The 57,671-nt window shown below is 40.2% G+C and carries 46 protein-coding genes, 1 tRNA gene, 1 other RNA gene and 3 pseudogenes; 33 read left to right on the top strand and 18 right to left on the bottom strand.

Translation table 11 applies throughout. The features are described from left to right. Nucleotides 1-401: 401 nt before the first annotated feature. Nucleotides 402-476: transfer RNA gene (locus ACFIMI_RS05585), tRNA-Thr, on the bottom strand. A gap of 176 nt (nucleotides 477-652) precedes the next feature. Here ACFIMI_RS05585 and ACFIMI_RS05580 point away from each other — a divergent pair. The 7 genes and pseudogenes from ACFIMI_RS05580 (at nucleotide 653) to ACFIMI_RS05550 (ending at nucleotide 7,853) form a co-directional block, all read left to right on the top strand. Next, nucleotides 653-805: a hypothetical protein gene (locus tag ACFIMI_RS05580; protein WP_375607050.1), complete on the top strand. Its 153-nt coding sequence runs from the start codon at nucleotides 653-655 to the stop codon at nucleotides 803-805. Between the two features lie 176 nt (nucleotides 806-981). Next, nucleotides 982-2,277: a UDP-N-acetylglucosamine 1-carboxyvinyltransferase gene (murA, locus tag ACFIMI_RS05575; protein ID WP_375611654.1), complete on the top strand. Its 1,296-nt coding sequence runs from the start codon at nucleotides 982-984 to the stop codon at nucleotides 2,275-2,277. A gap of 91 nt (nucleotides 2,278-2,368) precedes the next feature. After that, nucleotides 2,369-2,696 (top strand): annotated as a pseudogene (locus ACFIMI_RS05570) (UDP-N-acetylglucosamine 1-carboxyvinyltransferase); the annotation flags it as partial. A gap of 353 nt (nucleotides 2,697-3,049) precedes the next feature. Continuing rightward, on the top strand, nucleotides 3,050-3,514 hold the full coding sequence (locus tag ACFIMI_RS05565) for a helix-turn-helix domain-containing protein (RefSeq protein WP_375692318.1): 465 nt from the start codon (nucleotides 3,050-3,052) through the stop codon (nucleotides 3,512-3,514). Nucleotides 3,515-3,685: 171 nt separating this feature from the next. After that, nucleotides 3,686-4,162 carry a helix-turn-helix domain-containing protein gene (locus tag ACFIMI_RS05560; protein WP_375692317.1) on the top strand — a complete coding sequence of 159 codons (477 nt, stop codon included), beginning with the start codon at nucleotides 3,686-3,688 and terminating at the stop codon, nucleotides 4,160-4,162. Nucleotides 4,163-4,689: 527 nt separating this feature from the next. Further along, nucleotides 4,690-6,597, top strand: coding sequence for a Ti-type conjugative transfer system protein TraG (gene traG / locus ACFIMI_RS05555; RefSeq protein WP_375692316.1), 1,908 nt, complete (start codon nucleotides 4,690-4,692; stop codon nucleotides 6,595-6,597). Nucleotides 6,598-7,389: 792 nt separating this feature from the next. Continuing rightward, nucleotides 7,390-7,853: pseudogene (locus ACFIMI_RS05550) on the top strand (helix-turn-helix domain-containing protein). A gap of 343 nt (nucleotides 7,854-8,196) precedes the next feature. On the opposite strand, the gene ACFIMI_RS05545 reads toward ACFIMI_RS05550, so the two are convergent. The 4 genes from ACFIMI_RS05545 to ssrS all read right to left on the bottom strand — a co-directional run bounded on the left by ACFIMI_RS05545 (nucleotide 8,197) and on the right by ssrS (nucleotide 10,354). Beyond that, nucleotides 8,197-9,018 carry a TIGR00282 family metallophosphoesterase gene (locus ACFIMI_RS05545; RefSeq protein ID WP_375613599.1) on the bottom strand — a complete coding sequence of 274 codons (822 nt, stop codon included), beginning with the start codon at nucleotides 9,016-9,018 and terminating at the stop codon, nucleotides 8,197-8,199. 18 nt (nucleotides 9,019-9,036) lie between these two features. Then, on the bottom strand, nucleotides 9,037-9,642 hold the full coding sequence (locus tag ACFIMI_RS05540; protein ID WP_375613632.1) for a 5-formyltetrahydrofolate cyclo-ligase: 606 nt from the start codon (nucleotides 9,640-9,642) through the stop codon (nucleotides 9,037-9,039). Between the two features lie 120 nt (nucleotides 9,643-9,762). Further along, on the bottom strand, nucleotides 9,763-9,936 hold the full coding sequence (locus tag ACFIMI_RS05535; RefSeq protein WP_375675213.1) for a hypothetical protein: 174 nt from the start codon (nucleotides 9,934-9,936) through the stop codon (nucleotides 9,763-9,765). 257 nt (nucleotides 9,937-10,193) lie between these two features. Then, nucleotides 10,194-10,354: non-coding RNA, 6S RNA (gene ssrS, locus ACFIMI_RS05530), on the bottom strand. Nucleotides 10,355-10,534: 180 nt separating this feature from the next. Here ssrS and ACFIMI_RS05525 point away from each other — a divergent pair. Then, nucleotides 10,535-10,702 carry a hypothetical protein gene (locus ACFIMI_RS05525; protein WP_375692315.1) on the top strand — a complete coding sequence of 56 codons (168 nt, stop codon included), beginning with the start codon at nucleotides 10,535-10,537 and terminating at the stop codon, nucleotides 10,700-10,702. A gap of 470 nt (nucleotides 10,703-11,172) precedes the next feature. Here the strand turns inward: ACFIMI_RS05525 and ACFIMI_RS05520 are convergent, their stop codons facing one another. The 3 genes from ACFIMI_RS05520 to ACFIMI_RS05510 all read right to left on the bottom strand — a co-directional run bounded on the left by ACFIMI_RS05520 (nucleotide 11,173) and on the right by ACFIMI_RS05510 (nucleotide 14,003). Continuing rightward, entirely contained in the window at nucleotides 11,173-11,958 is a 786-nt protein-coding gene (locus tag ACFIMI_RS05520) for a tetratricopeptide repeat protein (protein ID WP_375611659.1), read from the bottom strand. Nucleotides 11,959-12,115: 157 nt separating this feature from the next. After that, nucleotides 12,116-12,241 (bottom strand): type B 50S ribosomal protein L36, encoded by a 126-nt coding sequence (gene ykgO / locus ACFIMI_RS05515; protein WP_004863016.1) that lies wholly within the window; start codon nucleotides 12,239-12,241, stop codon nucleotides 12,116-12,118. Between the two features lie 1,381 nt (nucleotides 12,242-13,622). Continuing rightward, nucleotides 13,623-14,003, bottom strand: coding sequence for a hypothetical protein (locus ACFIMI_RS05510; RefSeq protein WP_375613596.1), 381 nt, complete (start codon nucleotides 14,001-14,003; stop codon nucleotides 13,623-13,625). Between the two features lie 1,008 nt (nucleotides 14,004-15,011). Between ACFIMI_RS05510 and ACFIMI_RS05505 the strand changes: the two genes are divergently transcribed. Beyond that, the gene (locus tag ACFIMI_RS05505) at nucleotides 15,012-15,158 is read left to right on the top strand and encodes a hypothetical protein (RefSeq protein WP_375692314.1); all 147 of its coding nucleotides are present in this window, start codon (nucleotides 15,012-15,014) and stop codon (nucleotides 15,156-15,158) included. A 220-nt stretch (nucleotides 15,159-15,378) separates the two neighbouring features. On the opposite strand, the gene ACFIMI_RS05500 is transcribed toward ACFIMI_RS05505, so the two are convergent. Both ACFIMI_RS05500 and purE read right to left on the bottom strand, forming a co-directional pair. After that, on the bottom strand, nucleotides 15,379-16,527 hold the full coding sequence (locus ACFIMI_RS05500; protein ID WP_375692313.1) for a 5-(carboxyamino)imidazole ribonucleotide synthase: 1,149 nt from the start codon (nucleotides 16,525-16,527) through the stop codon (nucleotides 15,379-15,381). A 1-nt stretch (nucleotide 16,528) separates the two neighbouring features. Continuing rightward, on the bottom strand, nucleotides 16,529-17,026 hold the full coding sequence (purE, locus tag ACFIMI_RS05495; protein WP_375610656.1) for a 5-(carboxyamino)imidazole ribonucleotide mutase: 498 nt from the start codon (nucleotides 17,024-17,026) through the stop codon (nucleotides 16,529-16,531). Between the two features lie 822 nt (nucleotides 17,027-17,848). Here purE and ACFIMI_RS05490 point away from each other — a divergent pair. Further along, the gene (locus ACFIMI_RS05490) at nucleotides 17,849-18,001 is read left to right on the top strand and encodes a DUF5993 family protein (RefSeq protein ID WP_273790835.1); all 153 of its coding nucleotides are present in this window, start codon (nucleotides 17,849-17,851) and stop codon (nucleotides 17,999-18,001) included. Between the two features lie 10 nt (nucleotides 18,002-18,011). Then, entirely contained in the window at nucleotides 18,012-18,593 is a 582-nt protein-coding gene (locus tag ACFIMI_RS05485) for a disulfide bond formation protein B (RefSeq protein ID WP_375613594.1), read from the top strand. A 688-nt stretch (nucleotides 18,594-19,281) separates the two neighbouring features. Here the strand turns inward: ACFIMI_RS05485 and ACFIMI_RS05480 are convergent. From ACFIMI_RS05480 to ACFIMI_RS05470, 3 genes are all read right to left on the bottom strand, one after another. Beyond that, nucleotides 19,282-19,686 carry a hypothetical protein gene (locus tag ACFIMI_RS05480; RefSeq protein WP_375692312.1) on the bottom strand — a complete coding sequence of 135 codons (405 nt, stop codon included), beginning with the start codon at nucleotides 19,684-19,686 and terminating at the stop codon, nucleotides 19,282-19,284. A gap of 1,381 nt (nucleotides 19,687-21,067) precedes the next feature. Next, nucleotides 21,068-21,439 carry a helix-turn-helix domain-containing protein gene (locus tag ACFIMI_RS05475; protein ID WP_375631465.1) on the bottom strand — a complete coding sequence of 124 codons (372 nt, stop codon included), beginning with the start codon at nucleotides 21,437-21,439 and terminating at the stop codon, nucleotides 21,068-21,070. Between the two features lie 356 nt (nucleotides 21,440-21,795). Then, nucleotides 21,796-22,167, bottom strand: a complete 372-nt coding sequence (locus ACFIMI_RS05470; RefSeq protein ID WP_375631465.1) for a helix-turn-helix domain-containing protein — start codon at nucleotides 22,165-22,167, stop codon at nucleotides 21,796-21,798. Nucleotides 22,168-23,399: 1,232 nt separating this feature from the next. Between ACFIMI_RS05470 and ACFIMI_RS05465 the strand changes: the two genes are divergently transcribed. The 5 genes from ACFIMI_RS05465 (at nucleotide 23,400) to ACFIMI_RS05445 (ending at nucleotide 27,532) form a co-directional block, all read left to right on the top strand. After that, a complete protein-coding gene (locus ACFIMI_RS05465; protein WP_375611668.1) occupies nucleotides 23,400-23,597 on the top strand; it encodes a hypothetical protein in 198 nt (65 codons plus the stop codon). A 770-nt stretch (nucleotides 23,598-24,367) separates the two neighbouring features. Then, nucleotides 24,368-24,586, top strand: coding sequence for a translation initiation factor IF-1 (infA, locus tag ACFIMI_RS05460; protein WP_004857577.1), 219 nt, complete (start codon nucleotides 24,368-24,370; stop codon nucleotides 24,584-24,586). Between the two features lie 242 nt (nucleotides 24,587-24,828). Beyond that, nucleotides 24,829-25,542: a Maf family nucleotide pyrophosphatase gene (locus ACFIMI_RS05455; RefSeq protein WP_375611669.1), complete on the top strand. Its 714-nt coding sequence runs from the start codon at nucleotides 24,829-24,831 to the stop codon at nucleotides 25,540-25,542. Between the two features lie 21 nt (nucleotides 25,543-25,563). Continuing rightward, the gene (gene yacG / locus ACFIMI_RS05450) at nucleotides 25,564-25,848 is read left to right on the top strand and encodes a DNA gyrase inhibitor YacG (RefSeq protein ID WP_375611670.1); all 285 of its coding nucleotides are present in this window, start codon (nucleotides 25,564-25,566) and stop codon (nucleotides 25,846-25,848) included. 475 nt (nucleotides 25,849-26,323) lie between these two features. Beyond that, the gene (locus ACFIMI_RS05445; protein ID WP_375692311.1) at nucleotides 26,324-27,532 is read left to right on the top strand and encodes an MFS transporter; all 1,209 of its coding nucleotides are present in this window, start codon (nucleotides 26,324-26,326) and stop codon (nucleotides 27,530-27,532) included. Nucleotides 27,533-27,959: 427 nt separating this feature from the next. Here the strand turns inward: ACFIMI_RS05445 and ACFIMI_RS05440 are convergent, their stop codons facing one another. Beyond that, a complete protein-coding gene (locus ACFIMI_RS05440) occupies nucleotides 27,960-28,331 on the bottom strand; it encodes a helix-turn-helix domain-containing protein (RefSeq protein ID WP_375692310.1) in 372 nt (123 codons plus the stop codon). Nucleotides 28,332-30,090: 1,759 nt separating this feature from the next. Further along, nucleotides 30,091-31,122 carry a DUF3472 domain-containing protein gene (locus ACFIMI_RS05435; protein ID WP_375613817.1) on the bottom strand — a complete coding sequence of 344 codons (1,032 nt, stop codon included), beginning with the start codon at nucleotides 31,120-31,122 and terminating at the stop codon, nucleotides 30,091-30,093. 457 nt (nucleotides 31,123-31,579) lie between these two features. Between ACFIMI_RS05435 and clpB the strand changes: the two genes are divergently transcribed. Further along, complete coding sequence (gene clpB, locus ACFIMI_RS05430) at nucleotides 31,580-34,159, top strand: ATP-dependent chaperone ClpB (protein WP_375692309.1); 2,580 nt, start codon at nucleotides 31,580-31,582, stop codon at nucleotides 34,157-34,159. A gap of 404 nt (nucleotides 34,160-34,563) precedes the next feature. On the opposite strand, the gene ACFIMI_RS05425 is transcribed toward clpB, so the two are convergent. Next, on the bottom strand, nucleotides 34,564-34,935 hold the full coding sequence (locus ACFIMI_RS05425) for a helix-turn-helix domain-containing protein (RefSeq protein WP_375692340.1): 372 nt from the start codon (nucleotides 34,933-34,935) through the stop codon (nucleotides 34,564-34,566). Between the two features lie 1,635 nt (nucleotides 34,936-36,570). Between ACFIMI_RS05425 and ACFIMI_RS05420 the strand changes: the two are divergent. Continuing rightward, nucleotides 36,571-37,763: pseudogene (locus tag ACFIMI_RS05420) on the top strand (MFS transporter). Nucleotides 37,764-38,421: 658 nt separating this feature from the next. Next, the gene (locus tag ACFIMI_RS05415; RefSeq protein WP_375692308.1) at nucleotides 38,422-38,817 is read left to right on the top strand and encodes a hypothetical protein; all 396 of its coding nucleotides are present in this window, start codon (nucleotides 38,422-38,424) and stop codon (nucleotides 38,815-38,817) included. 1,297 nt (nucleotides 38,818-40,114) lie between these two features. Here ACFIMI_RS05415 and ACFIMI_RS05410 read toward each other — a convergent pair. Together ACFIMI_RS05410 and ACFIMI_RS05405 are read right to left on the bottom strand one after the other, a co-directional pair. Then, nucleotides 40,115-40,483 (bottom strand): helix-turn-helix domain-containing protein, encoded by a 369-nt coding sequence (locus ACFIMI_RS05410; protein WP_375611676.1) that lies wholly within the window; start codon nucleotides 40,481-40,483, stop codon nucleotides 40,115-40,117. Between the two features lie 1,697 nt (nucleotides 40,484-42,180). Beyond that, entirely contained in the window at nucleotides 42,181-42,549 is a 369-nt protein-coding gene (locus ACFIMI_RS05405) for a helix-turn-helix domain-containing protein (protein WP_375671972.1), read from the bottom strand. A gap of 791 nt (nucleotides 42,550-43,340) precedes the next feature. Between ACFIMI_RS05405 and ACFIMI_RS05400 the strand changes: the two genes are divergently transcribed. From ACFIMI_RS05400 to ACFIMI_RS05335, 14 genes are all read left to right on the top strand, one after another. After that, a complete protein-coding gene (locus ACFIMI_RS05400) occupies nucleotides 43,341-43,664 on the top strand; it encodes a hypothetical protein (protein WP_375613662.1) in 324 nt (107 codons plus the stop codon). A 162-nt stretch (nucleotides 43,665-43,826) separates the two neighbouring features. Then, a complete protein-coding gene (locus tag ACFIMI_RS05395) occupies nucleotides 43,827-43,958 on the top strand; it encodes a hypothetical protein (RefSeq protein WP_375611677.1) in 132 nt (43 codons plus the stop codon). 13 nt (nucleotides 43,959-43,971) lie between these two features. After that, a complete protein-coding gene (locus ACFIMI_RS05390) occupies nucleotides 43,972-44,154 on the top strand; it encodes a hypothetical protein (RefSeq protein WP_375681948.1) in 183 nt (60 codons plus the stop codon). 663 nt (nucleotides 44,155-44,817) lie between these two features. After that, nucleotides 44,818-46,179: a PBSX family phage terminase large subunit gene (locus tag ACFIMI_RS05385; RefSeq protein ID WP_375638503.1), complete on the top strand. Its 1,362-nt coding sequence runs from the start codon at nucleotides 44,818-44,820 to the stop codon at nucleotides 46,177-46,179. Further along, on the top strand, nucleotides 46,164-48,014 hold the full coding sequence (locus ACFIMI_RS05380; protein WP_375692307.1) for a portal protein: 1,851 nt from the start codon (nucleotides 46,164-46,166) through the stop codon (nucleotides 48,012-48,014). Before ACFIMI_RS05385 ends, ACFIMI_RS05380 begins: the two co-directional genes overlap by 16 nt. 283 nt (nucleotides 48,015-48,297) lie before the next feature. Next, entirely contained in the window at nucleotides 48,298-49,071 is a 774-nt protein-coding gene (locus ACFIMI_RS05375; RefSeq protein WP_375647481.1) for a hypothetical protein, read from the top strand. 393 nt (nucleotides 49,072-49,464) lie between these two features. After that, complete coding sequence (locus tag ACFIMI_RS05370; RefSeq protein ID WP_273791303.1) at nucleotides 49,465-50,583, top strand: N4-gp56 family major capsid protein; 1,119 nt, start codon at nucleotides 49,465-49,467, stop codon at nucleotides 50,581-50,583. Nucleotides 50,584-50,666: 83 nt separating this feature from the next. After that, a complete protein-coding gene (locus tag ACFIMI_RS05365) occupies nucleotides 50,667-51,362 on the top strand; it encodes a hypothetical protein (RefSeq protein WP_375631840.1) in 696 nt (231 codons plus the stop codon). A 39-nt stretch (nucleotides 51,363-51,401) separates the two neighbouring features. Beyond that, nucleotides 51,402-51,530, top strand: coding sequence for a hypothetical protein (locus ACFIMI_RS05360; RefSeq protein ID WP_375629185.1), 129 nt, complete (start codon nucleotides 51,402-51,404; stop codon nucleotides 51,528-51,530). A gap of 161 nt (nucleotides 51,531-51,691) precedes the next feature. Further along, nucleotides 51,692-51,826, top strand: coding sequence for a hypothetical protein (locus tag ACFIMI_RS05355; protein ID WP_375692306.1), 135 nt, complete (start codon nucleotides 51,692-51,694; stop codon nucleotides 51,824-51,826). 79 nt (nucleotides 51,827-51,905) lie between these two features. After that, on the top strand, nucleotides 51,906-53,369 hold the full coding sequence (locus ACFIMI_RS05350) for a hypothetical protein (RefSeq protein WP_375647466.1): 1,464 nt from the start codon (nucleotides 51,906-51,908) through the stop codon (nucleotides 53,367-53,369). A 349-nt stretch (nucleotides 53,370-53,718) separates the two neighbouring features. Next, nucleotides 53,719-54,171, top strand: a complete 453-nt coding sequence (locus tag ACFIMI_RS05345; protein WP_375692305.1) for a hypothetical protein — start codon at nucleotides 53,719-53,721, stop codon at nucleotides 54,169-54,171. After that, entirely contained in the window at nucleotides 54,168-55,307 is a 1,140-nt protein-coding gene (locus ACFIMI_RS05340; protein ID WP_375692304.1) for a tail fiber domain-containing protein, read from the top strand. The genes ACFIMI_RS05345 and ACFIMI_RS05340 overlap by 4 nt, the downstream gene beginning before the upstream one ends. Continuing rightward, nucleotides 55,304-56,308 carry a phage tail protein gene (locus ACFIMI_RS05335; RefSeq protein WP_375692303.1) on the top strand — a complete coding sequence of 335 codons (1,005 nt, stop codon included), beginning with the start codon at nucleotides 55,304-55,306 and terminating at the stop codon, nucleotides 56,306-56,308. The genes ACFIMI_RS05340 and ACFIMI_RS05335 overlap by 4 nt, the downstream gene beginning before the upstream one ends. The last annotated feature ends 1,363 nt before the right edge of the window (nucleotides 56,309-57,671 follow it).

Raw genomic sequence — 57,671 nt, 5'->3', positions numbered from 1 at the left:
TTCAAGAAATAAAATATTGAAAAAATAAAAATGCCTATACCGTCTCAAGTGCTAAGAGCTGTTGCAATAGTGAGGCTTGGCAAAGAGAAGGATAGGGGGCAAATCTTACAGAAAGGAAAGAGGGGGAGGCAAGGAAAGGGGAGGGAGGCAAGGGGTGGGGGATATTCTTTGGGGGGCGGTCAATTTCAAAAGCCGTTCGTAAGGCATTTTAGAGATTAAGCGTGGCATTGAGGCTATTGATTTTGAAGCCATTGATTTTGAAGCTACTGATTTTGAGGCTATTGAAGCGCATGGTTTAAAGGATGGAGGATTTGATGAAGCCGATGAAGGTTGGGGAAAAGATTTAGGCTTATAGGGAAGACTTATAAGGGCAAGAAGAGAGAGGCAAAAGAAGAATAAAATGGTGCTGCGAGAGAGGATTGAACTCTCGACCTCTCCCTTACCAAGGGAGTGCTCTACCACTGAGCTACCGCAGCCCTTTTCAATCTTTGCGCTGTCTTGTGCCATATTGTCAGAAAATAGGCAAGAGAACATTTGTATATTCTTGCAAGAAAACGTATCTTATGTCATGACATATGTTTCTTATATGCTTAAATATTTAAGGTTATGAGTTGCTTGGATAGAAGCTCAACACTGTTTAAAAGGTTGCGCAATGACACAAATGCATCAAAAACAAAAACAAAATGAAATTAATCATCAAGATGAAAAAGCAAAACGACGTCAAGAAAGATTGGCACAACAATTGCGTCAAAACCTGAAACGTCGAAAAGAGCAAAGCCGAAAAAGAGCACAACCAGAGCTCTAAAATGCAAAAAGCTCTAAAATGCAAAAAAATGTTTTTTAGTAAATTTTTGCAACCAAACTTCTCAATAATTTGTTCTCATAGTTAGAATGCGTTCTAAAACGATTAATAAAGCATAACTTCCCGAAGGGGGACAATCCTTTGGAAGGGCAGGCACAAAGGAAAAGAGGGAAAACACGATGGATTCTATTCAAATTGTTGGGGGAAAAAAACTTCAAGGAACAATTCCTATATCTGGGGCAAAAAATGCTGCATTGCCTCTTATGATTGCGGCGCTGCTTACAGAAGAAACGCTCACTTTAGAAAATATTCCGCATCTGGCCGATGTTGAATTGCTTATTCGTATTCTCAATAATCATGGTGTTGGATATGCCGTTGATGGACAAGAGTTTAACGATGAATGTGTGAATTCAAGAACAATTCATTTTACGGCGCAAAAAATAGCCACAACACGGGCACCATATGAACTGGTGAAAAAAATGCGTGCAAGCTTTTGGGTTATCGGACCTCTGCTTGCACGATGCGCAGAGGCTTATGTTTCGCTTCCTGGAGGATGCGCTATTGGAACAAGACCTGTCGATTTTATCCTTGAGGGACTTAAAACTTTAGGCGCACAGATTACTATCGAAAATGGATATGTTCATGCAAAAGCGCTAAAGGGGTTAAAAGGTGCTCACTATCGTTTCCCTAAAGTCACTGTTGGTGGAACCCATGTGCTGCTGATGGCGGCGACAATGGCAAAGGGAACAACCACTCTTGAGAATGCAGCTTGTGAGCCAGAAGTGACAAACCTTATTCGAACCCTGAATGCTATGGGGGCTCAAATAACCGGTGAAGGAACAACAACGCTTACAATTGAAGGGGTTAAAAAACTCAACGGTGCTAGAGTACGCGTTATTGCTGATCGAATCGAAGCGGGAACATATGCAATGGCTGTTGCTATGACGGGAGGAGATGTCTTTCTTAAAAATGCAAATCCTAATCATCTCACAAAAGTGCTTAAGGTGCTCCAAAAAACAGGACTCGAGATTCAAATAGAACCTCAAGGAATTCATATTAAGCGAAATCCAAAGAACACCAAAATTATGCCCGTTGATATTAAAACAGGACCTTATCCTGCTTTTCCAACTGATCTCCAAGCGCAATTCATGGCGCTCATGACACGGGCTGAAGGAATCGCGCATATTACAGAGACGGTTTTCGAAAATCGTTTTATGCATGTTCAAGAACTCAATCGCTTAGGAGCACAGATAAAGCTTGATGGGCAGACGGCAACTGTCTATGGAACAGAGAATTTGCAAGGGGCTCCTGTCATGGCGACGGATTTGCGTGCTTCTGTTTCTCTTGTGATTGCAGCATTGGCAGCAAAGGGAGAAACAATCGTCAATCGTGTTTATCATCTTGATCGTGGATTTGAGAGATTAGAAGAAAAATTGGCTCGTTGTGGCGCAAAAATCCAACGTATCACAGTGTAAAGCTTTCAAAGATATGCTCCAAAGAATGGCTTTGAGAGGTTGCTTGGGGGGTGGCTGTTGTGTGGGCGGCATGCTTTCATGACACGGGGTTGAGGGAAGCGCGCATATTACAGAGACGGTTTTCGAAAATCGTTTTATGCATGTTCAAGAACTCAATCGCTTGAGGGCGCAAATAAAGCTTGATGGGCGAGAGAGCAACGCATCTCATGGAACAGAGAATTTGCAAGGGGGGCCTCATCATGGCGACGGATTTGCGTGCTTGTTGTTTCTCTTGTGATTGCAGCCCTCTTACTCTTGTTACATTGGCAGCAAAGGGGGAAACAATCGTCAATCGTGTTTATCATCTTGATCGTGGATTTGAGAGATTAGAAGAAAAATTGGCTCGTTGTGGCGCAAAAATCCAACGTATCACAGTGTAAATCTGTAAGATGTCTCTCAAGAATGGCTTTGGGAGGGGGTGATATGTTGTTAGGTGTGCTTTTGGGAGGCTTGATCTCAAAAATAAAGGGTTATTAGTCCTCTCAATAAACGTGGGTTTTATTTCATGGTTTTGGAGTTTTTACGAGCGGGCATAAAAGTTTGAGAGGCGGGGTGGAGCTCATAAAATAAAGACTGTTTTTAAATTTTATTGCTAATTTCATGAAATTACTTTATACCTTAAAGGGTGACTTTGATCGTCTACGCAGCGATCAGTAGGGTCTGAAAGCCCTAAAGTTCGATCATAAAATGAACCTACTCTTGTAGGTATCCCGGAATTCTGGGAGTTTTTGCTATGTCTAGGTGCTCTCTAGCACTAAAAGCAAAAAAGCTGACTGAACTCAGTGTTTTTGACTCCCGGAATACGCATAAGAGGCGCTCGCAACCGGCAGGGGAGCTTGAAGTGAAAGCTAAAAATCCACACTTTAACGACATTTCGATAGGCAGAAAAATTCGCTTTAAAAGAACAATGCTGGGAATGTCGCAAAAGAAATTAGGCAGTCAGTTAGGGGTGACTTTTCAACAAATCCAAAAATATGAAAAAGGCTCTAATCGTATAGGAGCTGGGCGTTTACAAGAAATTGCTGATATTCTTAATGTTCCCATTTCTTTTTTCTATACGGATCTCTCGACAAAAGAAAATGCCTTGTATTGCTGTGATGAAGGGATCGCAAGTAAAGAAGAGCACATCCTTTTGAAAAGTTTTAGAGAGCTCAAACCTCAAAAACAGAAAGCAATTTTGTGTTTGATTGTCTCATGAGATAAAAACACTGTTTTAATTTTTATTGCTGGTCTCCAGAAATTATTTTATGAACAAGCACCAAGGTTCTCGTCGTATAGTGTGGTTGAATGGTGGAACCCAAAGCCTGAAAATCCAAGATGAAACATTAGCCTGCTTTATAAGTATCGCGAGATTCCGGGAGTTTTTGCTATGTCCAGGTGCTCTCTAGCACTAAAAGCAAAAAAGCTGACTGAACTCAGTGTTTTTGACTCCCGGAATACGCATAAGAGGCGCTCGCAACCGGCAGGGGAGCTTGAAGTGAAAGCTAAAAATCCACACTTTAACGACATTTCGATAGGCAGAAAAATTCGCTTTAAAAGAACAATGCTTGGAATGTCGCAAAAGAAATTAGGCAGCCAGTTAGGTGTGACTTTTCAACAAATCCAAAAATATGAAAAAGGCTCTAATCGTATAGGGGCGGGGCATTTACAGGAAATTGCCGATATTCTTAATGTTCCCATTTCTTTTTTCTACTCCGATCTCTCGACAAAAGAAAATGCCTTGTATTGCTGTGATGAAGGGATCGGAAGTAAAGAAGAGCACATCCTTTTGAAAAGTTTTAGAGAGCTCAAACCTCAAAAACAGAAAGCAATTTTGTGTTTGATTTCCTCCCGCTCTACGCTCTAAAGGATGCATATTCCTGACTTAAAGGCTGCTCTGTAAACAGTCCGGCTTCTGTTGGCGGGGGGGGTGACCTACTCCTGACCCATTCATGTGGTTCACTTTAAAAAGGGCGTTACGGGGCAAGCCATGCCCATTTATTACACACTCTAAAAACACTTAATATGGAAAGTTTTACATGCCTTATATCACGGCTCTAAACAACAAGGTTTTACGGCACAACATGATAAACCGCGCTTTTTTTCAGTGAACACTAATGCGTATTGTTATTGGTTTTTTTTCTGTTAAGAAGCATATACAGTGTCGTAAAAGAGTTAAGTAAGAAATTTAAATAGCGCGTGAAGCATCAAAGAAACTTTGGAAAAATTCTTGAAAAAATTAGTTTAGGGGAGCTTTTTATAAAAGCCCGTCTTAGAAAGGCAGATAAGTCTTTCATCTTAAGATGGTTTGCTTTACGTTTCAAAACTTGATAAAAATTCAAAAACTTCGAAAAAAATAGGAAGAGAAGCTTTTTCTGGTATGCAGGGGGGAAAATGGTCAATAAATTAGACAAAAAACAGATTATATTTTTAGCATTGCCACTCATCTTTTCAATCATTGTAGCTTTTTTGGTCAATATAACCATCAATAACATTACAGAAAATGGAACGACGCCTGATGCTTATTGGTTTGTAAGATCAAAGCCACTGGATATTTTAATCCTTATTGCACTTTCATGTTCTTCATTCATCTTATTACAAAAAAGGCATACCAGAAAAAATATCATTATTTCATCCATGATCATCTTTGGTTTGTTTGCAACTTATTATAGTGCAAATGAATATATCAGACTTAGTCCCTATGTAGGTCAAAATAATATGACATGGGCGGATGTTTTTCCTTTCTTTGATAGGATGGTTTTAGGGGGTGTTGTTATTGGCGTTATTATCCTTGGTTACACGATAAAACTATCATTACCTAAAGCTTCACCTTTGAAAATTTCAAAAAATACGATCTTTGGTGGTGTTCAATGGATGAGTATGAAACGCCTTGAAAAGATTTTTCCTCGTGATGGTGAAGTCGTCATAGGAGAACGCTATAGAGTCGACAAAGATATTGTTAAAGATGTCCCTTTTAATCCTAAAGACAAAACAACATGGGGAAAAGCTGGTAGCCAGCCATTGTTGACATACAAACTCAATTTTGATTCAACCCATATGTTATTTTTTGCTGGTTCTGGTGGTTATAAAACAACCAGTAATGTTATTCCAACTTGTCTCAAATATTCCGGTCCACTGATCGTTTTTGACCCTTCAACTGAAATCGCTCCAATAGTTAAAGACGCAAGGGAGGATTTTAAAAGAAAAGTATACGTTCTTGGCCCCCATGGTTCTTCAACAGAAATTTTTAATCCTTTAGATTGGCTGTTAGATGAAAATCTCCCCCTTTATGAAAGAGAAGCGGGTGTGGTTGAAGTTGCTAGACTCCTTCTTTCTGAAAACTACAAATCAATTTCGACAGACCAATTCTTTGTATCACACGCACATAATTTGTTAACAGGAATACTTGCGCATGTGGTCTTTTCTGATGAATACACATTACAGGAAAAAAATTTAAAAACCCTTCATACGATCATGTTAATGCCAGAACCGTCTGTGATTGGAAAATTGCGTTCCTTACAGGCTTCATCGCCATCCCAATTTATTCGTGAAACCCTTGGCGTTTTTACAAATATGGCGGCGCAAACTTTCTCAGATGTCTATTCTACTGCTGCAAAAGATATACAATGGCTTTCCCTCTCTAATTATGCAGATCTTATCAGTGGTCATGATTTTAAAACTAATGATATAACAAAAGGAGATATCGATGTTTTTTTAAATATCCCCTCAAAAATTTTAAAATCTTATCCAGGTGTTGGGCGTGTCCTTGTTGGCTCTTTTCTCAGAGCTATGGAAGCTGCTAATGGTAATTATGCAAAAAGAGCGCTTTTTATTTTAGATAATGCTGATCTTTTAAGATATATGAACATTTTAGAAGAAGCGCGTGATCGTGGACGCAAATATGGCATATCTCTCATGCTTTTTTACGAGTCTGTAGAGCAAATAGAACGTTATTTCGGTTCGTTAGGCGTTATGACATGGTTTGAAAATTGTGCTTTTGTAAGCTATGCCGCAATAAAAGATATTAAAACTGCTGAAAATATATCTAAGGCATGTGGTCAAATGACCATTGAAGTGAAAGATTCAAGCATAACTCTGGGAACATCAGGTATAGAAGGAACAGAGCATTTAAGTTTGCGACAAAGACCCTTAATATATCCACATGAAATAACACAAGAAATGCGAAAAGACGAACAGATTATTCTCGTGCAAGGAGAGCTCCCTATCCGTTGTGGACGCTCTATCTATTTTAGACGTAAGGATTTAACAGCTCTTGCTAATGAAAATAGCTTTTCTTCTTAATAAAGCACTTGTTTTTAGTTAAAATGAATAAAGTATTGTTGTATTTTTGGATGATATAATTAGAGATAAATCATTTTTATAATACATATTTTATAATATAGTGGCTTGAAAATGGGGGAGTCATAAACGATCTTTCTGCTAAGAATATAAACACCAAAAAAATTAAGACATAAAAAGAGTATCTTATCAATTATAATGCGTGGGGTGTTCAACATAACACGTAGAATATTCGTTTGGATATTTAAAACAATACGTAGAATATTGGCTGTGATATTTAAAAGGTTGCTTTACGCAATCTTCCTTATTTTATTATTCATTCGTAAACCAGTTTTTGCCTTCTTAAACTTCTTTGTTGGTGGCTTGGTTTTATTCCTATTTTTCTTTTTTGGGGATACACAGCGAGAGTTGCACCCTATGAACACCAAACAGCAATGGTCATTGGTTTTGTTATCATGATATTTCTTTGCTTGTTTGCTAATGATGTCTATGAAAGGTTTTTACTACGAGCTAATACGTCTAGCATCTCTTGATTATGATCTTATACCTATTTCAATAAATAGAGCTCACTTCGTTCACACATAATTTAATCAAAAATGAGAGGTTATCTGCCTCTTATAAAAATACAAATAAAGACTGTTTTAAATTTTATTGTTAATCTTCTCCAATTCCTTTATACCTTAAAGGGTGACTTTGGTCGTCTACGCAGCGATCAGTAGGGTCTGAAAGCCCTAAAGTTCGATCATAAAATGAACCTACTCTTGTAGGTATCCCGGAATTCTGGGAGTTTTTGCTATGTCTAGGTGCTCTCTAGCACTAAAAGCAAAAAAGCTGACTGAACTCAGTGTTTTTGACTCCCGGAATACGCATAAGAGGCGCTCGCAACCGGCAGGGGAGCTTGAAGTGAAAGCTAAAAATCCACACTTTAACGACATTTCGATAGGCAGAAAAATTCGCTTTAAAAGAACAATGCTTGGAATGTCGCAAAAGAAATTAGGCAGCCAGTTAGGTGTGACTTTTCAACAAATCCAAAAATATGAAAAAGGCTCTAATCGTATAGGAGCTGGGCGTTTACAGGAAATTGCTGATATTCTCAATGTTCCTATTGCCTTTTTTACGCTGATCTCTCGACAAAAGAAAATGTCTTGTATTGCTGTGATGAAAGGATTTCAAGTAAAGAAGAGCACATCCTTTTGAAAAGTTTTAGAGAGCTCAAACCTAAAAAGCAAAAAGCAATTTTAAGATTAAATTTTCGTTAGAATCAAAAAAAGATTAAAGAGGCTCTTGCTAAATAATAAATTATTATATAAAGCTTTTTCTAGAGAAGGGGGTTAGCATTTCTCCTCCCCCCCCCCCCGCAGAAATGTCCAAATAAAACCTCCTTCTCATCGTTTTAAAAATCACGAAAAATTTTATCCTTTATCCTTTATTTTTTTTAAAAGAGTGACTTATTTGTGCTAGAAAAGTTGCTGTATTAGGTAAATTGGAGGGCGGGGTGTTTTTAGTAGGGATTTGGGAAGGGCTGGAAAAGTCGTCTTGCCAAATAGAGTTCTCAAAAGAAAATCTTGGAAAGAAACTATCAAAGAGGTGGCTTAAAAGAAGCTACCAAAAATCCGGAACTTCAGGCTTTAAATGAGGACCAATCCGTACCGCTGAGACCTTTTCTGCTAAACCGGTGCGATCTGAAATCTCAACCGCTAAACCACAAAGGGTGGCAGGACCACATGCCGGTTCAAAACGATCTTGCTTCGTCTTATAAAGAAAACGGTGTAAGGGTTCTTCTTTATCCATTCCAAGAGATGAATTATAATCTCCACACATGCCTGCATCTGTTAAATAGGCGCTCCCACCTTCTAAGATCTGCGCGTCAGCCGTGGGAATATGCGTATGGGTGCCAACGATAACACTCACACGACCATCAAGAAAATGGCCAAAACATTGCTTCTCGCTTGTCGTTTCTGCGTGAAAGTCAAAAATAATCGTATCGGCTTGCTCCATCAACGAACAGGCAAGCAGAATATTTTCCGCTGTTTCAAATGGATCTTCTACTTTACACGGCATAAAAACGTTGCCCAACAGATTGGCGACAAGAACACGGGCGCCATTTTTTGCCGTAAAAACACCAGAACCTTTTCCAGGAGTTTCTTTCGAAAAATTGGCAGGGCGTAAAAAACGATCACTCTCATGGGCATACTGCAATGCTTCTTTGTGAGAAAAAGCATGATTACCTGTGGTGACAACATCAACACCGGTTATCAAAAGATCTTGATACGTTTCTTGTGTGAGACCAAAACCACCAGAGGCATTTTCACCATTTACCACAACAAAATCAAGCTGCCATTTCTCAATCAGTTGAGGAAGGTGTTCAAAAACAGCTTTACAGCCTGTGCTACCAACAATGTCACCTAAAAATAAAAAACGCATAGGCGCTTTAATCACATTTTAACATTTTAAGAAACCTTTTTCTGTAAAAATTCCTTGTACCTGTAGATCATGTTCTGCTGCGGGAATAGAGGAAACCTCCTGACATGAAAATCCTATGCCCCATAATGTCATTTGATGCCCTTGTTTTTCAAGAGCTGCAACAGCACGGTCATAGTATCCTCCTCCATAGCCAAGACGGTGACATTGACGATCAAACGCAGAAAGCGGAACAATAATATTATTGGGGGCAACAACGTCATTGTCTGCACCCGGACCAAAGGTGCCAAAACGCATGGGCTCTAAAATCGTGCTGGGCGAAAATGCACGGAAAATCATGGTGGTGGAATCAAGAACTGCTGGTAAGGCTAAATGCCCACCGCGTAACGCTACAGCATCCAGTAAAGGACGCGGGTCAATTTCCGATTTAATGGGCCAATAGCCTGCTAAAATGAGGCGTGAAAAATCGGTTCCCTTCTTTTCAAGGTATTCAATAAAGTGGCAACAAGCACGCTGCGAAAAGAGTGCACGCTCTTCTGTTAAAAGAGCATCACGACGCGATAAACCGCTTTTGCGTTGCTGTGTGCGAAGGGATGAAGCAGATTCATAGAGGGGATTATTTGTCATTGTCTCGTCAATTGTTTTATAAGATGCTGGTATTTTATCCATTGTTGGCGTTTTGTAAATCTCTGTTAGGACAAGAGCTGTGCTCATGAAAAAAAAAGCATGAAAAAAAGTGTGTGCTCTTTAGGGGGTATTTTGGTGCGACAAGCCGCTTTTGCGTTGCTGTGTGCGAAGGGGTGAAGCAGATTCACAGAGGGGATTATTTGTCATTGTCTCGTCAATTGTTTTATAAGATGCTGGTATTTTATCCATTGTTGGCGTTTTGTAAATCTCTGTTAGGACAAGAGCTGTGCTCATGAAAAAAAAAGCATGAAAAAAAGTGTGTGCTCTTTAGGGGGTATCTTGGTGCAACAAGCCGCTTTTGCGTTGCTTGCGTGCGAAGGGGTGAAGCAGATTCACAGAGGGGATTATTTTGTCAGTGCTGTCTGTTTTATAAAATAAAGCTTATCGTAATTTTTATTTCTTGAAAAGAGAGTATCGTCATTGGTCTTATGTAAAAGGACGCTCTCAATTTTAGCTGGAAAAATTTGATGTAAAAAAGTTATATAAATAAAGGGTGATCCACAACAGCCGATGGAAAAAGCTGATCCCGGGAACCTATACAAATAGGTGGGCGCCATATGAAAAAGCCCACGGGCTTGATCAGGGACAGCTCCCTTGGAGATCATTAAGGTCTCAGGAATACGTTATTTCCTGTCGAGAAGCGCAGAACACCCTCCTTAAATATAAAACAATTTCAGAGTTTCTGCTAGGGATAAAATAACCTCGCTCTCTTCTTTTTCATAAAGTATTTCAGGAGAGTTTTTATAACCTTGCTGGTGGTTGCTCGAAATGGCTGTATGATGGATGGCTTATTCAAAGTAAAAAAGCAAAAAATATGAGTGGGGGTGGGTGATTGAGTGACGTAGAACGGTTTATTGGCAATGGCTTGATTAGCTCTTTTGCGACAATGCTTGATTTTTATGTTTCGGGGGTAATGCTTGGAGGAGTTTTGAAAGGAATATTTCTTATTCAAGGATGTTGGTTGAATTGGTGTTGCACCTTTGAAGTTTTTGCTTTGTGAAGCCATATTTCAGGGCTGTTTTATCAACTTTGAGGGGTGGAGGAGAGCCGATACGGTATGTGCTGCTATGGTTTGAAGCTCATAAATAAAAAACAGACGATGACAGTTTATCAGAGGCGCTAAGCGATGTTGTAAGCTTTTTTCAAAAAGTATTTTTTGAGGATCGTGTTTACAATTTTTTTTTATCCATGATGGAAGGTGTGAAAAGAAGAAACGGCTGAAGAGGACTTAGGCGTGAAGCCCGTATGCTTGCTATGAGAAGAAATTCTGTAAGGGGCATATTGGCAGTGTTTGGAAGATGCCTTCAATACAAAAAAGGTCCAAATTCAAAAAAAGGCACTGTGAATTGTGTGGGGGGGTGATGGTGTGGTTATAAGCAGGGGCAGTTTATTGAGTGGAATGTGAAGCCGGCTTGCGTCTTATCTAGGTTTGAAAGGATGCCGTAAAGCGCGTCTCGTTCTTGAATGGTTTTAAAGAGCTTGGGGTGATTGTTCGTCTAACAGAGCTTGCACGCGCTTTTGAATCCTGCGCATTTGTGGATAGTAATCCAATGCTGTTTCATAAGCTTTAAGAGCAAGTTTTGGACGCTCCGTTGCTTCCATGACAACGCCAAGTTCAAAAAAAGCACTATAATTGCGCGGCTCAAGTTCAAGAGCATGGTTGAGATCAAGCAGGGCAAGCTTGAAATCGTTCAGTTGAATGTGAATCCAAGCGCGTCTTATCCAAGCTTCAGAATGAGTAGGTAAAAGTGCAAGAGCATTGTCAATATAATCAAGCGCAAGTCCATAATCGTCGCTGTTGAGTGCATTTTCAGCCCATGACATTAAAAGATCAATCGTCTCACTCCCCGATTGGGACCATAAATGTTGAAGTTGTTGACTGATCTTTTTCGCTTTAGCAACATCAGCACAATATTTCAATTCTTTGAGTAAACGTGAAATTTCTGCTTCTTTGCGTTGCTTAACTCTGTCAACATGGGAAAGCTGCTCTTTGTCAAGATCTTCAAGAATAACCGCCGAGGAATCAGAATCGGAGGGCGTTGAGGAAGGGGGAGGAGAATTGGGAATAAGATCATCTAATGGTAAAAGCGATTGTGGAGAAGGCCGATCTTCAGGAAGAGAAGGAGGATTTTGCCCATAGCTCGAGGGAACAAAACAAAAAACACCAACAAAAAAAAGAAAAAACGCACGCTGAAAAATACAGAAAAAACGCAGCTGAAAAAATCGAAAGGCTTTTAAAAAAATAGAAGAATCCATAAAAACAAGCCCCCAAAAGATAAATCACCAAATATTATCAAATACTAGACTTGTAATCAACGGACTTATAACCAAAAAAACGCAAGAAAATCTTTTTAAGCCTACAATCAAAGTAGGCATAAAAACATTGATCCTAAAGAAATTAGTCCTAAAAGAATTAGCCCTGACGTGCTCTAAAACGTGGGTTCGTTTTATTAAGAATATAAACACGACCCTTACGACGCACCAAACGATTGTTACGGTGGCGCTCTTTTAGTGCTTTAAGCGAATTTTTAATTTTCATCATATTCACCGTTTAAATAGTTTACGTAACACAATACTATAATACAATATTAAAACACGAAAATACAATATTACAACCCCAATAGACTGCTTACTCTATGAGCATTGCATTGCGATATCGTACTTGCATGATAACATCACACGATACACTTTTTCACTGTGATCACAAAAAGAAAAGCGCACTCTTAAGGTACGCATTAACCACTTCATTAGCACAACGATAAGTGAAAATTGCAAAAAAGTAGGAGAGATTTAACAAGAAGTCTTATTCTTGTCAAGGGTATATCCCTTACAAATTCCTTAGGGTGTGTTAATGGTTGCCTTGAAGGTAAAAATTTTCTCGTAAAAAAAGGACACAAAAAAGCACAAAGAGTGGAAAAAAGTAAAAGCTTCCTATTTGTGAGAAAATAATCCTGTTTTTTCGTAAAATATCATCGTTTAGTAAGGCTCATGTAAAATTTATAACATGAGGTGTTTTTTGTTCGTGTGTGAGGATATTCTTAAGGCTTATTCTTAAAACCTAAAAAATAAACCGCATGATGATGACGAAGATGATGAATTGATAAGGATAAATTTCTATTGTTCAGAGAAAACATAGTAAAATAAGAGTTTCGCATAGTCTTAAGGTTTTCTCATTGCAAATCTGTGTATCTTTAAGCATAGCATTCGCTGCTTGCATATCACAAGCGGGATTGATCTATGGTAAAGATACTTGAAGATAAGGAATAAAACGGTCTTTTATGAATGCTTTCAAATGCTAAGAGTGTTGTAACATTGGAGACTGGCAAAGCGGTATGATGAGGTTGGCGTTTACGCTTCATAAGTTTAAAGAGGGTGGTGCACTATGAATGTTTAAGTTATTATCGAGAGTTTTTATGCTCTATGACCGGGGCTGCTGTTGTGAAGTGGTGGCAATGTGCATTGGCCAAGTGTTTCTTTAAAACAAGTGCGTAAATTGGCAACACAAGTGTCTTCTGTTTGAGGCTTTTTATTTTACGTGAGGGGTGAGAGGATGTTTGGTTTGGGAATGGATAAGCTTAGTGCTGTAATCATATCCTGTAATTATATCTTTGACGTGGAGATCAGGGACGGAGCGGAGCGCTCGGTACTTTTAATGAGGGATTAAATCTGTGCTGTTAGAGTGAAAGATTATGCATAAATTTCTCTTTTAAGGCAATAGTTTATGATTTTTTGCAACCCTATTATTTCTACGTGGGTGGAGTGCTGGATATTGTCAAACGGAGGGGGAATTCAAATTATCCGGTGAGGGAACCAGTATAGTGAGAATATACTTTGGCTCTTGAATGTGGATAGTTTGAATTCCTTTTAATATCCATGCTGTAGAAAAATTTGACCTTCCCAAGGGTGGTCTATGATGATGTTTATTGAAAGAGTGAAAGGTTCACATTGTCTGGCGATAAACGTAATAAAAGCATGTCATAATACCAATTTATATACATGTTGCAAATGCCAAAGAGAGCTGACGTAATGATCATTGGTATCCCGATCGATAGGGGTAATGACTCTCTTCCTACTGCGAGGTATGTTAGACAAAGAATTCCTGCCATTAATAAAAAGCCTATCGCTAGGATTTTCGTTACGAAAACAATGGGTTTACGAAAGGTTAAAAGAAAGAGGAACAACATATGTCTAAATGGACCCCCTTTACGTTTTTGAGGAGGAACAGACTGTGCCTCATTTAAAGTTGCTTCCTTATTTTCATTGTTTTCATCTTTGAGTTTGTTTGAAGAGATACCCTCCATTATTTTCCCCTTTTGTATGGTATTTTTGCTATAAAAAGATCTAAGTTTATGCTGAACGTTAATCACATATTAAGATAAGATACAAGCGAAATTATTTTATTATTGTTAGAAGTGAAGTATTTTTTCGCATAATGAGCGTTTTAAAGGCAATGATAGTGTTAAAATAATAGTATTAAAAAGTATAGTTTAGCTTTATCAGGATAATAAAATAAACATTTATATTTATAAATTATTAGGTGCTCTTGAAATAAGCTTGGATTGAGAAAAATTGTGGGAACTTCATGAAGCGCTGGTCTGTTGGGGGTGACGAATGTCATTGCTGAGCAGAATTAGAGAGTTACAGACAATCTCTTATGGGTGGTTAAGAATATGCGTAAACAAAGTGCGTTTACGATAAGGGGAGTTCATAAAGAATTGTGCGAGATGCAATAAAAAGATGCCATAAAATCAATGCGCATTATACGGTGGTGATGTGCCTTATAATTCATTATCTTAACAGGATTAAAAGGTGAGAAAATTGATGCACTAAAAAAGGGGAGGGTTTTGTGAGAGAAGAAAAATTGATCTGAAAAGAAGAAACTTAAGCCTTTGGGGAGAAGTTCAGGAAACCTTTTCGAGGAATGTGTTGGGGGGAATTAACGAAAGGAGAAAATCTTCTATCCGTTGAAGGAAAAAGAGAGAGGAGAAAAAGAAGAAAGTTGCTATGCTGGAGGGGGCTATCGTCTGGCTGATATTGGGCCGAATTCTCGAGAGTTGTTTGGGGAGAGTAATACGTTTTACCTCTTTGCAGCGATTTTATGGAAAACAAAACGATGCTTTTGTGAAAATGCTTTTGTGAAAAAATGAACATAAGAAGAGAAGCTAGAGACAATAAAAGCGCAATCATGGGGATTGGTATCTATGGGGTGCAATAGATCAGTCTATTTCTTAAAGATTGGCATTAAAAGAAAAATGAAGGGGCTGCGTATGTTATAGGGGAATATTTATGCTGTGGGAGGTGGAGGGGTAGTGAAGTTGGGGGCTGGTGGATTATTTTTAGCCGAGGGGATATTTTTGAGAAAAGGAAGGGGAGAAGAGCTAGGGGGTGGAGTTGAAGGGTTGGGAGCGCTTGTTGTACTGCTTGGATATTGGTGTGGAGTGAAGCTTTGTTTTTGAGGGCGGATGAGATGTTCGTGTAGGATGAAGCGGTTTGGAGGGGGAAGAGGTGATGTTTTTAAGAGAGAAGGAGCTTGTAGGAGGGCTTCACGCCCTTTCAGGGGAGAATTAAAAGGTTAGGGGCGCTTTTGAAGCCGATGGATATCGGTGTGGGGGGAGAGGTTGTTTTTTCAGTTCATTTAGGGGAAAAGTGTGAAAAAGTATTTGTATATATGTGGGCTTAAGATTTGTTGGCTGGTCCCAGTAATTGGATGATATGCCCCATTTTGCGGTTGGGGTGAACAGTGCTTTTGCCATATAAATGGATCGAGGTGCGCTCTTGCTTCAGAAAATATTTTAACGTGCTAAAATTGTTACCAAGAAGATTGGTCATTTGGCAATCGCTATGGCGATAGGGACTGCCTAAGGGAAGTCCGCAAATAGCACGGATATGCTGTTCAAATTGTGAAGTTATGCATGCCTTTTGTGTCCAATGACCAGAATTATGGACACGCGGTGCTAATTCATTCACTAAAAGATGACCATTCGTTAAGACAAAAAGTTCAATACAAAGAACACCAACATAATCGAGGGCATCCATGACTGTTACACTGATTTCTTGAGCTGCTTTTTGCACGTCAAGTGGAATATGTGATGGAACAAAGGACTTATGAAGAATTCCATTTTTGTGTTGATTTTCAGGGCAGTCATAAAAAATATGTTCTCCTTGTTTTGTACGTGCCGAAAGAACCGAAATTTCCGATAAAAAAGGGACTATTTCTTCTAAAATACAAGGCTGTTCCTGAAAAGTCCTTAAGGCTTCGTCAAGGGTTTGTTCATCTGGGTGATCAAGCTTGATCTGGTTTTTTCCGTCATAACCAAAACGACGCGTCTTTAAAAGACCACGTCCGCCTAAGGTATCAAGAGCGGAAAGAAGAGAAGAAGAATTGTCAACAGCGTGCCATAACGCGGTGCCAATCCCTTGATCACGCAAAAATTGCTTCTCAAAAAGTCGATCTTGCGTGATCTCTAATGCTTTGGAAGAAGGATAAACAGGCTTACTCTTTTCTACATATTGAACCGTTTGAAGCGAAAGATTTTCAAATTCATAGCTGACAACATCACACTGAGAAATAAAATGATCTAAAGCTGATATATCGTCATAGGAGGAAACAATATGGTTGTTTGCTGTTTGAGCGGCTGGGCAATCGGCTTCAGGGCAAAAAATAACGGTTCGAAATCCTAATTCTGCGGCCGCTATGGCGAGCATCCGCGCTAATTGTCCCCCCCCGATTAAACCAATGACGCTGCCTGGAGGTAACATGGTGTTGGCTAAGGTGGTGTTGGACGAGGTGGTGTTGGCTGAGGTGGTGTTGAAAAACGGTGCCATTTTAAACCTCCGTTACAGGCGTTTGGGCGACATTGGCTGTTTGTTGTTGACGCCAATCTTCTAATCGTTGGGCGAGATCATGGTCATAAACGGCCATAACGGCTGCGGCTAAAAGTGCTGCATTAATTGCACCTGCTTTGCCAATTGCTAATGTGCCGACGGGTATCCCTGCTGGCATTTGCACGATTGAAAGCAAAGAATCTTGACCAGAAAGAGAGTGAGAATGCACTGGAACGCCAAAAACAGGAAGAGGAGTAAGGGCTGCTAACATACCTGGAAGATGCGCTGCACCCCCCGCACCGGCAATTAAAACTTTAAACCCTGCTTCTTTTGCTTCTTTTGCAAATTGATAAAGGCGTTCAGGAGTTCGGTGTGCTGAGACAATATGCGAACTATGAGAAATACCAAGATTCGTCAAAATATCTGCACTATGGCACATCGTTTGCCAATCCGATTGGCTCCCCATTAAAATCGCCACATCACATGATTTTTTCATCATTCTCTATCCTTTTCAAAGGTTCAATGCGATTCTTTATCATTATTTTTTTTAAAGTTTTATATTCTTTTTGCAAAGCCAATTGATGACAGAGAAACAGTTATTTTTCAAATAAGGCGGAAAGCTAAAAATTTAAAGGGGATCTCGAGAGATGAAAAACTAAAGTATTGAAGGCATGAAGCACTTCTTGTGAGGGGGGAGGGCAATGTCACGGGGTGGCGTGGGACCCATGAGGCTGTTGAGCTTGCGGTATTGTCTTTTATTTAAGATAAGAGGGAAAAATGTATTGGGGAAAAGCCATTGATTATAAGTTTTTTTTAAAAAAATGTCTTATTTTTTATTTGCTAAAATAAACAAGATCACCATATGATATAAAATCTGTTGCAATTTGAAACATTGCTTATGAGAAAAAGAGATTTTTATGTCAAAAATGTGTTGCAAAATGAGGATATTCTTTTGAGAAAAAAAGAGATGTATATCTCTCGATTTCAAAGCCTATTTATTTTGTTGTTCAAGTGATTCTTTTGTGAGTGGGGGATATAATCTTTATAGGGGATATAATCTTTATAATTGTTGATATATCTTTAACAATGGCTGATATAAGGGGAAGCGAATAATCAACGCTTTTGTGCTTTTAACGCTTTTGTTGAGATGTGCTTCTGAGCGATTATATCGTTTTTTCACTTAAATATAATGGCAATATCAATCGCGAGTGACGAATTGTGAATAATAAATCCATGGTCTCTTTTTTGCCCAATTTTGTAATATGGTGAACGCTGAAATAAATAAGAGTTAAACAACGGATGTAAAGGAGATTTAAAAGCTATGTTTCTTCCATTTTTAATCGCTTTAGGTACTGCAGTAACGACTATGTGTGGTAAAAAAAATATAAGTTATGCTTTGTGGGCAATTTTATTCGTTGTCATTCTTCTCACTTTCAATCATCACGCAACTTCTACTTTAAATTTATCTTTTTGAGAGAATAGCCATGGAACATGTTGAACAAAAAAATCCTCACTTCGTCATCTTTATGAATACGCTAGGACTCTTTGGGTTATCTATTGTCTTGGTGGTGGCTTTTTATTATCAATTGGTAAAGTTTGAGTTACCTTGTCCCCTTTGTTTGCTGCAGCGCGTTGGATTGATGCTGGCAGGTTGTGGGTTCTTACTCAATATTCACCATAAGGTGAAAAATACCCATTATGGTATGGTTATTCTTGGTTGTATGGTAACCAGTGCTGTGGCAGCACGGCAAGTGTTTTTGCATATCACACCCGATGATTTAGGATATGGTTCAACGTTCTTTGGATTGCATTTTTATACTTGGGCTTTCATTATTTCTGTCCTTTGTATCTTTGCTGTCTCATTTGTCATGATTTTAGGCGAGTTGGCACACAAGTTCAAAGAATTTTCTCCTTTTCCAGTCTTGAGTAAAGCGGCAAGTTTTTTATTTGTGTTTTTGATTGCGGCAAATTTGATTTCTACCATACTGGAATGTGGTGGTGGACAGTGTGCCGATGATCCTGTAAGGTATGAATTGTTATCAAATTGGTTCCCTTCACAGTCTTGAAATTTTTTAATAATCCCTCATCATAATTTTTATTGTTAAAGAGGCGGAAATATTTAAGAATCCGCTTCTTTTTTATTTATTGGGAAGACATTTTAGCAAGATTGTTCGATAATCTGATCTTTTATACCAACGCTGGCTTTTATGAGCGCTGGCGATTGATATTTTTTTAGCGAAGACTTGTACTGTGAACCTTTTATGCTGTCTTTTGAGAGAGATGAAGGGATTGATTGGCTTGGAGGCGTTTGTAGAGAAGCCCCGGACTTTTGAGCCGCGTAGGTTAAGAAGCCTCGTTTTTTAAAGGTGTATTAACGATAAAAATTTTTTGTTCTTGATTTTTCTTAACATTGTGTTAAATTGATCTTTGTATTCATTTTGGTGCTTCTAAAGCGTTTTTATTGCTTCTAGAGGGATTAATTTAAAATTTTGAAAGTTATGTGAATAATTTTCTGCAGAGGTTTGTTTATTAGAGGCAAACCTTTTTTTTTATCTAACTTTTAGATGTTTTCTTTCAGTGTGAAGCCTTTTTTAGAAAAAGGTAAGCGTCTTGATGATGCCTCTTTTTTTATTAATATATTGATTTATAATGATAAATAACCATTTTTAACGTGAAGCACTTCGCTGAATATAATAAAAATTTCTCATCACCAGTTCTCTTATATTAAATCAATTAAAATTACTTGCTTGTACATCATAAGCGGGGGGCATGTGGGGCAAAACTGTACAAGAAAGGCATGCCTTTAATGAAGAGTCTCTTGAACCGAAGGCTGTCTGCAACATTGGGAGCTGGCAGAGTTTTTGTGATGATGCCAGCCTCGTTTTTCCATAAGCGTAAACTTGTTTTTCCATAAGCGTAAAGATAAGGGGGCTGAATGGATTTTATACACTTCATGGGGGCTTTAACCATTCCTTTATGGGCGGCGTTTTGCAAAATGGGTGTGACGAGCGTTGAGAGATCTTTCTTTAAAACAAGCGTGTGAATATGCAACGCAAGTCTATTCCTTTTGGTGCGTTTTGTATTACGAAAAAATATTGACTTATAAGGATAAGTTATCGTTGCGAATGTTGAATGAGAAAAACGAAAAGCTTCTCTCATCTCAAACTTTCTTATAGTCAATTAATTAAATGTACTCTTCTACGTTACAAAAAAGCACTGGATGTAAATAAAAATTCTTTTAAAAGTCGTAAAATGCTTCTTACAACCCCTTTTGATGGCTAGAATTTGTCAAAAAATTTTATGCTGGTTAATACAAATAATAGGGCAGTTTATATCTATGATTTAAGTGAAAATAGGGGGGATTTAGATGAAAAGGGAGGCGAGATTTTAATGACAGTTGTTGAATACGTTATTGTGTAATGCATTTTTTACAGATTTTCTGCTTTCTGTAAATGCGTAAAAGCGTAAAAACGGAAATATGTAAAAAAGAAAGCTGGGACTTTATGCGTGGTGTATGATTTTATCATGGTATGGAATGTGGAGAGAAGATTGGGGGGGGATGAAGAGGCGGGGGTGTTGACGAGAGAGGAGGGTGTGGGGGTGAAGAGTTTATGAAGGGAAGGGGGAAGTTGGGATGAAGAGGTGGGTGTTGGGATGAAGCGAGGGAGGGGAAGTTGGGATGAAGAGGCGGGTGTGTTGACCAGAGAGGAGAGAGGGTGTGGGGATGAAGAGGCGGGTGTGTTGAGGAGAGAGGAGAGAGGGTGTGGGGGTGGGGAAAGTTGCTTTTGAAGTGAGATTGACCGGTGCTTTGTGTGATCTTACTTTAGGATAGCGAAGGGGCAAGAATATTTTAAAATAGGACATATCTGTCGCGTTTGATGCAACATCATTCTTTGTGGTGTTGTGATCTGAAGTGCTTGGGGGAGATTGGCTAGGCAAGAAGCTGGGTTAATACTATTGTTTATAGAGTGGCGTGGGGTGGAAGTTTCATTTGGCTTTATTCTGTGAATCTGTAAAAGCGTGAAAACGTATATTCGTGAAAAAGGAGTAGAGGATTTGGGCATTGTGTATGCTTTTGGCATGGCATGGAATGTGGTGAGATAAATGGGGAAAGAGTTTCTGTGAATGGAGTGGTAAGCTGGGATGAAGCGAGGGAGGGGAAGTTGGGATGAAGAGGCGGGTGTGTTGACCAGAGAGGAGAGAGGGTGTGGGGGTGGGGAAAGTTGCTTTTGAAGTGAGATTGACCGGTGCTTTGTGTGATCTTACTTTAGGATAGCGAAGGGGCAAGAATATTTTAAAATAGGACGTATCTGTCGCGTTTGATGCAACATCATTCTTTGTGGTGTCATGATCTGAAATCAGCAGGGGAATTTGCTAGAGTAAGAAGCTGTATTGTTGACAAACCTATGTTTACAAAGTGGTGCGAGGGGAATTTGAAAGTTTCATTTGGCTGCTTTCTGTAAATGTGGAGAAGCATCAAAACGTTGATCCGTAAAATGTAAAATGATGCGGAGGATTTATGCTTTGTGTGCGCTTTTGCTTAATCAGAAATCAACCATAAGATTGCTTTTTGTTTTTTCGGCTGGAGCTCTCTAAAATTTTTCAAAAGTGAATGTTCTTTTTCGCTGTATGTTTCTTGATCATAGTGTGAGGCATTTTTTTCTACTGAGACATCTTCTTTTGTCACAATGTCTGTATAAAAAAAGCTCATGGGAACTTGTAGTTTTTGAGCGATTTTGAGTAAACACCCTGCGCTTACACGATTGAAGCCTTTTTCATATTTTTGGATTTGTTGGAAACTGACGCCTAAATAGTTTCCTAATGCTTTTTGAGAAAGCCTCATGGCAATTCTTCTTTGACGAATTCTTTTGCCTATCAAAATGTCGATAAAATTTGGATTTTTGGTTTGCACTTCAAGCCCCCCTCCGGTTGCGAGCGCCCTCGCATTGGTATTCCGGGAGGTTGGATTCACTGAACTTAAACAGTCTCTTGTTTTTAGTGCTTAAAGCACTTGGACATAACAAAAGCCCCCGGAATTTCCGGGATAGCCATAATTGTTTATGTGTTAAGTTTTAAGGAATCCAACTCCTTATTGACCGCTGCGTAGACGACCAAAAAACACAGGCTAATTCATAAAGTAATTTCAGGAAATTGGCAAGAAAAATCAATATCCCATAAAATGGCGTGATTTGGAAGGGTGTGGAGTGCTGGTTTGAGTTTTACTTAAGGAGGTATAGAATGGAATAATGGTAATTGTTGTGCTTTTGCTTAATCAGAAATCAACCACAAGATTGCTTTTTGTTTTTTCGGCTGGAGCTCTCTAAAATTTTTCAAAAGTGAATGTTCTTTTTCGCTGTATGTTTCTTGATCATAGTGTGAGGCATTTTTTTCTACTGAGACATCTTCTTTTGTCACAATGTCTGTATAAAAAAAGCTCATGGGAACTTGTAGTTTTTGAGCGATTTTGAGTAAACACCCTGCGCTTACACGATTGAAGCCTTTTTCATATTTTTGGATTTGTTGGAAACTGACGCCTAAATAGTTTCCTAATGCTTTTTGAGAAAGCCTCATGGCAATTCTTCTTTGACGAATTCTTTTGCCTATCAAAATGTCGATAAAATTTGGATTTTTGGTTTGCACTTCAAGCCCCCCTCCGGTTGCGAGCGCCCTCGCATTGGTATTCCGGGAGTCTAAAAGTACTGAGCTTAATCAGCTTTTTGCTTTTAGTGCGGAAACGCACCTGGACATAGCAAAATCTCCCGGAATTCCGGGATACCCGCAATGCGGGATAAATTTATGTATTAAGCTTTCGGGCTTTTAGCTCCCTATTTGATCGTTGCGTGGACGATCAAAAACACGTGCTTATCAATAAAGTAATTTCAGGAGATTGGCAAGAAAAATCAAAATAATCTCAAAGACTATAAGATTGGGTACTTTTTAAAAAAGTGCGAAATATGGATTATAAATCGCGTTTTTTTGCTATCAAAATATCGATAAAATTTGGATTTTTAGTTTGCACTTCAAGCCCCCCTCCGGTTGCGAGCGCCCTCGCATTGGTATTCCGGGAGTCAAAAATACTGAACCTAAATCAGCTTTTTGCTTTTAGTGCGGAAACGCACCTGGACATAGCAAAATCTCCCGGAATTCCGGGATACTCGCAATGCGGGATAAATTTATGTATTAAGCTTTCGGGCTTTTAGCTCCCTATTGGTCGTTGCGTATACGACCAAACTTACACTTTAAGTGATAAAGTAATTTCAGAAGATTGGCAAATGAAAATAGTTTTTATTTATAAACTTTATTTTTTAATGAGAGGCTTTCCGCCTCTCAAACTCTCCGGAACGCTCACCAAAATCATGAGATCAGACCCGCGTTTAATGAGGGGACTAACAATCCTAGGTTCTTAAGGTCAAGGAGACCATTACATGGCGCCTAACGGCGTCCTTGACCCCCAGAACTTAACGGCTTGTTTTGTCCCTCTCACGCGGCTCCGAAATCATGATTAGAAGGGGAGCTTATAGGGGGAGTGATATCAGGCATATCAATTTATCAAGGTGTTTTTAGAGTGTATGATGAGTATTTTAGGCTGGATTTTTTTGTCGCGTTTGATGAAATAATCTCGTTTGAGGGGTGATCTGAAGTGCTTGGGGGAGATTGGCTAGGCAAGAAGCTGGGGTAATACTATTGTTTATAGAGTGGTGCGGTGTGGAAGTTTCATTTGGCTATATTCTGTAAATATGTAAAAGCGTAAAAACGGAAATATGTAAAAAAGGAAGCTGGGACTTTATGTGGGGTGTATGCTTTTGGCATGGCATGGAATGTGGTGAGATAAATGGGGGAAAGAGTTTTTGTGAATGGAGTGGTAAGCTGGGATGAAGCGGAGGGAGATTGAAGGGAGAAGAGAGTGTGGGGGCGGAATAGGAATGAACAGACTAGAGGGGGGTAAGAGGCGGTGGTGCGAAGGGATGCGTAAAGGATGGTGTGAAGGAGATAGCGCTTTGTTTTTATGGTACTTGATGAAGTGGTGTCATTTGAGGGGGGCTGAAGTCCGTGAATGTGGGGTGATCTGAAGTGCTTGGGGAGATTGGCTAGGCAAGAAGCTGGGGTAATACTATTGTTTATAGAGTGGTGCGGTGTGGAAGTTTCATTTGGCTTTATTCGGTAAATACGTAAAAGCGTGAAAACGGAAATGTGTAAAAAAGGAAAAGGCTTTATGTCGTTAGAGGCGTTGTGGTTAATGATACGCAATGTATAGGGATCGTGTTTTCAAAGGTAGGAAGAACAACATAAATGGAAAGAGTGGCTTAGAGGAAGCGTGTGAAGAGAGAGAAAATGGGGAAGGCTGTATGGGAAATGCGTAGAGTATGAAGTGTGGGGCAGTGAAGCATGTTGTGAATGGTGTGTGAAGAATGGAGAAGGTTTTTGAGAAAAGGAAGGGCTTCTGGCGTGGGGGGAGAGTGGTGTTTATCTGAAGGGCGCATGTTTAAGGTGTGGAAGGTGAGGAAAAGTTGGAGAGAGGATGATTGTGAGTAAGTTGTGGAGGGATTAGTCAGAGGTGTTGGGAAAATGCTTTAGGGGAAAAAATTAGCGTAATTTCTTGTCACACTGAAACCAAAATCATCATAAAAATTGAAGGAAATTAGCGGGTAAAATTGGTGGAAAAAAAGTTTTGATTCTTAAGGTGTGGGATGACGTTTTTTGAGAACATGAGAGAGTAAACTTGAAAAACCTTTCCCTTTTTGTGGAATTTTTATTCACAAACTTAAGAAAATAGGATATGAACGCTGGAAATAACGCGCAGCTTAACAAAATATGTGCACTGTAAAGGAAATGTTTGTTTATGTCAAAAGAAGAAGTTTTAGAATTTTCTGGTATCGTTACTGAACTCTTACCTAACGCGATGTTTCGTGTGAAACTGGAAAATGATCATGAAATTATTGCCCATACCGCTGGTAGAATGCGGAAAAATCGTATACGGGTGTTGGCCGGTGATAAAATCATGGTGGAAATGACACCTTATGATTTGACAAAAGGGCGTATTACATATCGCTATAAGTAGCCTCGTGGGTGGCTTGCACTTTTTTCTAAAAGCTATCATATTATTTCTATTATTTTTTAACAGTTTTTTAGTTTGCTTTTCATGAGTGAAAAAAGGGGAGTGTTTGAAGAGCCTTGAAAAACTGTAAAATCGATGCGGAAAAAGGATAAGGAGATCAATAGCGCTTAAAAGGGAGGCTAAAGGGGCGCTTAAAAGGGGGCGCTAAAGGGGGCGAGAGGGAAGTCAATTGTGAAGGGGTGGAAATGAGAAATATAAGAGAGTGGGGGGAAAAACGTTTGGCAGATACTCTTACAGAAGAAATTCATTTGGTGCTTGCCTCCGCTTCGCCAAGGCGTTTAGCGCTCTTGGCACAAATAGGGATTGATCCCCAGCAGGTTTATGCAAGCGATATTGATGAAACGCCAAAATTAAAAGAACATCCTGCAAACCTTGCCAAACGTTTGGCAAAAGAAAAAGCACTGAAAGCCCAAAAAATTTTGCGCTGGTACAGTCAGAATGGTCAAGACGAGTTGCAGAATGGTCAAGAAAAATTACCTGGACAGAAAATGATTATCTTGGCGGCTGATACGGTGGTGGCTGTTGGGCGGACCATTTTCCCCAAACCAGAAAGCGAGGATGAGGCTTATGAATGTTTACGATACCTTTCTGGGCGTTCGCATAAGGTCTATGGTGCCATTTGTGCGCTCAATGAACGTGGAAAAATAACCGTAAAATTGGTTGAAAGTCGTGTTCGCTTTAGACGCTTAACCTCTGCCATGATGAAGGCTTACCTTGCTTCAGGAGAGTGGCAAGGGAAAGCAGGTGGCTACGCTATCCAAGGAAAAGCAGGGGCTTTTGTTGTCCATATCACGGGTTCTTATTCTAATGTTGTGGGATTGCCTTTGGCTGAAACAGCCGATCTCTTGACCGCTTATCACTATCCACTTTTCACTCACTGGGCTGAACAAACGCATTAGAAAAACTTTAAGGTAAGATCAATGCAAGGTGAAAAGCAACAAAAAGAGAAAAGCAAAAATGAAAAAAAAGCAACAGAAGAAAAGTTAATGAAGAAGCCAATGACAAAGGTGTGCCAAGAACAAAAAGAGCTAAATTTGCAAAAAGAGACCCGTCCTCCACATCCTTGTCCTATTTGTGGTCAGATGTCACAAAAATCTTCTTATCCTTTTTGTTCCACACGGTGCCGAGCTATTGATCTTAATCGTTGGCTTTCAGGCTCTTATATTTTACCACCCCCACCACAAGTAAGTGATGAAGAAGAATAAAGAGTTCTCTTGAGAAAGAACGCTAAAGCGTTTTTTTGTGTGGAAACTGAAGGGGAGGCGCGCGGGATTATCGTAAATGTATTTAAGAGCTGGATTAACGGCTTGCTTATTATCGTCATTCGCAAAGACGCAGATTAAGTTCAATCAACGATGGAAGTTTTAATACATATCTAAGACTTATCTCCAGAGGTTTTGTTTACCATGGATAATTATAAATTGCTTTGTTGCATGAAGGTCGATGGAGCTTTGTTGCGTGAAAGTTGTTGGTGCCTTTAGGGTGTGAGGAAAAATTGGTCATCTAATCAGTATTGCTAACGAAAAAGAAGGGGTGCGTGTTTTTGTGCAAAGAGACGTGGTAATAAAAAGTTGCTTGTTGGTGCTTTGTTGCGTGAAAGCTGTTGGTGCCTTTAGGGTGTGAGGAAAAATTGATAGTTCAATCAGTATTGCTAACAAAAAAGAAGGGGTGCGTGTTTTTGTGCAAAGAGACGGGGCAGTAAAAAATCGCTTGTTGGTGCTTTTGCTGGGTAATGGCGTGGTGTCATTTGGCGGTTGGATTGATTATATCGTGATTTTGACCGTATCTGTGTTCACGTGGAAAGCTGATCAATATGATGTCGCTTTTATTGGAGCGGCAACATTATTACCTGGTATCGTTCTGTCTAAGCCAATTGGAATGTTGGTAAGTCACCGTTCTATGATCCATTGGTTGCGGGCGTCACTGCTGTTACGGGCACTCTGTACTGTCGGTTTATTGATGGCGACGAGTCTGCAAGGATTTATTATACTGGCAGTTATTCGAGCGACATTCAACAGTCTAGCCATGCCTGCAATTTCCGTTCTCAGTGCAAATTCGGTGCCTGAAAACGGACGGACTCGTTACTATTCTGTGCTTAACATGATCAATAGCGCGGCAAAGATGATAGGACCTGCTTTGGGGAGTGCTCTGTCTGTACTTTTATCAGATACCTATACTTTATTGTTTTCTGGATTTTTGACATTGCTAGGCTTTATGGTGTTTTGTTGTCTTGGTGCACAACCTGTCTCGTCGCTCATGATAAAAACAGCGAATACCATAAAATCAAAGCAGAGGCTTTATGGGACAACTTGGTATGCCTATGTGGCGGTGATGTTTGTGTATTTTGCCATGATCTTTATGGTGAATAATCAGTTGCCGGTTATTCTTAGTGCAATGAAAATGAATAAACAGGCTCTTGGGATGCTGGTATCGGCTTCGGCAATCGGTAATTTTCTCTATGGATTTTGGAGTGTGAAACAATCAAAGTATAAACCCCTTACAGGCAAAATATCAGAGTTGTTAATGCCGGCAATGTCAACAATGATTGGTTTTGTCATGATCTCAGTGTGCTTTTTTTACTTTAATTTACTCCGTATTGAGACTTTGTTGCTCTGTTTTTTCCTTATTGGAATGGTTAGCGCTTACTTTTCCATATCTTCTAATGTTTATCTGGTAAGCAATTTCAATGAACAGATTGGATTGGCTTCCGGATGGGTGCAGTCTATACAAAATTTAGCTATGTTGGTGGCGCCGTTTGTTGGAGCGTTTGTTTTAGGTCACACTTCGGCTGGAAAATTGTTCCTTCTTTCTGGATTGAGTGGATTATTCTGTTTATTGGCTATCAGGATATTGCTGAACCGTTCTTTGTTAATTGTTCGATCTCAATGATTGGCTCATCAATAAAACAAATGTTTTAAATCATTTTTCTGAGATTTAGAGGACGTGGAGATAATCCAACATAGAGCAGCTTTTTTGACGTTATAGGTTTAATCTTTGATTTTTACTTAACCGCTCATATTTTTTTTCGGGGCTTTGCCTTCTTGACGCTGTTCTACCGTCTCGTAAACGCAATAGGGGGCATGGTTTTGAGTAACAATGTCATTTTTGTTTAACTCCGCTTTGCTACGAATAGCCAAACTTAAAAAACTCAGCTGCCAATCCTTAATCAGCTTGACTTGAAGCAATAATGGAAACAGAAAACGAGGAGCTATAGTGTGAATTATCTTATATGCCGTAAAATATCATTCTTGGAGGTATGGTGATATCAGGTATGGGAAACTTTAGGCAGGGGGTATGTTAATTGTTGTGCTTTTGCTTAATCAGAAATCAACCACAAGATTGCTTTTTGTTTTTTTGGTTGGAGGTCTCTAAAATTTTTTAAAAGGGTGTGTTCTTTTTCGCTATATGTTTCTTGATTGTGGTGTGAGGTATTTTCTTTTGTGGGAAGATCTTCTTTTGTAGCAATATCTGCATAAAAAAAGTTTACGGGAACTTCTAGTTTTTGAGCGATTTTGAGTAAATACCCTACGCTTACACGATTTAAGCCTTTTTCGTATTTTTGGATTTGTTGGAAACTGACACCTAAATGGCTTCCTAATTCTTTTTGGGAAAGGCTCATTGAAATGCGTCTGTGGCGGATTCTTTTGCCTATCAAAATGTCGATAAAATGTGGATTTTTAGTTGGCACTTCAAGCCCCCCTCCGGTTGCGAGCGCCCTCGCATTGGTATTCCGGGAGGTTGAAAATACTGAGCTCAGTCAGCCTTTTGCTTTTAGTGCTTACCGCACTTGGACATAGCAAAAGCTCCCGGAATTCCGGGATACCCGCAAAGCGGGATAAATTTATGTACTGAGCGTTCGGGTTTTCAACTCCCTATTTGATCGTTGCGTGGACGATCAAAAACACACTTTAAGTGATAAAGTAATTTCAGGAGATTGGCAAGAGAAATGAAAATAATTTCAAAGACTATAAAATTGGGTACTTTTTAAAAAAGTGCGAAATATGGATTATAAATCGCGTCTTTTGCTTAATCAGAAATGTCGATAAAATGTGGATTTTTAGTTGGCACTTCAAGCCCCCCTCCGGTTGCGAGCGCCCTCGCATTGGTATTCCGGGAGTAACAAGTACTGAACCCTAGTCAGCTTTTTGCTTTTAGTGCTTAAAGCACTTGGACATAACAAAAACTCCCGGAATTCTAAGGATATTCGCAAAAGTGGGCTCAATTGTACGCTCGGACTTAGGGCTTTTAGTTCCCTGTTGATCGCTGCGTAGACGATCAAACTTACGATATTTATTCATAAGGCAGTTTCAGAAGGTTGGCAAGAAAAATGAAAAATTTTCTATTCTGTTATACCGTAAAACGGCGCTATTTGAAGGAGGAGTGAAGAGCTTGAATATTCAGGGTAGGGCTTTGATTTGTTGAGCCTGATGAAGTGCTGTCGTTTGAGGAGGGTAGTCTGAAGACTGTAAGGGGACTAGGCAAAAAGCTGGGTTCGTTTTCAGAACAGTGTTTACAGTGCAGCGCGGGTGGTGATGTGGAAATTTTATTTGGCTGACTTCTGTAATAACGTAAAAGCGTTAAAACGTATATCCGTAAAATGATGCGGGGGATTTGTGCTTTGTGTATACTTTTATTTGGCGTGGAATGTGGTGAGATAAATGGGGGAATGCATTTGTGAGTGGAGAGGGGAAAGCTGGGATGAAAAGGGGTGTTAAGTGCGTTTTCTGGAGAAGAGTATGTGGAGAATATTTGGAGGAAGGGCTTATTTGTCTTGTCTGATAAAGCGCGTCTTTTGAGGGGTGGTGATAATTATATGAAGTGATCAGTAGTCCTTCCCTAGATAAGAAGCTGGATTGTTTACGGACCAGTGTTTATCGAGCGGTGTGGGGTGGTGAATCTTTCGTTGGCTGTTTTCTGTGAATGTGTAAAAGCGTAAAAATGTGAATCTGTAAAAGTGAAGAGGAGGATTTATGGATTTATGCATTGTGCGTGTTTTGGGGGCACGTTGGGTTTTTGCATGGATGGGGTGAGATAAATGGGGGGAGAACGAGCTTGTTAATCGAGGAGGGAAGCTGGAATGAAGAGTGCTGTAAGTCGTAAATGTTTGATGGGAGAGAAAAAGGAGTGCGTGGAATGGGAGAGTGCCTATGGACAAGGGGGAGGGTGTGGATAAGAGGTGGGGGTAGTTTAAAGGGATGCGTGAAGGGATGGTGTGAGGGTGATAGAAGAGGGAGGTGAGGCTTTTATTAAAGGGTGCTGTGGTTTTGAAAGGGGGTGAGAATGGAGAAAATACGCTGGAAAGTATGATGATGAGGTGAGCTAAAGGGATGAGAGCAGGGCTCGAAAAAATAACTGGGAAAGGGAGCCGTGGTGGGGAAATGAAAAAAAACTTTCTCACCCCCAGTTGTTTTCAAAGGGGAGTGAGGGGCTTATCAAGAAGAAAAAAGCTAGTTTCTTTTCATAATCTTCCAAGTTTTTCCATCAGACATATACATAATCTTTTGACCTGTGGTTATCTTTTGTGTGCCGTGAGTGGTGTGAAGCGTAGAACTGAAAGCCGCTAGATGATCTATAAAGATTGATTTCCACTTAAATGAATCAGGAGATGGCAAAAAGATATTGGGTGCCCAAGAACGATTTTTTGAACGAATAACGACAAGCTCTTTTTGTTTCAAAACGTTAGAAATTGTTTCTGCAGACAGATCTTTCTCATTGGAAATTTGTATTTCTGGTTTAGTAGTAGGCGAGGCTAAACCTCCAAAGTCGCTTATACTTGTCATGCAAAAGTTGGATGTACATGATGTTTGGATGAAGTCAGAATCTTGACACTTTCCTTGATTAGAAGCTTTCAGACTCCCTTCGTGTAGCTTGTTTTGTTTTATGCCTTGAGGCTCAAAAAAAATCGAACTTTGCGGACTTAAATCATAACAGGAGGAGAGATGTCTCTTCCAACGAGAATGGTCTTCAACAAAACTTGAAGATTTACGGAGTTGTCCAAATGTATTTGGTACTTCTATGGTCCCAATATTCACTTTTTTACCCGTTATAAAATCGACTACTGTCGCTGTAACTAGATTTCCATTTTTTTCAACATATAATCGATATCTGCGTCCCATCTCCCATGGAAAGTTAATTTCACATCGTACTCCTGAACCTTCCTGAGTAAAATGCTTACATGTATTACCCTTCCATCCCGTTGCATTCCAGATAGAAAAATGAATGGTACGGCCGCTCCTGTTGAAAAAACCAATTTGTCCACTTTTTCCATTTTGGAATTCAAATTTATTTCCCCAGAAATAGATGGAGTTAGGCCCACCATCGTAATTTACTTGCTGGGTGAAAACAAATAGATCAAATGATGCATTTTTAAGCCATTCATGCTCTATTGTAATAACTTTGCCGGCAAAAACGGCATAGCTTGGTTTACTTATCAGAAGGAATAAAAGTATTAAAATAACCTTTTTTACAGTATGGTACATACTCAAATCCTCTATCTTAATAAAAATAGTGTAACTTTATAAGTATTAAAGCACATATTCAATGTTTTGTTAAGTAAAATTAGAGAAAATACTTTAATGTTTACTATAAACTATATGCTGTAAAGACTACTTTGTTTAAAGTGTTTTTGCATGCTCCTTTTCTGCTGTTCAAATTTAAGTTTAATGGTGGAATTTAGGGGTGATGGTTTAAAAAGGGGAGTGATGATGGGGGGTATAAGAAAAGTTGCGGTTTTTATTTAAAATGATAGCGTATTTTTTTTCTCCCTCTTGCTATGAGGCTTGTAGAAACCCATATTCTTTTTAGCACTATGGTTCTTCTTCTTGCTGCTTTTTTCGCGGTGTTTTTTAGAGGCTGGAAAATCCTTTCTGGATGTTTCTTTTGTGGAATATTGGAGAGGTTAAAGTGTGGTGATGGCTTGAGATTTAAGGAAAAAAAATGAACTTGGAAAAATATAGCGAACGCGTGCAGGGTTTTTTACAATCAGCACAAAATAGCGCTCTTGCTTCTGATCATCAGCAGTTTATGCCGGAGCATTTCCTGAAAGTGTTGTTAGACGATTCTCAAGGATTGGCTGCATCGCTTATCCAAAACGCTGGTGGTGATCTTACTCTTATTCAAAAGGCGCTAAAAGAAGCACTTGATGCTTTGCCTAAAGTGCAGGGGGGAAATGGACAGCTCTATCTTTCGCAGCCATTGGCAAAAGTTTTCGCGCTGGCTGAGGATATTGCGAAAAAAGCCGGTGATCAGTTTGTGACCGTGGAGCGCATGTTGCAAGCGCTGATCATGGAAAAGACCGCAAAAACAGCCGATATTTTAACAAGTGGAGGATTGACCCCGCAAGCGCTTAATCGGGCAATTAATGCGCTGCGGAAAGGAAAAACAGCAACAAGCCCCCATGCCGAAGGACAATATGATGCCTTGCAAAAATATGCCCGGGATCTCACAAAAGATGCCCGTGAAGGAAAACTCGACCCTGTGATTGGGCGGGAAGAGGAAATCCGCCGCACTATTCAGGTGCTTTCACGGCGGACCAAAAATAATCCTGTGCTTATCGGTGAGCCTGGGGTGGGGAAAACAGCTATTGTGGAAGGGTTGGCATTGCGCATTGTTAATGGCGATGTGCCTGAAACTTTGCGGGATAAACAGCTTCATGCGTTGGATATGGGAGCGCTTATCGCTGGTGCAAAATATCGTGGGGAATTCGAAGAGCGCCTTAAAGCGGTGCTGGCAGAGGTGCAAGCTGAAAATGGACAAATTATCCTCTTTATTGATGAATTGCATAATCTTGTTGGCGCTGGAAAATCTGATGGTCCTATGGATGCTTCTAACTTGTTAAAGCCTGCTCTTGCACGCGGAGAACTCCATTGTGTGGGCGCTACTACGCTCGATGAATATCGAAAATATGTCGAAAAAGATGCTGCTCTTGCACGCCGCTTTCAACCTGTCTTTGTACCGGAACCCTCTTTAGAGGATACTATCTCTATTTTGCGCGGTATTAAAGAAAAATATGAACAACATCACAAAGTGCGCTTGGCTGATAGTGCTTTGATTGCGGCGGCGCGTTTGTCTAACCGCTATATTACGGATCGCTTCTTGCCGGATAAAGCTATTGACCTTATCGATGAAGCGGCGGCGCGTTTGCGCATGCAGGTCGATTCAAAGCCGGAAGAACTCGATGCTGTTGATCGGCGTATTTTACAGTTGAAGATCGAACGGGAAGCTTTGAAAACAGATGTCGAGCCAACAGCAAAAGAACGTTTGGAAAATGTGCAGGAGGAACTCAAAACATTGGAACAACAGTCCGCTGAGATGACAAGTGCTTGGCAGGCTGAGAAACAAAAATTAGGGCATGCTGCTGATTTGAAAAAACAACTCGAAGAAGCCCGTAATGCTTTGGCTATTGCACAGCGTGATGGACAATTCCAACGCGCTGGAGAGCTCGCTTATAGTGTCATTCCTGAACTCGAAAAACAATTGAGTATTGCGGAAAATGATGACCAACAAAATCATCTCGTTGAAGAAACGGTTACAGCTGAACATGTGGCGCGGATTGTTTCGCGCTGGACCGGTATTCCTGTTGATCGAATGCTGGAGGCAGAACGGGAGGCGCTGTTGCGGATGGAAGATGAAATTAGCAAACGTGTGATTGGGCAGGGAGAGGCTGTTCAAGCCGTTGCGCGCGCTGTACGGCGTGCGCGTGCGGGGCTGCAAGATCCCAATCGTCCGCTGGGGTCTTTCATGTTTTTGGGTCCTACTGGTGTGGGGAAAACCGAATTAACCAAAGCTCTTGCCGCTTTTCTTTTCCAAGACTCCAATGCCATGTTGCGCATCGATATGTCGGAATATATGGAAAAACATGCTGGGGCGCGGCTGATTGGGGCACCTCCTGGATATGTTGGATATGAAGAGGGGGGGGTGCTGACCGAAGCTGTACGTAGAAGACCTTACCAGGTCATTCTGTTTGACGAAATTGAAAAAGCACACCCTGATATTTTTAATCTCTTGTTGCAAGTGTTGGATGAGGGACGCTTGACTGATAGTCAAGGACGTACCGTCGATTTTCGCAATACCTTGCTGATTATGACTTCTAATCTTGGTGCTGAGTTTTTAACTGCTTTGCCTGAAGGGCAAACAACCGATCAGGCAAAAAATGATATTATGAATGTCGTTAAAGCGGCTTTCCGTCCTGAATTTTTAAACCGTATTGATGAGATTATTCTCTTTCAAAGGCTGCAACGTCACGATATGGAAGCGATCGTCGATATTCAGATAGAACATTTGCAAAATTTGCTCAATGAACGCAAAATAACTTTGCAAATCGAGCCAGAGGTGAGAAAGTTTCTTGCCGATAAAGGCTATGATCCGCTCTATGGTGCGCGTCCGCTTAAACGGATTATCCAAAAAGAAATTCAAGACCCACTGGCGGAAAATATCTTATTTGGAAAAATTCACGATGAGACGACGGTGAAAATTACAAAACAAGGAGATCGGTTGGAATTTTTGCCTGAAGATTAAGTTTGGAAAAATTCATGGTATAAAGGGCGGTGATAATCCTATTATGTGATAAACACCGCTCTTTGAAGCGTGCTGATTTAGAAAAATTCACGATGAGACAGCGGTATTTTATTGCAAAGCAAAGGGAGTGGCTGGTGTTTTTGCATGTTAAATCAGCGTTTTCGAATATCGTAGGATTCTTTTACTTCTGTTTGTCGTGAAAACTATTTTCTTGCAATTTTATAAGTGAAGTCACAAGCGGGATTGCTTTATTGCTTTGTGCGTAAAAACGTTAGAGAGAAATGCCGTTTATCCGCCGTAAAACATTGCTCTTTGAAGGGGTGTGGGGAGCTGATCTGAATTTGACTTAAGGATGTTTCGTTGTTTGATATATTAGCAAATAACGTTGATCGTTGCTCTTTTTCCTAATCAGAAATCAACCACAAGATTGCTTTTTGTTTTTTCGGCTGGAGTTCTCTAAAATTTTTCAAAAGGGTGTGTTCTTTTTCGCTATAGGTTTCTTGATTGTGGTGTAAGAGGGTTTCTTTTGTTGAAAGATCTTCTTTTGTGGCAAGGTCTGCATAAAAAAAGTTTACGGGAACTTCTAGTTTTTGGGCGATTTCTAGTAAACATTTGGCACTTACACGGTTTAAGCCTTTTTCGTATTTTTGGATTTGTTGGAAACTGACACCTAAATGGCTTCCTAATTCTTTTTGGGAAAGTCCTATTGAAATGCGTCTGTGACGGATTCTTTTGCCTATCAAAATGTCGATAAAATGTGGATTTTTAGTTGGCACTTCAAGCCCCCCTCCGGTTGCGAGCGCCCTCGCATTGGTATTCCGGGAGTTAAAAACACTGACTTGACTCAGCTTTTTGCTTTTAGTGCCAAAGCACCTGGACATAGCAAAATCTCCCGGAATTCCGGGATACCCGCAAAGCGGGATAAATTTATGTGTCAAGTCTTCGGGTTTTTAATCCCTATTGATCGTTGCGTAGACGACCAAAATTACACTTTAAGTGATAAAGTAATTTCAGAAGATTAGCAAGAAAAATCAAAAATTTTCTATTCTATTTATGCCATAAAACACTGCTCTTTGAAGGGGTGTGAAGAGCTAGAATATTTGAGGGCAGGCCTTGATTTGTTGAGCCTGATGAAGTGTTGTCGTTTGAGGGGCGGGTCTGAAGACTGTAAGGGTACTAGGCAAAAAGCTGGATTCGTTTATAGACTATTGTTTATAGAGCTGTGCGGGGTGGTGAACTTTTCGTTGGCTTTGTTCTGTAAAGATGTAAAAGCGTAAAAATGTGAATCTGTAAAAGTGAAGTGGGGGGATTTGTGGATTATATATTGTGCGTGTTTTTGGTCACTTTGGGCTTTTGGGGGCGTGGAATGTGGTGCGAGAATTGGGGGGAAGTGTCTTCGTGAATGGAAGTTTAGAGGAAGAGTGCTGTTAAGTTGTTAAGTGTGTGACGGGAGAGAAAAAGGGGAATGGAGGATGAAGAGAGTGCGCATGGATAGGAGGAGATGTGGGTAAGGCGGTGGTGCAAAGAGATGCGTGAAGGATGGCGGTTTTGGAGATAGGGCTTGATTTGTTGAGCCTGATGAAGTGTTGTCGTTTGAGGGGGGGGACTGAAGACTGTAAGGGTACTAGGCAAAAAGCTGGGTTCGTTTATAGACTATTGTTTATAGAGCGGTGTGGGGTGGTGAACCTTTCGTTGGCTTTGTTCTGTAAAGATGTAAAAACGTAAAAATGTGAATCTGTAAAAGTGAAGTGGGGGATTTGTGGATTTATATATTGTGCGTGTTTTTGGTCACTTTGGGCTTTTGGGGGCGTGGAATGTGGTAGCGAGGATTGGGGGGAAGTGTTTTCGTGAATGGAAGTTTAGAGGAAGAGTGCTGTTAAGTTGTTAAGTGTGTGACGGGAGAGAAAAAGGAGGAATGGAGGATGAAGAGAGTGCGCATGGATAAGAGGAGAGTGTGGGTAAGGCGGGTGTTGCAAAGAGATGCGTGAAGGATGGCGAGGAGATAGGGCTTGATTTATTGAACCTGATGAAGTGTTGTCGTTTGAGGCGTGGGTGGGTGTAAGCTTTATTTTGTGGGGAAAGCTGCTTTTTGACGTGGGATTGTAGATTAGTGCTGGTTGGGAATTTTCATTCTTTGAAACGTGGGGCGGAGGTCAATGTACTAATATAGCAGATTGTGATCTCATAATTTTTACATTCTTTCTTTTTTAAAGCAAATAAGCAAGAAAAATTAATATATTACTTGATATTAGAGTAAATGCTTATATCAAGAGGAGTATTTCTTTAAAAGTTTTCACTTAACTTATTAAGCGATTTATTAGAATAAAAGACTCTTCTGAAGTTCATATCACCAATTGTATCGAAGGAAGTGTAACTTTAAGTGTAGAAAAGTTTAATATCGGATGGTTGATATGAATTTGTTTTTAAAAAAGAGTCCATTAGCTCTTTTTTGCTCTCTCTTTATTTCCAAAGTTGGTGATTATGCTTATGAAGTTGTTTTTATTTTACTGGTCTTAGAATTAACAGATAACACCTTTTTTACAGGTCTTGTGTATTTTTTTCGATTTATCCCTTTTCTCTTTTTTGGCCCTATAGGAGGTTGGTTAGCGGATAATTTTTCTTTGAAGAAAAATATGATCTTAAGTGAAGTTGTTAGATTATTAGCTTCATTGTTCTTATTTTTGCAGCAATATGTACAACGATAGGAAGAAGTATTTTCCAACCAAGTTTTCAAGCTGCTATTCCCAGAATGTTTTCAATAAAAGATCTTACAAAGGCCAATAGCATTGCTCAAATTATCATGGAAACGGCAGCTGTCATTGGCCCTTTGGTTTGTTCCATACTGCTTTTTTTAGCAAATAAATCGGCAGTACTCATTTTTGATTTTTTTACCTATTTTATATCTATTATCGTGTTATTTAATCTCATGAATTTAAATTCAAGCGAGAATAAATCATTCAATTTTATAAAAATTTATCGAGAAACAGCTTCATATCTTAAATATATTTCTACAGAAAATAATAATTTATTTATTACGCTCGTTGGCTCATCGTTTGCTATTCTCTTTACGGGTGCTATTTTAAGATTTTTAATTCCAGCTTTTGTTCTTTTTGTGGGGGGAGAGGAGAGCCTTGTGAGTTATATTTTTTCTCTCATGGCTGTTGGAACTATTGTTGGTGGTTTGTTATATAGTAAAATTATATTAAATATTACATCGTTGAAGCTCATGATATTTTGGCTTCTTTATGGGGTTATTCTGTTTGTTATGCCCTTAGCTGCAGAAATTTATTTAAAATTCCTTCTCGTGTTAGCATTTGTTTTAGGATTTATTGGTGCCTTTGTGGATATTGGTTTAGTCTCAGCTATTCAATTATATTCTCGTCGTGAAGATTTTGGTAAGAGTTTTGGAACCTTTTCAACTTTAGCGAACTCTGCCGAAGCAATGTCTGGCTTTATTGCTGGACTTTTGGCTCTCGTGGGATTGTTAAGCTCTTTTTTAGCGATGTCCGCATTAATTATTTCCACGGGAATTATTGGCGTTGTAAAAATTAAGAAAAATAAAGAGTTAACACCTCTTAACACGACAGTCGATGACGACCATTGATATATTTTATATCTCCATGCCGTTTCTTTTTTTTTAAAGACGGTTTTGCTCATTATCTTATTCATGAGGTAAAAACACCGCTCTTTGAAGGGGGGTGATCTGAAACGAATGAGTGGTCAGTGGTGGAAATTTGCTAGGCAAGCATTTGAATTCTTTACAGACCGTTGTTTATAGAGTGGTACGGGGTGGATGAAGCTTTCCTTGGCTTTGTTCTGTAATGATGTAAAAGCGTAAAAATGTGAATCTGTAAAAGTGAAGCGGAGGATTTATGGGTTCATATATTGTGCGTGTTTTTTGTCATGATATGGAGGGGTGAGAAGGATTGGGGGAAAGTGTCTTCGTGAATGGAGGGGAAATGAAGGGTGCTGTGCGTTGGTTTATGTAATGCAACACACCATGAAAGTAAGTATACATATACTATATGTATACTATATGCTTTACATGTGTTTTTTCGTACTTTTAACATATATATTTTGTGTCTTAAACATAAGCTTTGAGTACTATGAGAGATGGTGGTCGTTTTTTTAACAAGCGAGAAAGTGATTAACTAATGCTTGATAGTAAAGCAGTATGTTGTTAAGGCTATTCTTTGAAAGGAGGCTCTTATTTCTGGTGTAGGAGCTTCTCAGAAGAGAATGCAATTAATAGGGGAGTTAAGATGTCAAAATATTTATTTCCGTTACCGCTTGTATTGGTGGCTGGTTGTGCATCTATCAGTAATTATTCATCAAGTTATGTCAGTCCAAATATTACGAAAGATGATGTAAAATTAATTGCTAACGATTTTGTTCGTAATCTTAAAAAACCTTTACCGCCCGCTACAACAACACTTATTGTGAAAAAAAATAAAACAGAAGACAACTTTACTCCTGTATTTATTAATCTCTTGCGACGGAATGGATATAACGTGATCTATACAGATCAACCAAACAAACAGCAAAATGGTGTAATCTTGACTTATCAAATAACGCCAATAAAGACAGGTATCATGTCTATGGTTTCTTATGATGAGGTTGGAGTAACGCGTTATTATTTCCGTACTTATAATAGATGAAACCCCTTTGCCGGTTTGTCTCAAAAAAGTAGATAATGAAGAAATGTGTTTCAGGGGAAGTGTTGGGATTGAATTAATCAATAAAAATTTGCAGATATGAAAATTGCATATTCAGATGACAATTATTCGTCGTCTCGTTTACAATTTCAGTGTTGTAACGAAGAAAGATGTCGTTTTATCTGTTTGCAATCTTTCATGTTCTGTCTCAGTTATATAGCGCTTTTATCGTTTCTGTCTTATAGAAAATTACTTTCTGTTCTACGGCTCTATATGCCAATCTAATAGTCAGATCTAAACAATCAAATTCATATGAACTCTTTACAGAAATCTGTTGTTTGAGATTGTTGGAAAGGTGTTTTGTTTTTATCAAATTGTCGCGTGGTGGTTTGGGAGTTTCCTTTGGCTGCATTCTGTGAAGATGTAAAAGCGTAAAAATGTGAATCTGTAAAATGAAGTGAGGGATTTGTGCTTTGTGTGGGCTTTTATCATGGCATGGAATGTGGTCAGAGAACTAGGGGACGCGTTTGTGAATGGAGCGGGGAAAGTTGGGATGAAGAGGGGTGTTAAGTGCGTTTTCTGGAGAAGAGTGTGTGGAGAATGGCTGTGAACAGATTGCAGAGTTGATGTGTAAAGAGATGTGAAGAGAAAAATCTCGTGGTGGGCGTTTATATTCTATGCGGAGCTTAACAATTATATTTGCGTCTATATTTGTATGGGGGATATCCGTGAAATGGGTGTGAGAAGCATTGAGAGGTGTTTTTTTAATAAGTGGGTGAATGAGCAATACAATGAAAGCCTATTTAGAGGGGAAATCCTATTTAGAGGAAATCCTATTTAGAGGGAATTCTATTTAGGCGGAAGCCCATTTAGAGGGATGCCTATTTAGGAAAAATCCTATTTTAGCTCTTGTTGTTTTAGACATTGTGTTTTGTATGAGGGGCATTTTGCAGAAAAGGTGTTTTGAGGGATGCGGCTCCCTTAAAGAAAAACACAAAAGTATCAAAAGAAAAATATAAAAACTTGACAAGGTAAATGTAAAAAGGTATCATAATGATACAATCGGAATTGTGCGTTTAAATCAGAAGAGATCTCTTGATAAAATTCTGTGAGAGGGGTGGGGATGTGATTTTGGTGTTTGTTATCCTATTTTGAAGTTTGATCCTATGATGTCGTAAACCGGTGCCGTAAACCGTTTTTTGAGATGTGGTGATATCAGGCGGCAAGGCTTTAGGCAGAGGGGAATATTGGCAAGGATGTCGATTGATGCGCTTTTGCCTAATCAGAAATTAACCACTGTCTAATCTGAAATTAACCACAAAATTGCTTTTTGTTTTTTCGCTTCGAGCTCTCTAAAGTTTTTCAAAAGCGCGTGTTCTTTTTCGCTGTATGTGTCTTGATCGTGGTGTAAGGCATGTTCTTTTGTGGGAATATCTGCTGTTAAAAGGTCCGCATAAAAAAAGTTCATAGGAACTGCTAGTTTTTTAGCAATTTCGAGCAAACACCCCGCGCTTACACGATTTAAACCTTTTTCATATTTCTGGATTTGTTGAAAACTGACACCTAAATGGCTTCCTAATTCCTTTTGAGAAAGTCCCATTGAAATGCGTCTGTGACGGATTCTTTTACCTATTGAAATGTCATTAAAATGTGAATTTTTAGTTTGCACTTCAAGCTCCCCTCCGGTTGCGAGCGCCCTCGCATGAGTATTCCGGGAGTTTGAAAGCACTGAGCTCAGCCAGCCTTTTGCTTTTAGTGCTGACAAGCACTTGGACATAGCAAAAGCTCCCGGAATTCCGGGATACCCGCAAAGCGGGATAAATTTATGTACTGAGCGTTCGGGCTTTCAAATCCCTATTTGACCGTTGCGTGGACGATCAAAAACACAGATCAATTCATAAGGCAATTTCAGAAGATTGGCAAGAAAAATCAAAATAATTTCAAAGACTATAAGATTGGGTACTTTTTAAAAAAGTGCGAAATCTGGATTTTTAGTTTGCACTTCAAGCTCCCCTCCAGTTGCGAGCGCCCTCGCATGAGTATTCCGGGAGGTTGAAAGCACTGAACTCAAATCAGCTTTTTGCTTTTAGTGCTGACAAGCACTTGGACATAGCAAAAACTCCCGGAACTCCGGGATACCCACAAAGTGGGGTAAATTAACGTTTGAGTTTTCGGGCTTCAACTCCCTATTGATCGCTGCGTAGACGATCAAGGCACCTTTTGAGTGATAAAGTAATTTCAAGGGATTGGCAAGAACAATTAAAAGATTTGGAAAATGAGAGCATTTTTTTGTATCTTAAAAATTATCTCATTATCTTCTTATGCCTTATGCTGTAAAATATTGTCATTTGAGGTAGGGTGAGATGGGGCATTAGAGGCAAGGATATGCCGTCGAGGGACCTTCAAGCATATCAATTTATACGGTGCTTTTTGTGAGAGTGTCTGGATATTGGAGGGTAGGGGTTATCTGTGCGTGTCTGGTGAAACAGTATTCTTTGAGGGGTGGTGAGAGGTGGTTGCCCAAATGCAATGTGCTCGATAAAAAGTGGGATTGTTAACAGACTCTTGTTTATTGAGTGGTGGGTTAGTTTGGAAATTTTGTTTGGCTGCCTTTTGTAAAGATAGAAGAGCGTAAAAACGTGAATCCGTAAAAGTGAAGTGAAGAATTTATGCGTTGTATGCTTTTGTCTTGGCATGGAATGGGGGGAAAGGACTGGGGAACGAGTCTGCAAATGAAGTCGAAAGCTAGGATGCAGAATGTGAAAATTGGCGCTGTGGGAGAAGCTTTTTGGTGTGTGTGAAGCTTTGTCTTTTGGGTGGGGTCTTTGCTTCGAAGCGGAATTGATCGGTATTTGTAGGAGCTTTCGCTCTTTGTGTTGGAGAGGGATGGGTGTAAGAATATTCAGAAAAGCCTTGCTTGTTGAATCCGTTGTTTGAGGGGTATGGTGTGCTGATCTGTCTGAGTGGTTGGTAGGAGGAAACTGCTACAAGATGTTGGATTCTTGACAACGCAGTGTAAGACGCTGGTGGAAAAGTTTCATTTGGTTGCTTTCTGTAAAGATGTAAAAGCGTAAAAACGTGAATACGTAAAAGTGAAGTGAAGGATTTATGCGTTGTATGTTTTTGTCTTGACATGGAATGTGGTCGGAGAACTAGGGGACGCATTTGTGAATGGAGCGGGGAAAGCTGGGATGAAGAGGGGTATAAATCGCGTTGACTGGAGAAAAGTGTGTGAGGGAATATTTTAGGGCAGCGCTTATCTGTCGTGTCTGATAAAATTGCCTTCTTTGAAGTGTCGTGATCTGAAGCTTATATTTTAAGGATGTTGGATATATTGGCGAGGGATGTTGATGGGTGTGCTTTTGTCTAATCAGAAATTAACCACAAAATTGCTTTTTGTTTTTTCGGCTGGAGCTCTCTAAAGTTTTTTAAAAGGGCGTATTCTTTTTCGCTGGTGGTATCTTGATCGTGGTGTAAGGCATGTTCTTTTGTGGGAATATCTGCTGTTAAAAGATCCGCATAAAAAAAGTTCATAGGAACTGCTAGTTTTTTAGCAATTTCGAGCAAACACCCCGCGCTTACACGATTTAAACCTTTTTCATATTTCTGGATTTGTTGAAAACTGACACCTAAATGGCTTCCTAATTCCTTTTGAGAAAGTCCCATTGAAATGCGTCTGTGACGGATTCTTTTACCTATTGAAATGTCATTAAAATGTGAATTTTTAGTTTGCACTTCAAGCTCCCCTCCGGTTGCGAGCGCCCTCGCATGAGTATTCCGGGAGTAGTAAAGTACTGAGCTCTAGTCAGCATTTTTGCTTTTAGTGCTTATCACACCTGGACATAGCAAAAACTCCCGGAATCCCGGGACACCCACAAAGTGGGTTCATTCTTACGCTAGAGCTTAGGGCTTTACTATCCCTTATTGATCGTTGCGTGGACGATCAAAATATCCTTTGAGTGATAAAGTAATTTCAAGGGATTGGCAAGAACAATTAAAAGATTTGCTATACGGTTATAGTGTAAAATAGGGATGTTTGGGGGCGGTAATCTGATGTTAGTAGGGGAATTTATTGGGTAAAAGGTTGGATGATAGTTTAAAACCGGTGCGGGGTGGAAGCTTTATTCAGCAGAGGAAAATTTGCTTTTTGAAGTCGAATTGTAGATCAGAGCTTATCTGGCGTGTTTGATGAAACACCATTCTTTGAAGTGTGGGATAGCTATATGAAATAATCAGCAGGGGAATCTGATAGACGAGAAATCAGCTTGTTGCAGACCCGTGTTTACAGAACGGTGCGGGGTAGTGATTTGAGCGTTTCGTTTGGCTGCGTTCTGTAATGATGTAAAAGCGTAAAAATGTGAATCTGTAAAATTATGCGGAGGATTTGGGCTTTATGTGGGCTCTTATCTTTTTGGGTGTGTCCCATTTTTTTTAATTGTTGAATGCTTGTCAAATTTTGTTGCTGATTTTTATGTCATTTTTGTGTTTGAGGTTTTGGTTTCTCTTTAGTTGGAAGGAACATGATGATGGTAGATGAACATTGTCTTCCCTTACGTCGAAGAGGGCGGAAAAAAGGGGCTTTAAATAAAACAACAAAGCGATTTAATGAAGCTCTTTTGACAGCGGCGGAGCAGGCTGGATATCACTATGGTGAAGATGGGCTGGTGTCTTATCTTCAGTATCATGCGTTGAATAATCCTGTTCCTTTTTTTTCGCTGCTGGCAAAAGTGTTGCCTCTTCAGGGGGCTGGAGAAGGGCAGGTTAAAACAGTTTCGCGTATCGAGATTGTACCAGTGAATGCAAAAAATAGCGAACCGGAGAAGCATGATCCCTCGGCAACTGAGGCTTGAAGCTACGAGAAAATGTTGGGTTGGGCACATGATGTTTAAGGGATATTGTCTTTGAACGGGGATGCTAGATGTTTGTCTGAAAGCTTATGATTGAAATTGCGGTGAGGGGCGTGTGCTTTAGGCGTGTGAGCTGTGACGTTGTTAAGCTTTGGTGGGGGAAGCATGAGGACGTGGACTGGAGGAGACTTCGGTGCATATGGTGTTTTTTGGGGGTACATGGCGTCTGGGGTGGTCTGTTTGAAGAGGGGCCGGCAAGATGCTTTTATGGCGATGCGTGAGGGGCGCGATACCTGAAAGATGTTGGGGAGTGCTTGATGATATTTGCTGTTTTGGGCATCTGGTGAAGATTTGGTTTTTTCTCGTTATTGAAGGTGTGGAGATATCAAAAACAGTTTCGCGTATTGAGATTGTACCAGTGAATGCAAAAAATAGTGAACCAGAGAAGTGTGATACCTCGATAACTGAGGCTTGTGATATTGAAAAATGTTAGGCTGAGGTGGGTGATGTGGGGTGATGTCTTGCAAGGGGGCTGCTTTGGTGATTGCCTATCTTGAGGGGATTGAAGCGGAGGCTATCGTGCTTGTAGGCGCTCGTGATATTGGGAAGGGGCTTTGGTGAATGATGCCGTAAGGGCCCCCGTGTGCTGGAGGGAATTTGGTGCAGGGTATTTGTGTGGTGGATATGGAACAGTGTTTTGATGGGGGAGGGGCATGAAACTTGAGAGAAGTGTTATGCTTGCGGGATGCATGTGTTTTGGTGGGGGTATCTTGGGGGATAAAGTGTGAGGATTGGTGATGCTTGAGAGGCATGATATTGGAGGATGTTGGGCTTTGGATATGCCTGAGAGCCATGTGCTGAGGCTATGATTTGGTTGGGGGGATACCTTGCTTGTGGTTGGGGGATGACAGGCGCGGTGTTTGAGGGGGTGGGGCTTTTGTGCCTTGGGGGCTTGGGGCGCATAGGTGGGGTCAAGGGGATCTCATGCAAAAAAGTGAAATTTATTGAATATTAGGATGAAGAAAAGATAAAGCGCTGCTTTTGAGAAGGGCGTTTTTCGTTCAATTGCTCTTTTCGTTCAATTGCTCTGGGATCATTAAACTTGGGATAAGCAAAAGGGTGCAGCGCAATTATTGCTAAAGTATGAAAATTTATAATGACAACTGTTCAGAAAATTTCTCAAAAAATTGAGCAGAAAACGGCTCAAGTGGCTCTTATTCCAAAGCTTATTCCTGTTTTTACTGGAAAAGCAGATGTGCGAGCCGCTTGGGGAGGACGGGGTTCTGGAAAAACACGTTCTTTTGCTTTGATGTCGGCTGTGGTGGGATATCGCCATGGAATGGCTGGAGAACGCGGGATTATTCTTTGTGCAAGGCAATTTCAAAATTCTCTTAATGAAAGTTCTTTGGAGGAAATTAAACGCGCTATCGAGTCTTATCCTTTTTTACAAGACTATTATGAAATCGGCGATAAATATATTAAGTCAAAAGATGGACGGATTGTCTATGTGTTTGCTGGGCTTGATCGCAATATCGCAAGTATTAAATCAATGGGACGCGTTTTCCTTTGTTGGGTCGATGAAGCCGAGCCCGTGACAGAAACTGCTTGGCAAACACTTATTCCAACTTTGCGCGAAGAAGGAAAAGATTGGAATGCAGAATTATGGGTCACATGGAACCCATGCCATGAAAATGCAGCCGTGGAAAAACGTTTCCGAAATGTCGATAATCCTCATATCAAAGGGGTGGAAATCAATTGGCGTGATAATCCGCAATTTCCTGAAAAACTCAATCGTGATCGAATGGACGATTTGCAGCAAAGACCAGAGCAGTATAACCATATTTGGGAAGGCGAATATCTCCAAGCTGTGCAAGGGGCTTATTATCAGAAATGTCTGCTGGAAGCCGAAATGGAAGGGCGGATTACCACTGTTCCACGGGATCCTTTGATGCAGGTGAGAATCTTTTGGGATATCGGGGGAACAGGAGCAAAGGCTGATGCTACCGCATTGTGGGTGGCGCAATTTGTTGGACGGGAAATCCGAGTGCTCGATTATTATGAAGCCCAAGGACAACCTCTCTCAGAGCATGTGGGCTGGGTCTTTCAAAGGGGATATGAAAAGGCTCTTATGGTCTTGCCTCATGATGGCGCAACAAAAGATCGTGTCTATAATGTGAGTTTTGAAAGTGCCCTTCAACAAGCCGGTTTTCAAACCAAAATAATTCCTAACCAAGGAACAGGCGCTGTGAAAATGCGTATCGAAGCCGTAAGGCGGTTGTTTCCTGCACTATGGTTTAATCGTGAAACGACATGTGCGGGCAGAAAAGCGCTTGCTTGGTATCATGAAAAGCGCGACGAACAGCGCAATATCGGACTAGGGGCTGAACATGATTGGGCTAGCCATGGGGCCGATGCCTTTGGACTGATGTGTGTGGCTTATGAACAACCAAATGCTAAAGCGCGAAAAAAACCTTATCGCTCGTTTCACCATTCTCAAACTTCATGGATGGCTTTTTAATGAATATGTCTACAAATTCTTCTTTTGATCAAATCGAAACGCTTGAAAATCAAGCTCTCTTTAAAAAACTCGTGGGTTGGTATCAGGATGATATTGATCATGTCGAAAAATGGCGAAAAAATGCCCAGGAAGATTACGATTTTTATAATGGACGGCAATGGAATGAGCAAGACCTTGCCGTCTTGCACGAACAAAACAGACCCGTGATGACTTTTAACCGTATTGCGCCTTTAATTAATGCCGTGATTGGGGCTGAGCGCAATAATAAAAGGCAAGTGCAATTTATTCCACGACAAGAAGGGGCTGCCTTTGCAAACCAGATTTTGACAGGAGCAGCCGAATGGTTTCGCGATGAAGCCGACGGGGAATACGAAGATTCCGATGCTTTTCAAGATGCAATTATTTGCGGAATGGGCTGGACAGATACACGCCTTGATTATGAACAAGATCCCCAAGGAAAACCAATCATTGCACGTTTAGACCCGATGAAAATGGTGTGGGATGCAAGTGCTGTTAAGTCTAATCTTATTGATGCACAACGCTTATGGTATATTGATGAAAAACCTCTTGCCGTAGCGCAGGAAATGTTTCCAAATGTTCATTGGAGTGATCTTCATGCGGATTGGGTGAAACATCAGAGCTTTTTACAGCCAACCAGCAATGGGATGACACAAAGTTATCAGTCCGAGAGGGGGGATCAAGGAGAAGAGGGGAGCGGCTATCAACGTCCTAAAATGGTGACATTGGCAGAATGTCGCTGGTTTGAACGCGAGGTGGTTTATAAAGTCCTTGAGCCTCAAAGTGGAAGGTTTGTCGATTATTCAGAGCAGGATTTCCAAAATTTAAGCAAAACCTTTCCTCATGTTCAAGCAACAAGGTTGAACAGAAAAATTGTCAAACGGGCATTTTTAGGTAGAAAGCTGCTTGAAGCGCCTGATAAGCCCTTGGTTCCACCCAATCAATTGGGATGGGAGTGTATTACCGGTACTTTTGATAAGTTAAGTCGGCAATTTTACGGAATTGTGCGCCCTACAAAAGATCCGCAACGGTGGGCAAACAAATATTTTAGTCAAGTAATGCATTTGCTCAATAGCCAATCAAAAGGCGGCATTATGGCAGAACGCGATGCTTTTGATGATGATCGACAAGCCGTCGAGAGTTGGGCTAGAGCTGATAGTATTACTTGGTTAAAAAGTGGGGCTGTGTCTGGCGGAAGAATCCAACCTAAACCCGTGGCGCAATTTCCGCAAGGTTTTTTTCAATTGTTTAATGAAGCAAAGAGTGCTCTCGAACAGGTGACGGGGTTGTCTTCTGAATTTATTGGGACGCGAGCTGTCAATCAGCCCGGCATTCTTGAACAACAACGGCGACAATCGTCACTTAATCTTTTGGCTTCCTTTTTTGATGGGTTGCGTCGATATCGGCAACGACAGGGAAAAATTATTCTCTATCTTATTCAAAATTATCTCTCCGATGGGCGGTTGGTGCGTATTGCTGGTGATGAAAATGCCCAGTATGTGCCGCTGACACGCGAAATGGTGACAAGCTTGGAATATGATATTGTCGTGGATGATGCGCCAACAAGTCTTAATGAAAAAGAGCGTACTTTTGCACTGATCATGCAATTGCTTCCTTTGATGCAAAATTTTACAACGCCTGAGATTATGCTCGATCTTTTACGCTATTCGCCTTTACCGGCTTCACTTATTCATAAAATTGCGATAAAGGCGCAAAACTCTTTTCAAGAAGAGCAAAATGCCTCAGCGCAGATGGGGGATAATGTGGGGACAGAGCAGATAATGCAGATGTTGCAGACAGCAAAGGCTCAACAATAGGGTGCTTTGTCATGCGTGACTTCTGATAAACGCCATATATCATAAATTGCTTATCGATTTTCGTAGTGCATGGGCTCCCTTTTCTTAAAAGAACTGTTTTGTAGGGCAGTGTTGTTGGGAAAAGTAGGGTGGAGAGGGGAGTTTTGCCGTCATGTGGGGTGGAGAGCATTGGGGGGAATACTGGTGCTCAAATGATGGGAGAACATTGAGGGGATAAGTGCTTATGGGCTGTTTTATCTGAAAAATTTGATTTTATTGTTTAAAAAAAGAGAAGGCTAATGTCATGGATCAAGAACACTTAACGCCGGCAGAACAAAACCAATTGAAACAAGATTTTCTGGTCTCAACACAAGAGGGAGAAGATGGTGAAATTGCAAGAGAAGAAAAAACTCTTGAAGATAATTTTCAAGGGCAAGTGCATCAACAACAGTACTCTTCGCAAAAGGCTGGAAAAGAGGTTCAAGGGGGAGAAGATGTTCCACCAGATCCGCAAAAAGACTTTATGGGCTATATGCAATGGTTGGGAAAAACACTCCAAAAACAAGGGCTTGTACATGAAAAACAACAGCCTTCTCTTGCTCGCGAAGCAGAACAGTTGCATGCATTTTTTCAGCAGTCTGTTGCCAGTGTTAAACAAAAGCATCATGATTTTGATCAAGCAGCTGATTTTATTTATGAAACGCGGGCTAAACAGTTGGCAGCTTGTGCTTCGCTCTATCCTGAGATGGCCGATCCCAAAAATATTGATGCGTTGATTGGTGATGAGTTGAAGCAGATCTTGCGCGATTGTGCGCAAAAAAATCAAAATCCGGCTGAAGTGATTTACTCTATTGCACAAAAAATTGGCTACACAAATGTTCCCAATAACATGGGTGAAAATTTACAGGAAAGACACAATTCTGCACGTACTCTTGCTGCTTATAACGGCTTGACGCCAAATGGGCCGATTTCTTTGGATATGCTTGATAAAATGTCAGAAGCAGAGTTTAGCGCTTGGGTTGCTGATCCTAAAAATAAAGCCGCTTTTAATCGTTTAATGGGGGGAAGAGAATTTTAAAAACAAGAATGTGGCAGGTGTTTTTTGCGGGAATGTTAAGAGGCTTTTGGTGCAGGAGAATGCGGGGGGTGTTTTTTGCGGGAACGTTAAGAGGCTTTTAGCGCAGAAGAATGCGGGGGGTGTTTTTTGCGGGAACGTTAAGAGGCTTTTAGCGCAGGAGAATGCGGGAGTGTTTTTTGCGGGAGCGTTAAGAGGCTTTTGGCGCAGGAGAATGCGGGGGGATTTCTTAAACACGGATGTGGAGAGGAGAGCTCTTATAAGGGGGAGGCAGACGCTAACAGAAATTAGATAAAACTCACAAACAACCTATTCACCATTTGAAATGAAATGTGGTGTTTTAACAACCGGCGCTTTGCCGGGTTTTTTATGTCAATAAAACTTTTAGAGGACAAAATGACTGTAACTTATATCGGACTTAATGACCCAATGGCAGTGCGCACATGGTCTAAATTACTAAACCAAGAAGTCTCAAAAGCACTTCCAATTGCACCGTTGATTGGAAATGATTCAAACAGTATCGTACAATTAAAAGATGAAACCACGAAAGCAAGTGGGGATGCTATTAGCTTTAATTTGCGTGTGCAGTTGCTAGGCGATGGGGTGAGTGAAGGGCAGACATTGGAAGGCAATGAAGAAGCTTTACAGTTTCTCAATGATCGCTTGGCAATTAATGAACTCGTTCATGCTGTGCGTGTCAAAAATGAGGGAACGATTGATCAACAACGAATTCTCCATGATTTGCGCACCGAGGCAAAAAATGGTTTGGTTGATTGGTATGCAGATCGTCTGAGTATGATGTTCTTCATTCAAGTTTGCGGGTATACCGCAAAAACAATTAACTTTGAAGGACGCACGATTACCCTTAAACCAGTTCATTATGGGTTTAATGCGCCAACGGCACCAACCAATAAACGTGTGGTACGTCCTAATGATAAAGCAAAAGATGAGGACTTAAAAGAAGACGATGTTTTTGATCTCAGCTTGATTGATAAAGCAGTTGAACGGGCTAAATTGGCAAATCCTAAAATTAGACCTGTGCGGATTGATGGCGAAAATGTCTATGTGCTTTATCTACATCCAACCCAAGTGACACAATTGCGAACCAATACTGATGCGGGGCAATGGCTCGACATTACTAAGGCAATCTATAGTGGAAGTCGTATCAAAAATCCGCTCTATGATGGGTCTTTGGGCATGTATAATGGTGTGGTTTTGCGCGAAGCTGAACATATTACCGAAGGGGTCGAAGCTGGAACCGCTAACAAAGCTGTACCAAATGTGCGGCGGGCTGTTCTGCTTGGTGCGCAGAGTGCTGTGATTGCTTTTGGTAAAGATCGAGGGGCGACACGCTATAAATTGGTGGAGGAACTCTTCGACTATGAAAGAGAATTCGGGGTTGCGGCAAAAACCATTATTGGTATGAAAAAAACTTGCTTTACCTTGCCAGGAAGTACGCAAGGGGCTCAGGATTTTGGCACTATTGTCATTCCAACTTATGGAGCACCCGCTTAAAGCGAACGCTTGCTCTCTTCCCCCAACAAGAGGGATCTGTTGGGGGAAAAATTTAAAATGCTTCCAGAAACAAGGACAGGCCTATGACCACTTTATCCACTGATCCCCAAAATCTAAACCTTACACATTCAGACCATTCTAAAACGCTTGCTTATATGGTCGCGCTTATTCAAGATGAAATTGACGATACAACAGCGGAATATTCCCTGCAAATTCAAGATTCAATTTTTACGGCTTTGCGTTTGTGTGAACGCGAACCCTTTTTCTTTAATGAAAAAAGAGAAAGGACGTTTAAAACACAAAGTGGTAAAACATGGTATGGGCAAGAAGAAGGGGTTTTTATTGAAGCAGAAAAGAGTTTGGAGGGCGTCTTTTTAGTAACAAAGAGTGCAACACCAACAAAGTTGTTCTTTAAGCCCTTGGAAGTGTTGCATCAACAATATGGTATGCATCCTGCGCTAGGAACGCCATTCTTTTATACCTACCTTGATCAAAAAATAGGACTCTTTCCAACACCAGAACATGTGGAAGCTGTACAGCTTTCTTATGCTCCTGTTCATTTTGCCGATGAACAGCTGAAAGAGGATGATAACCCTTGGTTGATTTATGCTTTTGATCTTATTAAAGCACGAGCAAAATATGAACTTTATAAAAATATTCTTAAAGATCCTGAATATGCCGCCGTTTCTTTCAGAGATTTTCAAGAACAGCTTCAAGCTTTGCGCATTGAAACATCGCGCCGAAAAGGTTCTTCAAAGATTCGCCCAATGCGTTTTTAAAAGACTTTTTTCCAAATCGTTTATGGCTGGCGTTGAAGGTTGGTTTGGCACTGGTGGCTGGTTTGTCACTTATGGCTGGATTTGCGCGTTGGTGTTGATGGTGAAGGGCTGGTGGATGGCGTTGGGGTGGCCATTATTTATGGTATCGTTTTTTTTTTGGTGCGTTAAACAACCTAAGGTTGTTTATTTTTTGAATTTTATGCCTTTAGAGTTTTAAGGGCTTTTGTGGTTTTTTATCCATAAGCCTTGGTATTTTGAATGGCACTGAGCTTTTCAAAGATTTTATGGGGGCTTTTGATGGCTCTTTCCCCCGTCATTGTGGGGGGTGATTGCGGGCAGTTGATTTTGGTTTGGCGCTGGTGGATGGCGTTGGGGTGGCTATTATTGATGGTATCGTTTTTTTTGGTGCATTAAACAACTTTAGGTTGTTTATTTTGTTGAATTTTATGCCTTTAGAGTTTTAAGGGCTTTTGTGGTTTTTTATCAATAAGCCTTGGTGTTTTGAATGGCACTGGGCTCTTCAAAGATTTTATGGGGGTCTTGATGGCTTTTTTCCCAATCGCTGATTATCGACCCGATGTGGCGGATATCAATGGAATTTTTACCGATGAACTTGTTAATGTGCTCCCAGCTGATGGCTCCTATATCCCTATGCCAAGTTTTGAGCCTTTATCAGAGCCTTGTCCGGAGCCAATCTTAGGCACTCTTGCGGTTAAAACAAAAAATGGGGTTTCTATTATTGTCGGGACAAGAGATAAAATCTACTTACTTGATAATACAACAATGAACTGGAAAGATATTAGCCAAAAAGGAAAACCTTATCTGGCTAATGTTGATGCTCCGTGGTCTTTTGCTTTGTTTGGTGATTTTATCATTGCTGTGAATGCCAATGATAAACCACAAGTGATTGATATTAATCATGATAAAACATTTAGAAATTTAGGAGGAAATCCACCACAGGCAGGGATTGTTCGAATCTGGGGAGATTTCGTTTGTTTGATGAAATTAACCGAAAATCCAAGACGGGTTCATTGGTCTGGATTAAATGATGCTGAATTTTGGACCGTGGGAAAAAAAAGTTGTGATTATCAAGATTTTCCTGATGGCGGATTCGTCCAAGGGGCAACGGAGACAACAAATCCAATTATCTTTATGCGTTCTGCAATCTATGCTGGTTCTTTTATTCCTGGCTCTAAGATTATTTTTAGTTTCCAAAAAATCCACGATAAACGAGGCGCAAAAAATGCTGAATCAATTGTTTGTAGAGGCGATTTAGCATTCTTTGCCGATGAGGGCGGGTTTTATCAAATAACAAATGAGGGACAGATTATACCCATTGGGTTCGAAAAAGTCGATCGAACGATGACCGCAAAATCAAGGAAGGATAATCTGTACACTCTGTCTGCTGCTATCGATGGGGTGTATAATCGTGTTTATTGGATGGTTGATTCTGATGAGAACCTTCATAAACGTATCTTGCTCATTTATGATTGGGGATTGCAAAAATGGACAAAAGCTCTCGTCGATATCAAAATGATATTGCCTATTTTCTTAGCCGGAACAACCCTAGAAGGTCTTGATTTTGTGACTAAGAATATTGACGATTTGTCCTTTTCTCTCGATAGTAAAGCTTGGAAAAATGAATCGCCTATTCTGGGGGCATTTGATCAACAGGGGAGACTGGGTTCGTTTTCTGGGGGTCCTATGGCTTGTGTCGTGACATCACAAGAAATGGGGCAGACAAATGGCATGATAACACGGGTGAAAAATATTATGCCTCAAGTCAATAGTGGAAAGTTTTATTTGTCTGTGGGAATGCGCTTTCGACAATCTCTTGAAGAGGAAACTGTTTGGTTGCCAGAAAAACAGCCCTCTTATAATACTGGACAAATTCACTGTCGTGCAAGGGCACGGTTTTATCGCTTTAAATTGCGTATTCCTGAAGGGGTGAATTGGACTCATGTCACTGGATTTGATGTGGAATTGACGCGGGCCGGCATGCGATAGGCATGCCCTTTTGTAATACCATGCGATAGGCTCAAGCCTCTATTATTAAAGAACAAATGCCCCATAGGCTTCCCAAACCTTTATAAACAAAGGCACAATGCGATAAGCTGTGTCTTTATAATATGAAGAACAAGGTGGTGCGTTATGTTTCATGCTTTTCTGCGATAAAGGAAAAATAGGCTGCACCATGGTTTATTTTTATAAAGAAAAAAGTTCCCTCTTTGTTGTGACAAAGGGATGATGGGGCTTTTTTTCTTTTATTGTGCGGGGGGCATGGAATGCGTGAAGTATGCATGGGGATGCGTATTGCTCAAATGGGGGAAATGATAAAGCTGAAAGAGCTAAAATTATGATACAAGAGAGTCAAGATTTATATTCTGCTCATCTGACAGAGCAGTGGCCATGGGGAAAAATAGCTCCCTATCAAGAGGCACTCAATGCTGCATTGAAAAAATATGCGCAGCGCTTTCCGGATGATGTTTGTCTGGAAAAAATTGCTGAAGAAATCGCTACAGGACAAGCACAATTGTGGCTGGTCTTAAAAAATAAAATCCAATTTAGTGCTTTTGCAATTACCAAAGTTGAAATAACCCATACGGGAAAAAAATGCGTCGTTCTCTCAGATCTTGCGGGAGAGGGAGGGCTGAAATTGGTCAAGTTGATTGATGAAGTCGAAAAATGGGCGCGAACAATCAATGCGGACGAAATGCACATGTTTGGAAGAACTGGATGGGCGAAAAAGCTCGCTCATCACGGATATTCTCGTAATCTTATTCAATATAGAAAGGTTCTGGGTTCATGAGTAGAAAAAAAACACCTCAAGTGCAGACAACAACACAAACAAATGCACCACCCGCTTGGGCTGCTGATATTCTTAAACAAGCCAGTGCTAACGCGCTTGGACTTTATAATAAAGGAATTGGCGGAAACGTTTATCAGGGAGAGAGAGTTGCCGGTCTTAGCGATATGACAAAAAATGCGCTAACTGGTTTACAACAAGCAGCTGGGCTCTATAATAATCCAACGGTAACGCAATGGTTGAATGCACCAACCAACAGCGCTACAAATCTTTCCGGTATGGCTAAGGGAAGCTGGATTGGAAGCAATAGTAAATTTAATACTGCATTGCAAAATGCTCTGAATAAAACTTCTGATGCGATTAATCAATCTATGTCTGGGGCAGGACGTTATGGTTCTGGCGCTCATACTGGTGTGCTGGCCGATGAGTTAGGCGCCTTGGCAACAAATGCTGCGGTACAGCAGTATAATCAAGATATTAATAATATGATGAACGCGAACCAGATGATTGATCGCTCTCAGCAGGATCAGGTTAATGCAGCAAATAGCTATTATCAAGGACAGAGTAATGCGCAAAGCAATGCTTTGAAAGGAGGAATGATTCAAGATATGAATCGTCAAAATGTCTTAGATGCGGAGCGCCAAAAATGGTCAGAAAAAGATAATCAAGATTGGAATCGCTTAGAACGCTTGTTACAGGTAGGAACACAGGCCGCTGGAAATTACGGAACAACTTCAGGAAAATCTACAACAATACCTTCTGTTACAAAAGATCCGTTGCGTGATGCGCAGCAAGTGCTTGGATTGGTCGGAGGAATTTTAGGGCTTTGTGATGTGAGAGCAAAAGAAAATATTATCCCTGTGGGGCAGAAAAAGGGATATCCACTTTATACCTTTAATTATAAGGGAAATCCACAACGTTATCAGGGCGTTATGGCGCAAGACGTGTTGCGTGTGAACCCTGAAGCTGTTTATGTCAATGCGAAAACAAAGTTATTGCATGTTGATTATGACAAAATAGGCCTGAAAATGGAAAAAATGAAAATGGAGAAAATGCCGGCATCTAAAAATAAAATTGCGGCTTTCTTTTCTTCATTTTTTGCTCGTTTTCCCTTTTTGAAAAAAGAGTATCTTCTATGAGCTCGATTTATGATTGGTCAATTGTTGCATCAGAAAATGCTTATGTCGACGAGAATATAAACTGGGCAGAAGGGCAACCGCCAAGCACAGTCAATGATAGTGCTCGCGCTATGATGCAACGCATCAAAGAATATTTGTTGGATAATGGGGGCGGGATTGAAACACAGTTTACTGTCGATGTGAAAAATGAGAGAACGTCACTTCGTTTGGCAACAAAGTCTTTTTTTGAGACTTATATGGATGGCATTGTTGTGCGCTTTAAAGCACAAGGCGTCAACAGAGGAATAACAAATATTTCTTTAAATCAATTGCCGCCAAGACCAACTTATATGGCAACGCCAGAGGGTATTATGCCTTTAAAGGGCGGGGAAATTCAAAAAGGGGGGCTTTATGAGATCGTCTATACGCGTGATATTGCCGGAAAAAATGCTGATGGCTGGTTTTTAACCAATCCTACTATAAAACTTCCTGAAATTCCGCCCTTTCCTCCTTTGCCTGAAACTTTTTCTTCTGGATTTATCGGGACTTTTGCTACAGAAAAAATACCCTCTGGATGGTTACTGTGTGATGGTAAAGAATATTCGCGAAGGAACTATGCTAATCTCTTTGCTGTTCTGGGAGAAACATGGGGAAAAGGAGACGGGAGAACAACATTCAATGTTCCCGATTTGCGTGGAATGTTTTTACGGGGGCTCGATAGTGGAAAAGAAATTGATAAAGGACGTCGCTTGGGAAGCCGACAAGAAGAGTCTTTTAAATCTCATACCCATGAAGGAAAAACAGATTCAACAGGTAACCACCAGCATAGTTATCCAATGATTGAAAAGGTAGTTTGGGATATGAATCACGGTGAATATTATAGAAATCTGGCTCAAATTTACAATAAAAATTTGTTGACAGGTCCTGCGGGAGAGCATGAACATAAGGTCTTGTTGCAAAAAACAGGGGGAGATGAAACACGTCCTGTCAATGTGGCGGTGGTTTATGCTGTCAAAGCCTGAGAATGAAAGCTGTGTGAGAGAAAGATAAAAATGCTAAAATGTTTGTTATGAAAAAAAGTCTTATTGAATATAAAGTCTTATAGAATATATTGTGCAGAAAGTTTTGAGGCGCTTTAGAAAAAACTCAACTCTCTTTATTATTTTATTTTTTGTGCTGCCTTTGTTGGATGTCTAAAGGTAAGTTTGCCTATTGTTCTTTAGAGGATCAAGACAGTGATTATTGAAGGTAGAGGGAGAACAAAAAAAATTTCTTTATTCATGGCGTTTTTTACTGAGGAATAAAGATTTTATCCCAAATGCCTCTCTCTTGTGGTGTCGTGATCCATTATTTCAAGTGCTGGGGTTAAAGCGCTGCTGTGCGATGACAAAAAAACCATGGGTAAAATTTATCCTATTATACCGTAAAATACCGTCATTAAAACACTATTATTGAAGGTGGTGATATCAGTAAGATAGCTTAAAGTATTTAATACATTAGCAACTGTTCTGGTGAGGATTTGCTTGGTTAAGTATTATGCAAGTGAATCATATAAATAATGAGCAGATATGGAGCCCCTTCAGAGGAGTTGGATTGTTTACAAACCGATGTGGGGCTAAAACCTTTGTCCTTTGAGGGTGGTGGGAAGAGGTCAACGGATATGTTTATTTAAAGCGAGAAAAAGCAAAATGGAGCGCTCCCTTTTTTGGCAAAGCGTGTAGGAAAAAAGCCCCTCTTTGTTTTCAAAATGGGTGCACTGTTGGCAAGAGCAGCAGGTTGGCGATGCGTTGTAGTACATGGTGAGGCATTGAACCCTCTGAGATGGCATTTTGTGCTTATCAGGCAACTTCTTGAAACAGGATGAGAGTGATACGAGAAAATCTATAAGACAATAGTTTATCCCGTTGTGTTGTAAAATACCATTGTTTGAGATGCGGTTAAAATTTTATGCATGGGGTGTTTTTCGTCTGTGCGTATTCCTAACGCAGCATTTTTTTGTAGAGTAACTCTGGACAGGGGATACATTACAAGGATGCGTTTGAAGGGAGAAGCCAAGTCAAATCTGTTAGATAAGAAGCCAGATTGTTTACAAACCATTGTTTATTGATTGCCATTATTTAAAGACCGGTGTGGGCTTTGTCCTTTTGGGAAAGGTTGATACAGCATGCAAGGTGACATGCATTTCTCTTTGGTTTTAGGTGGTAAAATCATCATTTTAGGTGGAAAACAGAGTATAATCTAAAAAAATACCTTGTAAAAATTTTCGATGAGGAATTTTTTTTCAAAAGCTCTTCATATGGTTTTCTGAGGTTTTCTGAGGTTTTCTGAGGTTTTCTGAGGTTTTCTGAGGTTTTCTGAGGTTTTCTGAGGTTTTCTGAGGTTTTC

The sequence above is a fragment of the Bartonella sp. AP4SXKL genome (assembly GCF_042195845.1).
Lineage (GTDB): Bacteria > Pseudomonadota > Alphaproteobacteria > Rhizobiales > Rhizobiaceae > Bartonella.
Note: the sequence above shows the minus strand (reverse complement) of the source record. Positions and strands in the feature narration are given on the sequence as shown.

Coding starts and splice junctions, on each gene's coding strand:
- ACFIMI_RS05580 (WP_375607050.1), top strand. CDS start 653: ATGACACAAATGCATCAAAAACAAAAACAAAATGAAATTAATCATCAA.
- murA (WP_375611654.1), top strand. CDS start 982: ATGGATTCTATTCAAATTGTTGGGGGAAAAAAACTTCAAGGAACAATT.
- ACFIMI_RS05565 (WP_375692318.1), top strand. CDS start 3,050: ATGTCTAGGTGCTCTCTAGCACTAAAAGCAAAAAAGCTGACTGAACTC.
- ACFIMI_RS05560 (WP_375692317.1), top strand. CDS start 3,686: ATGTCCAGGTGCTCTCTAGCACTAAAAGCAAAAAAGCTGACTGAACTC.
- traG (WP_375692316.1), top strand. CDS start 4,690: ATGGTCAATAAATTAGACAAAAAACAGATTATATTTTTAGCATTGCCA.
- ACFIMI_RS05545 (WP_375613599.1), bottom strand. CDS start 9,018: ATGCGTTTTTTATTTTTAGGTGACATTGTTGGTAGCACAGGCTGTAAA.
- ACFIMI_RS05540 (WP_375613632.1), bottom strand. CDS start 9,642: ATGACAAATAATCCCCTCTATGAATCTGCTTCATCCCTTCGCACACAG.
- ACFIMI_RS05535 (WP_375675213.1), bottom strand. CDS start 9,936: ATGAGCACAGCTCTTGTCCTAACAGAGATTTACAAAACGCCAACAATG.
- ACFIMI_RS05520 (WP_375611659.1), bottom strand. CDS start 11,958: ATGGATTCTTCTATTTTTTTAAAAGCCTTTCGATTTTTTCAGCTGCGT.
- ykgO (WP_004863016.1), bottom strand. CDS start 12,241: ATGAAAATTAAAAATTCGCTTAAAGCACTAAAAGAGCGCCACCGTAAC.
- ACFIMI_RS05510 (WP_375613596.1), bottom strand. CDS start 14,003: ATGGAGGGTATCTCTTCAAACAAACTCAAAGATGAAAACAATGAAAAT.
- ACFIMI_RS05500 (WP_375692313.1), bottom strand. CDS start 16,527: ATGGCACCGTTTTTCAACACCACCTCAGCCAACACCACCTCGTCCAAC.
- purE (WP_375610656.1), bottom strand. CDS start 17,026: ATGATGAAAAAATCATGTGATGTGGCGATTTTAATGGGGAGCCAATCG.
- ACFIMI_RS05490 (WP_273790835.1), top strand. CDS start 17,849: ATGTTTCTTCCATTTTTAATCGCTTTAGGTACTGCAGTAACGACTATG.
- ACFIMI_RS05485 (WP_375613594.1), top strand. CDS start 18,012: ATGGAACATGTTGAACAAAAAAATCCTCACTTCGTCATCTTTATGAAT.
- ACFIMI_RS05480 (WP_375692312.1), bottom strand. CDS start 19,686: ATGAGAGAAGCTTTTCGTTTTTCTCATTCAACATTCGCAACGATAACT.
- ACFIMI_RS05465 (WP_375611668.1), top strand. CDS start 23,400: ATGAAGCGGAGGGAGATTGAAGGGAGAAGAGAGTGTGGGGGCGGAATA.
- infA (WP_004857577.1), top strand. CDS start 24,368: ATGTCAAAAGAAGAAGTTTTAGAATTTTCTGGTATCGTTACTGAACTC.
- ACFIMI_RS05455 (WP_375611669.1), top strand. CDS start 24,829: ATGAGAAATATAAGAGAGTGGGGGGAAAAACGTTTGGCAGATACTCTT.
- yacG (WP_375611670.1), top strand. CDS start 25,564: ATGCAAGGTGAAAAGCAACAAAAAGAGAAAAGCAAAAATGAAAAAAAA.
- ACFIMI_RS05435 (WP_375613817.1), bottom strand. CDS start 31,122: ATGTACCATACTGTAAAAAAGGTTATTTTAATACTTTTATTCCTTCTG.
- clpB (WP_375692309.1), top strand. CDS start 31,580: ATGAACTTGGAAAAATATAGCGAACGCGTGCAGGGTTTTTTACAATCA.
- ACFIMI_RS05415 (WP_375692308.1), top strand. CDS start 38,422: ATGTCAAAATATTTATTTCCGTTACCGCTTGTATTGGTGGCTGGTTGT.
- ACFIMI_RS05400 (WP_375613662.1), top strand. CDS start 43,341: ATGGTAGATGAACATTGTCTTCCCTTACGTCGAAGAGGGCGGAAAAAA.
- ACFIMI_RS05395 (WP_375611677.1), top strand. CDS start 43,827: ATGAGGACGTGGACTGGAGGAGACTTCGGTGCATATGGTGTTTTTTGG.
- ACFIMI_RS05385 (WP_375638503.1), top strand. CDS start 44,818: ATGACAACTGTTCAGAAAATTTCTCAAAAAATTGAGCAGAAAACGGCT.
- ACFIMI_RS05380 (WP_375692307.1), top strand. CDS start 46,164: ATGGATGGCTTTTTAATGAATATGTCTACAAATTCTTCTTTTGATCAA.
- ACFIMI_RS05375 (WP_375647481.1), top strand. CDS start 48,298: ATGGATCAAGAACACTTAACGCCGGCAGAACAAAACCAATTGAAACAA.
- ACFIMI_RS05370 (WP_273791303.1), top strand. CDS start 49,465: ATGACTGTAACTTATATCGGACTTAATGACCCAATGGCAGTGCGCACA.
- ACFIMI_RS05365 (WP_375631840.1), top strand. CDS start 50,667: ATGACCACTTTATCCACTGATCCCCAAAATCTAAACCTTACACATTCA.
- ACFIMI_RS05350 (WP_375647466.1), top strand. CDS start 51,906: ATGGCTTTTTTCCCAATCGCTGATTATCGACCCGATGTGGCGGATATC.
- ACFIMI_RS05345 (WP_375692305.1), top strand. CDS start 53,719: ATGATACAAGAGAGTCAAGATTTATATTCTGCTCATCTGACAGAGCAG.
- ACFIMI_RS05340 (WP_375692304.1), top strand. CDS start 54,168: ATGAGTAGAAAAAAAACACCTCAAGTGCAGACAACAACACAAACAAAT.
- ACFIMI_RS05335 (WP_375692303.1), top strand. CDS start 55,304: ATGAGCTCGATTTATGATTGGTCAATTGTTGCATCAGAAAATGCTTAT.